This is a genomic window from Falsirhodobacter halotolerans (assembly GCF_022899245.1).
Lineage (GTDB): Bacteria > Pseudomonadota > Alphaproteobacteria > Rhodobacterales > Rhodobacteraceae > Falsirhodobacter > Falsirhodobacter halotolerans.
Window position 1 is genome coordinate 2,117,893 of sequence record NZ_JALJAZ010000001.1, and the last position, 54,451, is coordinate 2,172,343.

Annotated in this window: 57 protein-coding genes, 3 tRNA genes, 1 other RNA gene, 1 pseudogene and 1 riboswitch (2 of these 63 running past the window's edge); of the genes and pseudogenes, 32 read left to right on the forward strand and 30 right to left on the reverse strand. The window is 67.3% G+C overall.

The annotated features are described in order from the left end of the window. Positions 1–823: the 3' end of a sensor histidine kinase gene (locus MU449_RS11015; RefSeq protein WP_244738139.1), read on the forward strand. The gene continues 1,883 nt to the left of window position 1, outside the view; 823 of the gene's 2,706 nt are visible here — the last part of the coding sequence; the start codon falls outside the window, past its left edge; its stop codon occupies positions 821–823. Continuing rightward, positions 820–1,512 (forward strand): response regulator, encoded by a 693-nt coding sequence (locus MU449_RS11020; RefSeq protein WP_244738140.1) that lies wholly within the window; start codon positions 820–822, stop codon positions 1,510–1,512. Before MU449_RS11015 ends, MU449_RS11020 begins: the two co-directional genes overlap by 4 nt. A 108-nt stretch (positions 1,513–1,620) precedes the next feature. On the opposite strand, the gene MU449_RS11025 is transcribed toward MU449_RS11020, so the two are convergent. From MU449_RS11025 to metF, 6 genes are all read right to left on the reverse strand, one after another. After that, a tRNA-Ser gene (locus MU449_RS11025) sits at positions 1,621–1,710 on the reverse strand. A gap of 72 nt (positions 1,711–1,782) precedes the next feature. Next, positions 1,783–1,858, reverse strand: a tRNA-Ala gene (locus tag MU449_RS11030). Between the two features lie 72 nt (positions 1,859–1,930). Continuing rightward, complete coding sequence (gcvP, locus tag MU449_RS11035) at positions 1,931–4,768, reverse strand: aminomethyl-transferring glycine dehydrogenase (protein ID WP_244738141.1); 2,838 nt, start codon at positions 4,766–4,768, stop codon at positions 1,931–1,933. Between the two features lie 45 nt (positions 4,769–4,813). Beyond that, positions 4,814–5,173, reverse strand: a complete 360-nt coding sequence (gene gcvH / locus MU449_RS11040) for a glycine cleavage system protein GcvH (RefSeq protein WP_244738142.1) — start codon at positions 5,171–5,173, stop codon at positions 4,814–4,816. 11 nt (positions 5,174–5,184) lie between these two features. Next, a complete protein-coding gene (gcvT, locus tag MU449_RS11045; RefSeq protein ID WP_244738143.1) occupies positions 5,185–6,279 on the reverse strand; it encodes a glycine cleavage system aminomethyltransferase GcvT in 1,095 nt (364 codons plus the stop codon). A gap of 136 nt (positions 6,280–6,415) precedes the next feature. Next, positions 6,416–6,504: riboswitch (glycine riboswitch) on the reverse strand. 41 nt (positions 6,505–6,545) lie between these two features. Next, on the reverse strand, positions 6,546–7,397 hold the full coding sequence (metF, locus tag MU449_RS11050; RefSeq protein ID WP_244738144.1) for a methylenetetrahydrofolate reductase [NAD(P)H]: 852 nt from the start codon (positions 7,395–7,397) through the stop codon (positions 6,546–6,548). Between the two features lie 103 nt (positions 7,398–7,500). On the opposite strand from metF, the gene MU449_RS11055 reads away from it, so the two are divergent. The 6 genes from MU449_RS11055 (at position 7,501) to MU449_RS11080 (ending at position 14,496) form a co-directional block, all read left to right on the forward strand. After that, positions 7,501–8,472 (forward strand): LysR family transcriptional regulator, encoded by a 972-nt coding sequence (locus MU449_RS11055; protein WP_244738145.1) that lies wholly within the window; start codon positions 7,501–7,503, stop codon positions 8,470–8,472. A gap of 12 nt (positions 8,473–8,484) precedes the next feature. Beyond that, entirely contained in the window at positions 8,485–9,687 is a 1,203-nt protein-coding gene (locus MU449_RS11060) for an MFS transporter (RefSeq protein ID WP_244738146.1), read from the forward strand. A gap of 63 nt (positions 9,688–9,750) precedes the next feature. Beyond that, positions 9,751–10,539 (forward strand): inositol monophosphatase family protein, encoded by a 789-nt coding sequence (locus MU449_RS11065; protein WP_244738147.1) that lies wholly within the window; start codon positions 9,751–9,753, stop codon positions 10,537–10,539. Positions 10,540–10,590: 51 nt separating this feature from the next. After that, entirely contained in the window at positions 10,591–11,223 is a 633-nt protein-coding gene (locus MU449_RS11070; RefSeq protein ID WP_244738148.1) for a DUF1007 family protein, read from the forward strand. Next, positions 11,214–12,068: a nickel/cobalt transporter gene (locus MU449_RS11075; RefSeq protein ID WP_244738149.1), complete on the forward strand. Its 855-nt coding sequence runs from the start codon at positions 11,214–11,216 to the stop codon at positions 12,066–12,068. The genes MU449_RS11070 and MU449_RS11075 overlap by 10 nt, the downstream gene beginning before the upstream one ends. Positions 12,069–12,141: 73 nt before the next feature. Next, complete coding sequence (locus tag MU449_RS11080; protein WP_244738150.1) at positions 12,142–14,496, forward strand: glucose/quinate/shikimate family membrane-bound PQQ-dependent dehydrogenase; 2,355 nt, start codon at positions 12,142–12,144, stop codon at positions 14,494–14,496. A 246-nt stretch (positions 14,497–14,742) separates the two neighbouring features. Here the strand turns inward: MU449_RS11080 and MU449_RS11085 are convergent, their stop codons facing one another. Then, positions 14,743–15,243 carry a sigma-70 family RNA polymerase sigma factor gene (locus MU449_RS11085; RefSeq protein ID WP_244738151.1) on the reverse strand — a complete coding sequence of 167 codons (501 nt, stop codon included), beginning with the start codon at positions 15,241–15,243 and terminating at the stop codon, positions 14,743–14,745. A 98-nt stretch (positions 15,244–15,341) separates the two neighbouring features. Between MU449_RS11085 and MU449_RS11090 the strand changes: the two genes are divergently transcribed. From MU449_RS11090 to MU449_RS11140, 11 genes and pseudogenes are all read left to right on the forward strand, one after another. Then, positions 15,342–15,515 (forward strand): hypothetical protein, encoded by a 174-nt coding sequence (locus MU449_RS11090; RefSeq protein ID WP_244738152.1) that lies wholly within the window; start codon positions 15,342–15,344, stop codon positions 15,513–15,515. Positions 15,516–15,662: 147 nt separating this feature from the next. Beyond that, entirely contained in the window at positions 15,663–16,151 is a 489-nt protein-coding gene (locus tag MU449_RS11095; RefSeq protein WP_244738153.1) for a type III secretion system chaperone family protein, read from the forward strand. An 11-nt stretch (positions 16,152–16,162) separates the two neighbouring features. After that, entirely contained in the window at positions 16,163–16,975 is an 813-nt protein-coding gene (gene proC / locus MU449_RS11100; RefSeq protein ID WP_244738154.1) for a pyrroline-5-carboxylate reductase, read from the forward strand. Beyond that, complete coding sequence (locus MU449_RS11105) at positions 16,972–17,301, forward strand: tRNA-binding protein (protein WP_244738155.1); 330 nt, start codon at positions 16,972–16,974, stop codon at positions 17,299–17,301. The genes proC and MU449_RS11105 overlap by 4 nt, the downstream gene beginning before the upstream one ends. A gap of 145 nt (positions 17,302–17,446) precedes the next feature. Next, positions 17,447–18,214 carry a YoaK family protein gene (locus MU449_RS11110; protein ID WP_244738156.1) on the forward strand — a complete coding sequence of 256 codons (768 nt, stop codon included), beginning with the start codon at positions 17,447–17,449 and terminating at the stop codon, positions 18,212–18,214. A gap of 42 nt (positions 18,215–18,256) precedes the next feature. After that, complete coding sequence (locus tag MU449_RS11115) at positions 18,257–18,679, forward strand: PaaI family thioesterase (RefSeq protein ID WP_244738157.1); 423 nt, start codon at positions 18,257–18,259, stop codon at positions 18,677–18,679. Continuing rightward, positions 18,669–19,130, forward strand: coding sequence for a PaaI family thioesterase (locus MU449_RS11120; RefSeq protein ID WP_244738158.1), 462 nt, complete (start codon positions 18,669–18,671; stop codon positions 19,128–19,130). The genes MU449_RS11115 and MU449_RS11120 overlap by 11 nt, the downstream gene beginning before the upstream one ends. A 94-nt stretch (positions 19,131–19,224) precedes the next feature. Next, positions 19,225–19,842 carry a 50S ribosomal protein L25/general stress protein Ctc gene (locus MU449_RS11125; RefSeq protein ID WP_244738159.1) on the forward strand — a complete coding sequence of 206 codons (618 nt, stop codon included), beginning with the start codon at positions 19,225–19,227 and terminating at the stop codon, positions 19,840–19,842. Between the two features lie 107 nt (positions 19,843–19,949). Further along, complete coding sequence (pth, locus tag MU449_RS11130) at positions 19,950–20,621, forward strand: aminoacyl-tRNA hydrolase (RefSeq protein WP_244738160.1); 672 nt, start codon at positions 19,950–19,952, stop codon at positions 20,619–20,621. After that, positions 20,618–20,992 (forward strand): annotated as a pseudogene (locus MU449_RS11135) (DUF2237 family protein). Before pth ends, MU449_RS11135 begins: the two are co-directional and overlap by 4 nt. Then, a complete protein-coding gene (locus MU449_RS11140; RefSeq protein ID WP_244738161.1) occupies positions 20,986–21,555 on the forward strand; it encodes a DUF4893 domain-containing protein in 570 nt (189 codons plus the stop codon). Before MU449_RS11135 ends, MU449_RS11140 begins: the two are co-directional and overlap by 7 nt. Here the strand turns inward: MU449_RS11140 and trpB are convergent. The 12 genes from trpB to ffh all read right to left on the reverse strand — a co-directional run bounded on the left by trpB (position 21,552) and on the right by ffh (position 31,390). Beyond that, on the reverse strand, positions 21,552–22,784 hold the full coding sequence (trpB, locus tag MU449_RS11145) for a tryptophan synthase subunit beta (RefSeq protein ID WP_244738162.1): 1,233 nt from the start codon (positions 22,782–22,784) through the stop codon (positions 21,552–21,554). The two genes, MU449_RS11140 and trpB, sit on opposite strands and share 4 nt — an antisense overlap. Before the next feature lie 57 nt (positions 22,785–22,841). After that, complete coding sequence (locus tag MU449_RS11150; protein ID WP_244738163.1) at positions 22,842–23,498, reverse strand: phosphoribosylanthranilate isomerase; 657 nt, start codon at positions 23,496–23,498, stop codon at positions 22,842–22,844. Then, on the reverse strand, positions 23,498–23,860 hold the full coding sequence (locus MU449_RS11155) for a lipopolysaccharide assembly protein LapA domain-containing protein (protein WP_244738164.1): 363 nt from the start codon (positions 23,858–23,860) through the stop codon (positions 23,498–23,500). Before MU449_RS11155 ends, MU449_RS11150 begins: the two co-directional genes overlap by 1 nt. Next, positions 23,850–24,131: an integration host factor subunit beta gene (gene ihfB / locus MU449_RS11160; protein WP_244739046.1), complete on the reverse strand. Its 282-nt coding sequence runs from the start codon at positions 24,129–24,131 to the stop codon at positions 23,850–23,852. The genes MU449_RS11155 and ihfB overlap by 11 nt, the downstream gene beginning before the upstream one ends. Before the next feature lie 127 nt (positions 24,132–24,258). After that, positions 24,259–25,938, reverse strand: a complete 1,680-nt coding sequence (rpsA, locus tag MU449_RS11165) for a 30S ribosomal protein S1 (protein WP_244738165.1) — start codon at positions 25,936–25,938, stop codon at positions 24,259–24,261. Between the two features lie 78 nt (positions 25,939–26,016). Further along, on the reverse strand, positions 26,017–26,610 hold the full coding sequence (locus tag MU449_RS11170; protein WP_244738166.1) for a (d)CMP kinase: 594 nt from the start codon (positions 26,608–26,610) through the stop codon (positions 26,017–26,019). Further along, positions 26,607–27,938: a 3-phosphoshikimate 1-carboxyvinyltransferase gene (aroA, locus tag MU449_RS11175; RefSeq protein ID WP_244738167.1), complete on the reverse strand. Its 1,332-nt coding sequence runs from the start codon at positions 27,936–27,938 to the stop codon at positions 26,607–26,609. The genes MU449_RS11170 and aroA overlap by 4 nt, the downstream gene beginning before the upstream one ends. Before the next feature lie 40 nt (positions 27,939–27,978). Continuing rightward, positions 27,979–28,662 carry a tRNA (guanine(46)-N(7))-methyltransferase TrmB gene (gene trmB / locus MU449_RS11180; RefSeq protein ID WP_244738168.1) on the reverse strand — a complete coding sequence of 228 codons (684 nt, stop codon included), beginning with the start codon at positions 28,660–28,662 and terminating at the stop codon, positions 27,979–27,981. Next, positions 28,655–29,161: a ribosome maturation factor RimM gene (gene rimM, locus MU449_RS11185; protein ID WP_244738169.1), complete on the reverse strand. Its 507-nt coding sequence runs from the start codon at positions 29,159–29,161 to the stop codon at positions 28,655–28,657. Before rimM ends, trmB begins: the two co-directional genes overlap by 8 nt. Before the next feature lie 42 nt (positions 29,162–29,203). Beyond that, positions 29,204–29,566, reverse strand: coding sequence for a 30S ribosomal protein S16 (rpsP, locus tag MU449_RS11190; protein WP_244738170.1), 363 nt, complete (start codon positions 29,564–29,566; stop codon positions 29,204–29,206). A 37-nt stretch (positions 29,567–29,603) separates the two neighbouring features. Then, positions 29,604–29,912, reverse strand: a complete 309-nt coding sequence (locus MU449_RS11195) for a chorismate mutase (protein ID WP_244738171.1) — start codon at positions 29,910–29,912, stop codon at positions 29,604–29,606. Further along, positions 29,909–31,390 (reverse strand): signal recognition particle protein, encoded by a 1,482-nt coding sequence (ffh, locus tag MU449_RS11200; protein WP_244738172.1) that lies wholly within the window; start codon positions 31,388–31,390, stop codon positions 29,909–29,911. The genes MU449_RS11195 and ffh overlap by 4 nt, the downstream gene beginning before the upstream one ends. Before the next feature lie 243 nt (positions 31,391–31,633). Between ffh and MU449_RS11205 the strand changes: the two genes are divergently transcribed. Both MU449_RS11205 and MU449_RS11210 read left to right on the forward strand, forming a co-directional pair. Then, positions 31,634–32,518, forward strand: coding sequence for a LysR family transcriptional regulator (locus MU449_RS11205; protein WP_244738173.1), 885 nt, complete (start codon positions 31,634–31,636; stop codon positions 32,516–32,518). A gap of 68 nt (positions 32,519–32,586) precedes the next feature. After that, on the forward strand, positions 32,587–33,213 hold the full coding sequence (locus tag MU449_RS11210; RefSeq protein ID WP_244738174.1) for an exopolysaccharide biosynthesis protein: 627 nt from the start codon (positions 32,587–32,589) through the stop codon (positions 33,211–33,213). Between the two features lie 6 nt (positions 33,214–33,219). On the opposite strand, the gene recR is transcribed toward MU449_RS11210, so the two are convergent. The 5 genes from recR to MU449_RS11235 all read right to left on the reverse strand — a co-directional run bounded on the left by recR (position 33,220) and on the right by MU449_RS11235 (position 37,850). Next, positions 33,220–33,816: a recombination mediator RecR gene (gene recR, locus MU449_RS11215; protein ID WP_244738175.1), complete on the reverse strand. Its 597-nt coding sequence runs from the start codon at positions 33,814–33,816 to the stop codon at positions 33,220–33,222. 1 nt (position 33,817) lies between these two features. Beyond that, complete coding sequence (locus tag MU449_RS11220; protein WP_244738176.1) at positions 33,818–34,159, reverse strand: YbaB/EbfC family nucleoid-associated protein; 342 nt, start codon at positions 34,157–34,159, stop codon at positions 33,818–33,820. A 4-nt stretch (positions 34,160–34,163) separates the two neighbouring features. Further along, complete coding sequence (locus MU449_RS11225; protein ID WP_244738177.1) at positions 34,164–35,849, reverse strand: DNA polymerase III subunit gamma/tau; 1,686 nt, start codon at positions 35,847–35,849, stop codon at positions 34,164–34,166. 74 nt (positions 35,850–35,923) lie between these two features. Further along, positions 35,924–36,020: signal recognition particle sRNA small type (ffs, locus tag MU449_RS11230), an RNA gene on the reverse strand. A 63-nt stretch (positions 36,021–36,083) separates the two neighbouring features. Beyond that, a complete protein-coding gene (locus MU449_RS11235) occupies positions 36,084–37,850 on the reverse strand; it encodes a 5'-nucleotidase C-terminal domain-containing protein (protein WP_244738178.1) in 1,767 nt (588 codons plus the stop codon). Between the two features lie 224 nt (positions 37,851–38,074). Here MU449_RS11235 and nudC point away from each other — a divergent pair, with 224 nt between their 5' ends. The 4 genes from nudC to MU449_RS11255 all read left to right on the forward strand — a co-directional run bounded on the left by nudC (position 38,075) and on the right by MU449_RS11255 (position 41,016). Beyond that, positions 38,075–38,917: an NAD(+) diphosphatase gene (gene nudC / locus MU449_RS11240; RefSeq protein WP_244738179.1), complete on the forward strand. Its 843-nt coding sequence runs from the start codon at positions 38,075–38,077 to the stop codon at positions 38,915–38,917. A 37-nt stretch (positions 38,918–38,954) separates the two neighbouring features. Beyond that, positions 38,955–39,431, forward strand: coding sequence for an SRPBCC family protein (locus MU449_RS11245; RefSeq protein WP_244738180.1), 477 nt, complete (start codon positions 38,955–38,957; stop codon positions 39,429–39,431). 61 nt (positions 39,432–39,492) lie between these two features. After that, positions 39,493–39,569 (forward strand) — tRNA-Met (locus MU449_RS11250). 295 nt (positions 39,570–39,864) lie between these two features. Next, positions 39,865–41,016, forward strand: coding sequence for a Hint domain-containing protein (locus MU449_RS11255; protein ID WP_244738181.1), 1,152 nt, complete (start codon positions 39,865–39,867; stop codon positions 41,014–41,016). A gap of 12 nt (positions 41,017–41,028) precedes the next feature. Here the strand turns inward: MU449_RS11255 and MU449_RS11260 are convergent, their stop codons facing one another. Continuing rightward, on the reverse strand, positions 41,029–42,777 hold the full coding sequence (locus MU449_RS11260) for a glycosyltransferase 61 family protein (protein WP_244738183.1): 1,749 nt from the start codon (positions 42,775–42,777) through the stop codon (positions 41,029–41,031). 46 nt (positions 42,778–42,823) lie between these two features. Between MU449_RS11260 and MU449_RS11265 the strand changes: the two genes are divergently transcribed. After that, positions 42,824–43,489, forward strand: coding sequence for an epoxyqueuosine reductase QueH (locus MU449_RS11265; protein WP_244738184.1), 666 nt, complete (start codon positions 42,824–42,826; stop codon positions 43,487–43,489). Here the strand turns inward: MU449_RS11265 and MU449_RS11270 are convergent. From MU449_RS11270 to MU449_RS11290, 5 genes are all read right to left on the reverse strand, one after another. Then, positions 43,456–44,286 carry a metal ABC transporter permease gene (locus tag MU449_RS11270; RefSeq protein WP_244738185.1) on the reverse strand — a complete coding sequence of 277 codons (831 nt, stop codon included), beginning with the start codon at positions 44,284–44,286 and terminating at the stop codon, positions 43,456–43,458. The genes MU449_RS11265 and MU449_RS11270 overlap by 34 nt on opposite strands. After that, on the reverse strand, positions 44,283–45,131 hold the full coding sequence (locus MU449_RS11275) for a metal ABC transporter permease (protein WP_244738186.1): 849 nt from the start codon (positions 45,129–45,131) through the stop codon (positions 44,283–44,285). The genes MU449_RS11270 and MU449_RS11275 overlap by 4 nt, the downstream gene beginning before the upstream one ends. After that, complete coding sequence (locus MU449_RS11280; RefSeq protein WP_244738187.1) at positions 45,128–45,976, reverse strand: manganese/iron ABC transporter ATP-binding protein; 849 nt, start codon at positions 45,974–45,976, stop codon at positions 45,128–45,130. Before MU449_RS11280 ends, MU449_RS11275 begins: the two co-directional genes overlap by 4 nt. After that, complete coding sequence (locus MU449_RS11285; RefSeq protein ID WP_425310411.1) at positions 45,969–46,850, reverse strand: metal ABC transporter substrate-binding protein; 882 nt, start codon at positions 46,848–46,850, stop codon at positions 45,969–45,971. Before MU449_RS11285 ends, MU449_RS11280 begins: the two co-directional genes overlap by 8 nt. Before the next feature lie 83 nt (positions 46,851–46,933). Then, positions 46,934–47,593, reverse strand: coding sequence for a GntR family transcriptional regulator (locus MU449_RS11290; protein ID WP_244738189.1), 660 nt, complete (start codon positions 47,591–47,593; stop codon positions 46,934–46,936). 123 nt (positions 47,594–47,716) lie between these two features. Here MU449_RS11290 and MU449_RS11295 point away from each other — a divergent pair, with 123 nt between their 5' ends. From MU449_RS11295 to MU449_RS11320, 6 genes are all read left to right on the forward strand, one after another. Further along, on the forward strand, positions 47,717–48,622 hold the full coding sequence (locus tag MU449_RS11295) for a DMT family transporter (protein ID WP_244738191.1): 906 nt from the start codon (positions 47,717–47,719) through the stop codon (positions 48,620–48,622). 117 nt (positions 48,623–48,739) lie between these two features. After that, positions 48,740–49,975: an NRAMP family divalent metal transporter gene (locus MU449_RS11300; RefSeq protein ID WP_244738193.1), complete on the forward strand. Its 1,236-nt coding sequence runs from the start codon at positions 48,740–48,742 to the stop codon at positions 49,973–49,975. Between the two features lie 13 nt (positions 49,976–49,988). Continuing rightward, positions 49,989–50,750, forward strand: coding sequence for a LamB/YcsF family protein (locus tag MU449_RS11305; RefSeq protein WP_244738194.1), 762 nt, complete (start codon positions 49,989–49,991; stop codon positions 50,748–50,750). Beyond that, the gene (locus MU449_RS11310) at positions 50,747–51,517 is read left to right on the forward strand and encodes a putative hydro-lyase (protein WP_342345655.1); all 771 of its coding nucleotides are present in this window, start codon (positions 50,747–50,749) and stop codon (positions 51,515–51,517) included. The genes MU449_RS11305 and MU449_RS11310 overlap by 4 nt, the downstream gene beginning before the upstream one ends. Next, positions 51,514–53,082 carry a 5-oxoprolinase subunit B/C family protein gene (locus MU449_RS11315; protein ID WP_244738198.1) on the forward strand — a complete coding sequence of 523 codons (1,569 nt, stop codon included), beginning with the start codon at positions 51,514–51,516 and terminating at the stop codon, positions 53,080–53,082. The genes MU449_RS11310 and MU449_RS11315 overlap by 4 nt, the downstream gene beginning before the upstream one ends. Continuing rightward, positions 53,079–54,451 carry the 5' portion of an acetyl/propionyl/methylcrotonyl-CoA carboxylase subunit alpha gene (locus tag MU449_RS11320; protein ID WP_244738200.1) on the forward strand. The gene runs 382 nt beyond the window's last position, so 1,373 of the gene's 1,755 nt are visible here — the first part of the coding sequence; its start codon is at positions 53,079–53,081; its stop codon lies beyond the right edge, outside the window. Before MU449_RS11315 ends, MU449_RS11320 begins: the two co-directional genes overlap by 4 nt.

Here is a 54,451-nt window from a genome sequence, read left to right on the forward strand (position 1 = left end):
GCCGGAACAGCAGCGCCTCTACAACGCGCTGGCCGATCTGGCGGCCTTAGCAATTGAACGCATCCAGCTGGTGGACGATCTGGACCGCGCCCGTCTGGCGGCCGAGGCGGACCGTCTGCGTTCGGCCCTGCTGACATCGGTCTCGCACGATCTGCGCACCCCCTTGGCGGGCATCAAGGGGGCCGCTGGCACGCTGCGCGACTATCGCCATGCCATGAGCGAGGACGACCGTCACGACCTTCTGCAAACGATCGAGCAGGAGACCGACCGCCTCAGCCGCTTCATCGGCAACCTTCTGGACATGACCCGCATCGAAACCGGCCTGACCGAACCCAACAGCACGCTCATCGATCTGGACGAGGTCATCGGCGCCACCATGACCCGCGCCGCCGCGATCCTGTCCGGCCACCGGGTGCAGGTGTCCGTTCCCGCCGACCTGCCGCCCCTGCGGATCGACCCCATGCTGACGGAACAGGTGATGTTCAACCTTCTGGACAACGCCGCCAAATACGCCCCGCCCGCGACGTTGATCCATGTGGGCGCGTGGCGCGACGGCGGGTCGGTGGTCGTTCAGGTCCGCGATGAAGGGCCGGGCATCCCACCGCAGGACACCGAGCGGATTTTCGACATGTTCACCCGCGTCGGCAAACAGGATTACGTTCAGGCGGGAACGGGGCTGGGGCTGGCCATCTGCCGCGGGTTCGTGGAGGCGATGGGCGGCACCATCACCGCCGCCAACCGCCGGGATCGCACGGGTGCGACCTTCACCCTGCGGCTCCCTGTCCCCCCGGCACCCCATATACCGCCACCGGAGGCACCATGACCGCGCACGGCGCACGCGTCCTGATCGTGGACGATGAACAGCCCATCCGCAAATTGCTGCGGGTGGGCCTGACGGCGGAAGGGTTCCGCATCCTCGAGGCGCGCAACGCGCGCGAGGCGGAGGATCAGATGGGCGCGGAAATGCCCGATCTGGTTCTTTTGGATCTGGGCCTGCCCGACCGGGCGGGCTTTGACGTGTTGCAGGGGTGGCGCGCGGCCGGGATCGCGGTGCCCGTCGTCATCCTGTCCAGCCGCACGGATGAAGGCGGGATCGTCCGCGCGCTGGAGGCGGGGGCGGATGATTACGTGGGCAAACCCTTCGGCATGAAGGAACTGGCCGCGCGCGTCCGCGTCGCCCTGCGCCACAAGCTGATGCGGCATGGCGAGACGCCGGTCTTCCGCGCGGGCGGGCTGACCGTCGATCTCGTGCGCCGCCTTGTGCAGGTGGATGGCGAGGATGTGCGCCTGTCGCCCAAGGAATACGACATCCTGCGCATCCTGGTCCAGCACGCGGGCAAGGTCATCACCCACCAACATCTTCTGCGCGAAGTCTGGGGCGAGACGACGGATCCGCAATACCTGCGCGTCTATGTCCGCCAATTGCGTCAGCGGCTGCACGACAGCCCCAACATGCCCCGCTTCATCCTGACGGAAAACGGCGTCGGGTATCGCCTGCGCAGCCCGGACTGACGATCAGAGGCGGCATGGCCCCCCATCCTCGGGCGGATGCGGCATGGGGCGAGGCGCACGTAACCGCTGGCCTTGATGCGGTATGCACGAAAAAACTAAGGGAATGGGTGGCGGAGACGAAGGGATTCGAACCCTCGAGACCCTTCCGGGCCTGCACCCTTAGCAGGGGTGTGCCTTCGACCACTCGGCCACGTCTCCGCCGATCCGTATAGGGAGAGCGTCGTGCAGAGACAAGCCCAATCTGTTCCGTCGCCCCCGGATTTCGGTGTCTGGTGGAGCCGAGGGGGATCGAACCCCTGACCTCGTCATTGCGAACGACGCGCTCTCCCGACTGAGCTACGACCCCATGCCGATATCTGTGCCGCAGCGACCATGATCTGTCAAATGAAACGGGGGGCCGAGATGGCCCCCCGACACGTCATTCCGCCGCGTCCTGATAGCTTTCCATCGGCGGACAGATGCAAATCAGATTCCGGTCGCCATAGGCGTTGTCCACCCGGCCCACGGGCGGCCAATACTTGTCCTGCCGGAAGCTGCCCGCCGGGAAGCATCCCTGTTCGCGCGGATAGGGGCGGGTCCAGTCGGCGACCAGATCCTCCACCGTGTGCGGCGCGAAATGCAACGGCGACTGGTCGGCCGCGATCTCGCCCTGCTCCACCGCGCGGATTTCTTCGCGGATGGACAAAAGCGCCGCCACGAAGCGGTCGATCTCGGCCTTCGTCTCGGACTCGGTCGGTTCCACCATCAGCGTGCCCGGCACGGGAAAGCTCATGGTCGGCGGGTGGAAGCCGTTGTCGATCAACCGCTTGGCGATGTCGTCCACCGTCACGCCCGCCTCGGCAAAGGGGCGGGTGTCGAGGATGCATTCATGCGCCACGCGGCCCCGGTTGCCCATGAACAGCACCTTATACGCCCCGCGCAAGGACGCCGCGATATAGTTGGCGTTCAGGATCGCCACGCGCGTCGCCTGCGCCAGCCCCTCGCCCCCCATCATCAGGCAATAGGCCCAGGAGATCAGCAGGATAGACGCCGAACCATAGGGCGCGGCCGAGACCGGCCCCTCCTCGCCGCCCGTTTCAGGGTGGCCCGGCAGGAAGGGCGCCAGATGCGCCTTCACCCCGATCGGCCCCATGCCCGGACCGCCGCCGCCATGCGGAATGGCGAAGGTCTTGTGCAGGTTCAGGTGGCTGACATCGCCGCCGATGGCACCGGGCTGCACCAGCCCCACCATCGCGTTCATGTTGGCCCCGTCGATATAGACCTGACCGCCATACTGGTGCGTGATCTCGCACACCTCGCGCACCCCCTCCTCGAACACGCCGTGGGTGGAGGGATAGGTGATCATGCAGGCGGCCAACTTGTCGCCTGCAGATTGGGCCTTCGCGCGGAAATCCTCGATGTCGATGTCGCCATTGGGCGCGGTCTTCACCACCACGACCTTCATGCCGACCATCTGCGCGGTGGCGGGGTTGGTGCCATGCGCCGACATCGGGATCAGGCAGATGTCGCGATTGTCCCCGCGCGAGCGGTGATAGGCCTGAATGGTCAACAGCCCCGCATATTCCCCCTGCGCACCCGAGTTCGGCTGCATGGAAAACGCGTCATAGCCGGTGATCTCGCACAGCTTCTCCGCCAGATCGCCGATCGCCTCGGCATAGCCTTCGGCCTGATTGGCGGGCGCGAAGGGGTGGAGCGAGCCGAATTCGGGCCAGGTGATCGGCATCATCTCGGCCGCGGCGTTCAGCTTCATCGTGCAGGACCCCAGCGGGATCATCGCGCGGTCCAGCGCCAGATCGCGGTCGGCCAGACGGCGCATGTAGCGCATCATCTCCGATTCGGCGCGGTTCATGTGGAACACCGGATGGGTCATGTAATCCGACTGGCGGATCATCGCGTCCGGCACGCCCAGCGCGATGGTCTTTTCCGCCGCGTCCGTGATGCCGAAGGCGTCCAGCACGCGGGCGATCACGCCGTCATCCGTCGTCTCATCCAAGGAGATGCCGACGCGGTCGCGCCCCACCTTGCGCAGGTTGATGCCGCGGTGCCGCGCGGCGGCCATGATACCTTGCTGGCCCACGCCCACCCGCACGGTGATCGTGTCGAAGAACGCGTCGGGCTGAACATCCGCGCCCGCCGCTTTCAGGGCGTTTGCCAGACGGACGGTGTTGAAATGCACCCGTTCGGCAATCGCGCGCAGGCCCTTCGGCCCGTGGAACACGCCATAGAAGCTGGCCATGACCGCCAGAAGCGCCTGCGCGGTGCAGACGTTCGACGTGGCCTTTTCGCGACGGATGTGCTGTTCGCGGGTTTGCAGCGCAAGGCGATAGGCCTTGTTGCCGCGCGCGTCGATCGACACGCCGACGATCCGCCCCGGCATGGTGCGCTTCAACTCGTCCCGGCAGGACATGAAGGCCGCGTGCGGCCCGCCATAGCCCATGGGCACCCCGAAGCGCTGGCTGGACCCGACCGCGATGTCGGCCCCCATCGCCCCCGGTTCCTTCAGGATGCACAGCGCCAGAAGATCGGTCGCCACCACGGCGATGGCCTTCGCCCCATGCAGCGCCTCGATCTCGGCCGTAAAATCGCGCACCTCGCCCAGCGTGCCGGGATACTGGAAAATCGCGCCGAACACCGCGCCCGCGTCCAGATCGCTGGCCGCGCCCACGATCACCTCGACCCCCAGCGGCTTCGCGCGGGTCTGGATGACGGCGATGGTCTGGGGGTGGCAGTTCTCATCCACGAAGAACCCGCGCGCCTTGGATTTCGACGCACGTTCGGCCATGGCCATCGCTTCCGCTGCCGCCGTCGCCTCGTCCAGCAATGACGCGTTGGCCACCGGCAAACCCGTCAGGTCCGACACCATGGTCTGGTAGTTCAGAAGCGCCTCAAGCCGCCCTTGGGCGATTTCGGGCTGATAGGGGGTATAGGCCGTGTACCATGCCGGGTTTTCCAGAATGTTGCGCTGGATCGCGGGCGGCGTCACCGTGCCGTAATACCCCTGCCCGATCAGCTGCGTCATGACGCGGTTCTTCGCGCCCACCTGACGCATCCGCTCCAGCAGCTCATGCTCGGCCAACGGGGCCCAGTCCAGCGGGCGTTTCTGGCGGATGGAGGCGGGGATCGTCTCCTCGATCAGCTGCTCCAGCGACGGCGTGCCCAGCACGGCCAGCATCTCCTCCATCTCGGACGGCGAGGGCCCGATATGGCGGCGGTTGGCGAAATCATAGGGGTCATAAGCGACGGGGGTATAGGCCATGAAGGCTCCTGCCGTGAAAAGATGGGGGCGCAGCGGCCCCCGGGGTCAGCCGATCAGATCGGCGTATTCGTCTTCGTCCATGAACTGGTCCAGAACCGACAGATCCTCGACCCGCAGCTTGAAGAACCAGGCGCGGCCCGTCGGATCCTCGTTCACCAGACCAGGGTTGGAGGCCAGCTCGTCATTCACCTCGACGATCTCGCCATCCACGGGGGCGAGGATGTCGGACGCCGCCTTGACGCTTTCGATCACCACGACCTCGTCGCCCGAGGCAACCTGCGTTTCCAGTTCGGGCAGTTCGACGAACACCACGTCGCCCAGTTGGGTGGCCGCGTGTTCGGTGATGCCGACGACGACATAATCACCCTCGACGCGCAGCCATTCGTGCTCTTCGGTGTATTTCATGGGGAAGCTCCTCAGCGTTTATAGGAAGCGGGGACGAAAGGCATGGCGGCGACGCTCACGGGCAGGCGTTTGCCCCGCACCTCGCCGAACAATCTGGTGCCGATGGCGGTATGGCCGGCCGCGACATAGCCCATGGCCACGGGCGCGCCCACGGTCGGCCCGAAGCCGCCGGAGGTGACGGTGCCCACCGGCGTTCCGTCTTCGGCGAACAGGGCCACGCCCTCGCGCATCGGGGCGCGGCCTTCGGGCAGCAGGCCCACGCGGACACGCGCCGGCCCGTCGGCCAGTTCGGCAAGGATGCGGGTGTCGCCGGCAAATCCGCCGGTGCGGCGCGACTTCTGGATGGCCCAGGTCAACCCCGCCTCCACCGGCGAGGTCGTCTCGTCGATGTCATGGCCGTAAAGGCAAAGCCCCGCCTCCAGCCGCAGGCTGTCGCGCGCGCCCAGACCGATGGGCGCGACCTCCTCCATCGCCAGAAGCGCGCGGGCCAGCCCGTTCGCCCCGCCGAAGGGCACGGAAATCTCGAACCCGTCCTCGCCGGTATAACCCGAACGGGAAATCCACAGCGGGCCATAGATCGTATCGGCGGTGATCACGTCCATGAACCGCATCGCCATGACCGCGGGCACCAGCCGCGCCAGCGCATCCTCGGCCAGCGGCCCCTGCAGCGCCAGAAGGGCGCGGTCGGTCACGGGATGCACCTGATCGCCCAGATGCGCGGTCAGATGGGCGATGTCGGCCTCCTTGCAGCCCGCATTCACGACGACATGGAGATGATCGCCCCGGTTGGCGAACATCAGATCGTCGCGGATTCCGCCCTGTTCATTGGTCAGAAGGCCGTAACGCTGCCGCCCCTCGGCCAGCGCCGCAACAGAGACCGGCATCAGCGCTTCGAACTCGGCGGCCAGGGCCGCCATGTCGGTGCGGGGACGCAGCAGAACCTGTCCCATATGGCTGACATCGAACAGGCCCGCCGCCTTGCGGGTGTGCAGATGTTCGGCCATCACGCCTTCATACTGGACGGGCATCTCCCATCCGGCGAAGGGCACCATGCGGCCCCCAAGTTCAACATGAAGATCGTGCAGCGGCAGGCGTTGCAGGTCCATGGGCTTCCCCGTCTTGCGGCCGGAATCCCGGCACCGTCAGGCAGGCCAATCCCCGCCCCGCGATGCCCCCTCTGTCCTTGGTGCCTGAGATCGTTATCCCGTCGGCGGACCGCATCCGCGGCCTCTCTCCAGAGTTTACATCAGGCCGGTCCTTCTGCCTGAGAGTTTACCGGGGCGGTTGCTCCTTCGGCCCCGCGCGGACGCGGTGTCTCCCAAACCTGATGATGATGCCTTAGCGCGCCCGGCCCCCGTCTGGCAAGCCCCCCTCAGGCAGCGTCGGCAACTTCCGCCACGCCCAGGCGGCGGCACACGTCCCGGCTCAGCGTCGGGCGGTTCAGGGTATAGAAATGCAGATCCTCCACCCCCTCGGCCACCAGCGTCCGGCACAGATCGGTGCACAACTCGACCGACAGCGCCTCGTGATCCGCCGCGTCGGTCGCGGCAAAGCGCGCATCCAGCCAGTCGGGCACGGCCTGCCCGCAGCGGGCGGCGAATTTCTTCACGCCGTTCCAATTCTCGATCGGCAGGATGCCGGGGATGATCGGGGCGGCGATTCCCGCCGCCGCACAGGCGTCGCGAAAGCGCAGGAACGTCTCCGGCTCGAAGAAGAACTGGCTGATGGCGCTGGTGGCCCCGGCCTGCACCTTGCGCGCCAGAAAGGCCACGTCGGCGGCGGTGTCGGCGCTTTCGGGATGGGGTTCGGGGTAACAGCCGACGCGGATCGTGAACCTCCCCTCGGCGGCCAGCGCCTCCACCAGCTCCACCGAACTGGCGAAGCCCTCCGCATGGGGCGTGAACCGATCCGCCCCTTTCGGCGCGTCGCCCCGCAAGGCCACGATCTGCGTCACCCCCGCATCGGCATAGGCATGGGCGATCTCCAGCGTTTCGGCCTTCGTCGCGTCCACGCAGGTCAGGTGCGCGGCCACGGTCAGGCCGAACTGCTTGCCGATGGTCGTCACCGCCTCATGCGTCAGCTTGCGCGTCGTGCCGCCCGCGCCATAGGTGACCGAACAGAATTCCGGCCGCAACGGCGCCAGCAACCGCACCGTGTCCCACAGCCGGAACGAGGCGTCGAGCGATTGCGGCGGAAAGAACTCGAACGAGATGCGGGGGGCCATGCGATGTCTCCTCTGACACCCTCCTTGTCGCATCTTCGCTTGCCCAAAACAAATTCATCCTGTTCAAGACGAACATGAGGCCGACCGCAAGATAAGGCGCGACATGCATCTGGAACTTCGCCACCTGCGCACGATCCGTGCCATCCACCGCGCCGGTGGCCTGGCCCGCGCGGCCGAGATGCTGAACATCACCCAATCGGCGCTGTCCCATCAGGTCAAGGGACTGGAAGAGCAGGCGGGGATCGACCTGTTCGTGCGGCCCGCCCGCCCCCTGCGCCTGTCCGCCGCCGGTCTGCGCCTGTTGCGGCTGGCCGAACGCGTCCTGCCCGAGGTGGAGGCGCTGGACGACGAATTCCGCGCCCTGCGGTCGGGCAAGACCGGGCGGCTGCACATCGCCATGGAATGCCACGCCTGTTTCGAATGGCTGCTGCCCGCGCTTGAGGATTTTCGCCACGCCTGGCCCGATGTGGATGTGGACATCCGCGCAGGGCTGGCCTTCGACGCGCTGCCCGCCTTGCTGCGGGAAGAGATCGACGTGGTCATCACCTCCGATCCCGTGCCCATGGAGGGGGTGACCTTTCACCCGCTGTTCGACTATCGCCCCACCTTCATCGCCTCAGCGCTGAACCCGCTTGCGGCCAAGGACCTGATCGAGGCGGAGGATTTCCGCGACCAGACCCTCATCACCTATCCCGTCACGCGGGAAAAGCTGGACATCTTCACCGAGATGCTGACCCCCGCCCGGGTGGAGCCGCGCGCCGTGCGGCCCATCGAACTGACCGCGGTGATCCTGATGCTGGTCGCCGCCGACCGTGGGGTTGCGGTCATTCCCGACTGGGTGCTGCGGCAAGTCTGGCACCACCCCGACTATGCCCTGCGTCCGCTGGCGCCGGGCACGATCACCCGCACCAGCTATGCCGCGCTGCGCGAGGCGGACGGGGACAAACCCTATCTGCGCGCGTTCCGCGATCTGTCGGTGCAGCATTCCATCGGCCTGCGCGACTGGCCGGGTGCGCTGATTGGTCGCAATTCCTCTGGCCTTGCGGAAACGGCGGCGATATCACCCAAGGGTTGAGGGGGACACCGCATGGCCATGACCGACACCGCGAAACCGGCGACACAGGCGCTGCGCACGACCTATCCGATCATTCTGGCGGTCAGCCTGTGCCATTTCATCAACGATGTGATGCAGTCGGTTCTGGCCGCGATCTATCCGATCCTGAAATCCGATTTCCAGCTGGATTACTGGCAGATCGGAATGCTGACGCTGGTGTTCCAGTGCACGGCCTCCCTTCTGCAACCCGTGGTGGGCATCATGACCGACCGCCGCCCCGCGCCGATGTCGCTGCCGGTGGGCATGATCTCCAGCTTCATCGGCGTGGCGGTGGTGGCGACGGCGCCCAGCTTTGCGACCCTGCTGCTGGGGGCCGCGCTGATCGGCATCGGCAGTTCGATCTTCCACCCCGAGGCCAGCCGCGTCGCCCGCATGGCCGCAGGCGGGCGGTTCGGGGCGGCGCAGTCGATCTTTCAGGTGGGCGGCAATGCCGGACAGGCCACCGGGCCGCTTCTGGCGGCCTTCATCGTCGTGCCCTTCGGGCGGCCGGCGGTCGCGTGGTTCTGCGTTCTGGCGGCGCTGGGCGTGCTCGTCCTGTTCCGCGTGGGCCAGTGGTATCAGAACCACGTCCGCAGCAAGGCGGGGGCCGTCGTGGCCAAGACCTTCCCCCTTGGCCGCAACCGCACCATCGTCGTGCTGGCCGCGCTGATCATCCTGACCTTTTCCAAGAACGCCTATATGGCGGGGCTGACCAGCTACCACACCTTCTATCAGATCGAGACGTTCGGCGTGTCCACCCAGACCTCGCAGATCATGCTGTTCGTATTCCTGGCGGCCACGGCGCTGGGCACCCTGTTCGGCGGCCCGATCGGGGACCGGTTCGGCACGAACGCGGTCATCTGGTTCTCGGTGCTGGGGGTGCTGCCCTTCACGCTGGCCCTGCCCTATGCGGGGTTCTGGGGGTGCGCCGTGCTGACGGTGTGCATCGGGCTGATCCTCGCCTCCTCCTTTCCCGCGATTCTGGTGACGGCGCAAGAGATCATGCCGGGCCGTGTGGGGGCCGTGGCGGGCATCTTCTTCGGCCTTGCCTTCGGGATGGGCGGGATCGCGGCGGCGGGGATCGGCCTTGCGGCGGACACCTATGGCATCCGCGCGGTCTATCTGGTGCTGTCTTGGTTGCCCGCGCTCGGCGTGCTTGCGATCTTCCTGCCGCGTCGGGCCGAACTCTCCGCCTGATCGGTCTTTCCTTCGCGCCGCCTTGCGCGTATACCCCCGCCCTTGAAAAGCAGGAGTCCCGGGATGCAAGGCAGCGCGAACCTCAACGTCATGATCAAGGCCGCCCGCAAGGCGGGCCGTTCGCTGGTCAAGGACTTCCGCGAGGTCGAAAATCTTCAGGTGTCTTCCAAGGGGCCGGGCGACTTCGTGTCCAAGGCCGACCGCGAGGCCGAGCGCATCATCAAGGAAGAGCTGATGACCGCCCGCCCCACCTATGGCTGGCTGGGCGAGGAGACGGGCGAGACCGCCGGTCAGGACCCCACCCGCCGCTGGATCGTCGATCCGCTGGACGGGACGACGAACTTCCTGCACGGCCTGCCGCACTGGGCCGTGTCCATCGCACTGGAGCATAAGGGCGAGATCGTCGCGGGCGTCGTGTTCGACGCCGCCAAGGACGAGATGTTCTGGGCCGAAAAGGGTGCGGGCGCCTGGATGAACGACCAGCGCCTGCGGGTTTCGGGCCGCCGCCAGATGATCGAGGCGATCTTCGCCACCGGCGTGCCCTTCGGCGGCACGGGCACCCTGCCCGCCACGCTGCAGGATCTGGCCCGCCTGATGCCCGTCTGCGCCGGGGTGCGTCGCTGGGGGGCCGCCGCCCTTGATCTGGCTTACGTCGCCGCCGGTCGCTATGACGGATACTGGGAACGCGGGATCAACGCCTGGGATCTGGCCGCGGGCCTCATTCTGGTGCGCGAGGCCGGTGGCCTCGTGTCGGGCATCCGCGAAGGGCAGGACCCGGTGGAAACGGGGTCGGTCATCGTCGGCAACGAGGCGCTGTTCGAGCCCTTCCGCAAGATCATCCGCGGCGCCTGATCACGCCATTACCATTTGCGCCGTGCCTTCGGGCGCGGTAGCCCTCGGGGCATGAAACGCCCCGCTTGCTGCCTCTCGCTTCTTCTGTCGCTGACCGCCGGCCCCGCGCTGGCGCATCCGCATGTGTTCATCGACGCCACGCCCGGCTTCACGGTCCAGGACGGTCAGGTCACGGGCCTGAGGATCGTCTGGCTCTATGACGCGTTCTCCACCCTGGTGATGTATGACCAGTTGTGGCTGGACGAGGATGGCGACGGCAAGCTGGACGCCACGGACATGGAAAAGATCGCCGTGGGCGAGACGACGTGGGAGCCGGGATATGAGGGCGACACCTATCTGTGGCACGATGGCCAGAAGGTGCCGATGGGCCAGCCGCAGAATGGCACCGCGCGGATGGAGGGGGATCGGGCCGAGGTGACGTTCGACCTGCCGCTGGCCACCCCCCTTCCGGCCACGGGCACGTTCAGCCTGAAGCTCTATGATCCGCTCTATTACTACAGCTATGCCATCACGGCGGTTCTGCCCGATCCTGAAACCTGCACATCGGCCCTGATCCCGTTCGAGCCGACGGCGGCGGACCGCGAGGTGCAAGCCGCCCTGTCGGCCTTGTCGATCGAACAGATGCCCGATGATCCCAACATCGGCGCACGCTTTGCCGACGAGGTCGTTCTGACATGCGACTGACGGCCACGCTCGCCCTGATCCTGCTGGCGGTTCTGGCCGTGTGGTGGCTGCCCGCGCACTGGCCCGCCATCCTGGGCTGGGCCAACGCGCTTCAGTTCGACGTGCAGACGGCGATGGCCGGGGTGATCCGCGAGATCCGCGGCGGCAGTGCCGCGGCCTTCTGGACGCTGGTCGCGCTGTCGGGGGCCTATGGCTTCATCCACGCGTTGGGGCCGGGGCATGGCAAGGTGCTTCTGGGCGGGGCTGCGATGGGCACGCGGGTGCAGGCGCGGCGCATCTTCGCCATCGGCGTGGCGGCCAGCATGGCGCAGGCGCTGGCGGCGATCCTGCTGGTGGGGGTGGTGATCGGGGCCTTCGCCCTCACGTCACGCGATGCGTCGGCCTTTGCCGAAGGGCCCTTGGCCACCGCCAGCCGGATCGTCATCGGCCTGATCGGGGCCCTGCTGATCTGGCGCGGGGTGCGGGCATGGCGCGCGCGTCCGCACATCCACACCCATGCCTGCGGCTGCGGCCACGCCCACGGCCCCACCAAGGCCGAGGTGGACGCCCTCACCTCCCCCCGCGACATCGCCGTGCTGATCGCCAGCGTGGCGGCGCGGCCCTGCACGGGGGCGATCTTTCTTCTGGCGATCGCATGGCGGTTCGGCATTCCCTGGGCGGGGGTCGCGGGCGTGCTGGCGATGGGCGTCGGCACGGCGCTGTTCAACGCCATCGCCATTGGCGGCGGGTTGACTGCGCGCCGCTTGGCGGCGGCCAGCGGGGACGGGCATCCCCATCTTTGGGCCGGGGTGCAGATCGCCACGGGGGCGATGATCCTTGCCCTGACCGCCCTGACCCGCCTTTAGATCGCGAAAAAGTTAGCCGTCGGCGGGAACCCGCCCTATCTGATGCCCCAGAAAACGAAAAAGGGGCATTCGAATGATCCTGTTCACCACCCTTCTGCTGGGTGCGGTGGGACTGGCGCTCACCATACTCGGCGCTTGGCTGACGATCCTGGGGGGCAGTGTCGCCTACCTCGTGCTGGGTCTGGCCATCCTTCTGGTCGCGGGACTGGTGTTCCGCCGCCGCGCGACGGCGCTTCACCTTTACGCGGTCGTGCTGCTGGGCTGGCTGGTCTGGTCCGTCAGTCAGGCGGGGTTCGACTGGTGGCGTCTGGCCCCTTATGGCGGGGTGCCGGTCCTTCTGGGCATCTGGCTCTGGCTGCCCTTCGTGCGCAACCGCCTGCTGACGCCCGAGGCGCGGGTGGGGCGGCCCACGAACCCCCCCGGCCTGCCCATCGCGCTGGCGGTGCTGGCGGCCGTGGCCGTCGCCGTCTGGTCGATGTTCCAAGATCCCACGGACCGGTCGGGCGCCCTGCCCGACGCGCGCGTGGCCGATGCCGCCACCGGCAACGACATGCCCGCCAGCGATTGGCACCAGTATGGCCGCACGAATTACGGCCAGCGCTGGTCGCCGCAGGATCAGATCACCCCCGAAAACGTGTCCGACCTGACCGAGGCGTGGCGCTATCAGACGGGCGATGTGAAACGCCCCGACGACGTGACCGAAACGACCTATCAGGTGACCCCGCTGAAGGTGGGCGACAATCTTTATGTCTGCACGCCCCACAACCTTGCCATCGCGCTGAACGCGCAGACGGGCGAGGAGGTCTGGCGGTTCGACGCCAATTCCGGCATGAACCCCGACCGCCAGCACCAGACCTGCCGCGGCGTCACCTATTGGAACACCGGCGCGCCTGCGCCGGATGCGCCCGGCGGCGACACCCCCGCCTGCATCGCCCGCGTCTATCTGCCGACGGCCGATGCGCGGCTGATCGCGCTAGACGCCGACACGGGGCAGGTCTGCACCTCCTTCGCCGACAATGGCACCCTGCATCTGGAAGCGGGGATGCCCTACAATCCGGCCGGTTACTACTACTCCACCTCGCCCCCCGTGGCGGTGGACGGCAAGCTGATCATCGGCGGCGCGGTCAACGACAACTTCTCCATCTTCTCGCAATCGGGGGTGATCCGCGCCTTCGACATCGACACGGGAGAGCTGTTGTGGAACTGGGATGCGGGCAATCCCGACGACACGACACCGATCGACATCGCCCAAGGCCAGACCTACACCCCCAATTCGCCCAACAGCTGGTCCATCTTCTCGGTCGATGAGCAGCGGGGGCTGGTCTACATCCCCCTTGGCAACCAAGTGCCCGACCAGTTGGGCATGGGCCGGTCCGAGGCGGTGGAGGAGCACTCCTCCTCCATCGTCGCGCTGGATATCGACACGGGGCAGAAGGCGTGGGTGTTCCAGACCGTCCATCACGACCTGTGGGACATGGACGTGCCCGCACAGCCGGTTCTGGTGGATCTGACCATCGACGGGGCGTCCGTGCCCGCGCTGGTGGGCCCCACGAAACAGGGTGACATCTATGTCCTGAACCGCGAGACGGGCGCGCCGATCCTGCCCGTGACCGAGGAACCGGCCCCCGGCGGCGCGATCCCCGAGGACTTCACCGCCCCCACGCAACCGACCTCCGCCCTGACCTTCAAGCCTGCAGCGCTGCGCGAGGCCGATATGTGGGGCATGTCCATCTTCGACCAGCTGATGTGCCGGATCGACTTCAATCGCCTGAACTACGAAGGGCGTTATACCCCGCCGTCGCTGAACGGGTCGCTGATCTATCCCGGCAATTTCGGGGTGTTCAACTGGGGCTCCATCGCGGTGGATCCGGAACGTCAGGTGATGTTCGGGATGCCGACCTATCTGGCCTTCACCTCCAAGCTGATCCCCCGCGCCGACATTCCGCCGCGCGGCGCGGATGAGACGGCCAGCGAACAGGGCATCAACCGCAACGAAGGCGCGCCCTATGGGGTGGAGATGGGGCCGTTCCTCGGACCCTTGGGCATTCCGTGCCAGGCGCCGCCATGGGGCTATGTCGCGGGGGCCGATCTGACCACGGGCGATATCGCCTGGCGGCACAAGAACGGCACGGTGCGCGACATGACCCCCCTGCCCCTGCCGTTCGAACTGGGCGTGCCGGGCATCGGCGGGCCGATCATCACCCGCGGCGGCGTGGCGTTCCTTGCTGCGGCGGTGGACGATTACCTGCGCGGCTATGACCTGACCACGGGCGATCTGCTGTGGAAGGCGCGCCTACCGGCGGGCGGGCAATCGACGCCCATGACCTATGACGTGAACGGCCGGCAATATGTGGTGATCGTCGCGGGGGGCCACGGTTCCATCGGGACGAAGCCTGGCGATTACATCATCGCCTATACCCTGCCATGAAAAAACGGCGCCCCCGCATCCGCGGGGGCGCCGTTCATTCCGATCCGCAGGGTCAGCCGAGCCAAGCCAGAACGACCCCCGCAAGCACCGCAACCACCGCCGTCAGGAAGATGTAGGGAATGCTCATCCGGTCGGGCGAATTCTGATCGGCCTTCCGATCGCTCATCTGCGACATCATCGGGCGATCTCCCCCCCGGTTGCCGGTCCCGTTATTCCCGTTCATGGCGAACATGGCCTTCCCTCCCCTTACAATGCGTCCACGCCAAGGTCTTCGATGACCATCTGGCGCGCACGGTTCACACGGCTTTTGACGGTGCCGACCGCGCAGTCACAGATGCTGGCCGCCACCTCGTAGCTTTCGCCCAGCATCACGACGAGGATCAGCATTTCCCGGTAATGGGCCGGAAGCCGGTCCACCGCCGCCATCAGTTCCTGCCCGCGCACATACCATTCCTGCGTCGCGTCGATCGTCGGCGTGGCCGAGATGCAATCCTCGCCCGCGGTGGTTTCGCGCGTGCGGATCTTGACCGAGGTGTAGAAGCTGTTGCGCATGATCGTGAACAGCCACGCGCGCAGGCGGCTTCCCGCTTCGAACTTGTCGATGTTGCCAAGCGCTTTCACCAGTGTATCCTGCACCAGATCGTCGGCATCGGCGGCATTCTTGCACAGGGCGCGGGCATAGGCCCGCAATGCGGGAACCAGGTCCAGCACATCGGGGATGACATTCCCGTCCGCCTGCTGATTCATGCCCATGCCCCTGTGATCGGATTTACGACGCCTCAACGTGGGGTGGGGTGTTTTGTTCCGCCCTTGGGGGGAACGCAGGAAAGGGACGACGGACCGGCATGACACGCGAGGAACAGGCGACCGCCCGCCTGGACGACGATCTGGCCGACATGGCCGCCGACCTGATCCGCGCCTTGCGGGACGAATCCGTGCCGCCCGCGATCCTGGACCTTGCGGGCCAGCTGCAACGCGCGCTGGCGGCCCGTGCGTTGGAAGACGCAGGCGACCGCTGATCCCGTATTGACTTTGTCCACAGCGTTTATCCCCAAGAGATTCGCACGAAGGGGCGTTTTAAGGATTCACAGATTCGCCCTCCATATCTAGTATGATTCGGAACGGCCCACCCCCGCAGGGTGCGGCCCGCACGAAAGGCTGATGCGATGTGGTATTCCGAAAGCGACCTTCACCCGATCGACGCGGTGGAGAGTTTCGCCAAGGGGCAGGCGTGGGACTTCGACCGCCTGACCGACGACCGCATCGCGCTGTCCGTCGCGGGACAGTGGCAGACCTATGCCCTGACGCTGATCTGGTCGGCGGGGGACGAGGTGCTGCGCCTGGTCTGCACCTTCAACATGGACCCGCCGGCGGGGCGGCTGCCCGCCGTGCATGACCTTCTGAACCGGGTGAACGACCGGGTATGGTGCGGGGCCTTCACCTATTGGACGGATCGCAAGCTGATGGCATGGCGGCACGGGTTGCTGTTGTCCGGCGGGCAGACGGTGGGCGCGGAACAGGTCGAACGCCTGATGCGCGACGCGGTGCGCAGCGCCGAACGCTTCTATCCCGCGTTCCAGCTTGTGGCCTGGGGCGACACCGCCCCCGACCGCGCCATCCACATCGCCATGGCCGAGGCGTTCGGCCGCGCGTGAAAGGACACGACATGACCTTCGACGATCTGGGAAAACGCGGCCTCGTGCTTTTGGGCTGCGGCAAGATGGGGTCGGCGCTTCTGGCGGGCTGGCTGGAGGGCGGCATGTCGCCGGGGGGCGTGCATGTGATCGACCCGCGCCCCTCCGACTGGGTGCGGGCGCAGGGCGTGCAGATCAACGCCCCGCTGCCGCCCGATCCCGCGCTGGTCCTGATCGCGGTCAAGCCGCAGATGATGGCCGAGGCGCTGCCCCAGCTTGCGCCCCTGGGTGGGGGGGCGACGCTGTTTCTGACCGTGGCGGCGGGCACGTCCATCGCCGCCTATGCCCGTCTTTTGGGGGAGGAGACGCCCATCGTCCGCGCCATGCCCAACACCCCCGCCGCCGTGGGGCGCGGGATCACGGCCCTGACCGGCAACCGCCATGTGACCGAGGCCGACATGCAACTGGCCGAAACGCTGCTGGCCGCGGTGGGCGACACCGTCCGGCTGGAGGTGGAGCATCAGATGGACGCGGTCACCGCCGTCTCCGGTTCCGGCCCCGCCTATGTCTTTCACATGATCGAGGCGCTGGCGGCGGCGGGCGTGGCCGAGGGCCTGCCCGAGGATCTGTCCATGCGGTTGGCGCGCGCGACCGTGTGCGGCGCGGGCGAACTGGCCCATCGCAGTGATGAGAGCGCCGAGGTGTTGCGCGTCAACGTGACCTCTCCCGGCGGGACCACGGCCGCCGCACTGGCCGAACTGATGGACGGCACAACCGGCCTTGCGCCCCTGATGCGCCGCGCGGTGCACGCGGCGGCGGAACGCGGAAAGGAGCTGGGCGCATGATCACCTATGACGATTTCGCAAAGCTGGACATTCGCGTGGGCACCGTCACCCGCGCCGAACCCTTCCCCGAGGCGAGAAAGCCCGCATTCAAGCTCTGGGTCGATTTCGGCGATCTGGGCGAAAAACGCTCCTCGGCGCAGATCACCCGCCACTACACGCCCGAAGACCTGATCGGGCGGCAGGTGCTGGCCGTCGTCAATTTCCCCCCGCGCCAGATCGGCAAGGTCCTGTCCGAAGTTCTGGTGCTGGGCCTGCCCGACGCGGAGGGCGAGGTGGTGCTGATCGCGCCCGACCAGCCCGTGCCAAGGGGCGGTAAACTTTTCTGACATCCGGCTGAAACACGCCCAAAATCGCGCCGGTCGGCAAAAGGCCGCGCCCGATCCTGTCACCGCGCTGACACACGCTTGTTCGACGCTGTCCCCTGCCCCACCCTTGATCGAGGGAGGCCATTTCGCAGGAAAGGACGGCCAGTTGACCATCCAATCACCACGGGCGTATCGCGTGGCCCGGCTTGCCGCCGCGCAGCACCGCACCCAGGCGACGAACCGTATGCTCGGCATCGTGCTGGCCGCGATCGCGGGCAGCCTGAACGCGGGCGGGCTGCTGCTTTTGTCGCAATACACGTCCCACATGACCGGGCACCTGTCGAATTTGGCGGGCGGTCTTGTCGCCGAAAACCTGATCCTGTTGATCGACAGCATCGCCGCCGTTCTGGGGTTCATTCTGGGGGCGGCCCTGTCCTCGGCCATGATCGCCTGGGGGCAGATTCACCGCAACCGGCTGTGCTATGCCCTTCCCCTGGGCTTGCAGGGGGTGCTGCTGATGGCGCTGGCGCTGATCGCGGCGCTGCCCAGTCCGATGGAGGCGCGCGTGGGCCTGATCACGGTGTGCTTCGTGATGGGCCTGCAGAACGCCACGATCACCCGCATTTCCGGCGCCCGCATCCGCACCAGCCACGCCACGGGCCTGATCACCGACATGGGGATCGAAATCGGGCGCGCGCTCTATCGTCGCGTCGCGCCCGCGTCGGGGGTGGTGTCGGATCAGGGCCGCCTGTGGCTTTACGTCCAGCTTGTCGCGGCCTTCGTGATCGGCGGCGTCGCGGGGGCGGTGGGGCATGGGATGGTCGGCTGGAACTTCGCCATTCCGCCGGGCATCGCCCTTTTGGGCATGGCGCTCTGGTCGGCCCGCCATGCCGAGGGACGGTCGCGCGCGCCGCTGGCCGATCCTGCGGCCTGACACCGCTTGCGCCCGTCTGCGGGGGATCGTAATTTCGCCCGCATGACCCTACAAGACCGCGCCCGCACCTTCGTCGCCGCCATTCCCCACTGCGCCGCCCTTGGCATTTCGGTGGAGGAGGTGAGCGCGGCCCGCGCCGTGCTGACCCTGCCCTATGACCCGCGCCTGGTGGGCGACCCTGCGACGGGGGTGATCGCCGGCGGGGCGGTGTCGGTGCTGATGGACACCGCCTGCGGGGCCGCCGTCATGGCGCATCCCGAAGCGCAGGGCGCGACCGCCACGATCGACCTGCGCATCGACTACTTCCGGGCGGCGACACCGGGCCAGCGGCTGATCGCTGAAGCCGAATGCCACCATGTCACGGCCCATGTCGCCTTCGTGCGCGCGACCACGTTCGACGCGGACATGACCCGCCCCGTCGCCACCGCGACCGGAACCTTCACGGTGGTGCGCGATGGCGCCTGACCCGATGCAGACCCGCCGCGATGCGGCTTTGGCCGATCTGATCGAAGGGGTCCCCTATGCCCGCTTCCTCGGCATCCGCTTTGATCGGCGGGGGGACGAGCTGACGGCCATCCTGCCCTTTCGCGACATGCTGATCGGCGTGCCGACGCCGCCCGCCCTGCATGGCGGGGCCACGGCGGCCTTTCTGGAAACCGCGGCCCTGATCGAACTGGCTTGGCGCAGCACCTGGGACCGGATGGAGACGGGCACCCCCCTGCCTCCGCTGCCGCGCCCCATCAACATGACCGTCGATTACCTGCGCCCCGGCCTGCCGCGCGACGCCTTCGCCCGCGCCCGCGTCAACCGGTTCGGCCGCCGCTATGCCTCGGTCCATGTGGAGGCGTGGCAGGACAACCGCGAGCGTCTGTTCGCCCAGGCCACCGGGCATTTCCTGATGCCGCAGGGCACCTGACCCCTTCCCTTCGGCCCCGATCCGCCGTATAGGCCCGTCTTCGACCCCGCTCACCCTTGGAGGACGGGGCGATCTAACATTGGAGAATTGACCTATGGCAAAAGAGATCCCGGATCTTCAGGCCGAGGTGCGCGCGGGGACAGGCAAGGGGGCCGCCCGTCAGGCACGTCGTGAGGGCAAGGTGCCCGGTATCGTGTATGGGGACGGCAAAGAGCCCGTGTCCATCAACATGAACTACCACTACCTTCTGAAACTGCTGAAGCAGGGCCGCTTCCTGTCCACGCTGTTCAACCTGAAGGTTGAAGGCCAGGACGACGTGCGCGTCATCTGCCGCAGCGTTCAGCGTGACGTGGTGAAGGACCTGCCGACGCATGTCGACTTCATGCGCCTGCGCCGCACCAGCCGCATCAACCTGTTCATCCACGTCGATTTCGTGAACCACGACGCGGCCCCCGGGCTGAAGCGTGGCGGCACCCTGGTCGCCGTGCGCAACGAGGTCGAACTGGAAGTGACCGCGTCCGACATCCCGGACCACATCACGGTGGACCTGACCGGCAAGCAGATCGGCGATGTGATCCACATCAACGACGTGGTTCTGCCCAAAGGCGTGAAGCCGACGATCGACCGCAACTTCGTGATCGCGAACATCTCGGCGCCGTCGGGGCTGCGTTCGGAAGACAACGCCGAAGAGGAAGCCACCGCCGAGGAGTGATCCTTGCGAGCTTGGGCCTTGATCGGGCGCGTGGGAGAGATCCTGCGCGCCCTTTTTCATTGCACGCGGGCCCTGTGCGTCCGATAGATGGGGGAACGGAGGTCTCCATGAAACTCTTTGTCGGCCTGGGGAATCCCGGCGCGAAATATGCGGGCAACCGCCACAATATCGGCTTCATGGCGCTGGACCGGATTGCCGAGGATCACGGCTTCGGCCCATGGCGGCGCGGCTATCAGGGGCAGGTGTCCGAAGGGCGGTTGGGCTCCGAGAAGATCGCCCTCTTGAAACCCGAGACGTTCATGAACCTGTCCGGCCAATCGGTGGGCGAGGCGATGCGCTTCTGGAAGCTGGCCCCCGCCGATGTGGTGGTCTGGCATGACGAACTGGACCTTGCCCCCGGTCGCGTGAGGCTGAAGACAGGGGGCGGCCATGCGGGGCATAACGGCCTGCGGTCGATCCATGCCCATATCGGCGAGGCGTATGACCGCGTGCGCCTTGGCATCGGCCATCCGGGGCACAAGGACCGCGTGGCGGGCTATGTCCTGTCCGATTTCGCCAAGGCGGAGGGGGAGATGCTGGACGATCTGCTGCGCGGCCTGTCGGACGGCGCGCCCGCGCTGGCGTCTGGCGAGGGGCCACGATTCCTGAACGCGGTGGCGCAACGGACGGCCCCGCCACGCCCCTCCACCGGGACCAAGGCCCCCAAGGCACCTCCCGCCGCGCCGGAGCCGCAGGACAGCCGCTCCCCCCTTCAGAAGCTGATGGAGCGGTTCCGATGATCGAACCGTCCGTGAATGTCCTTGGGGCCGCGCTGTAGCCGTGTTCGACCGACCCTCTGACCGGCTTTTTCCGCAACGGCTGCTGCGACACCGGCCCGACCGATCAGGGCCGCCACACCGTCTGCGCCGTGATGACGGCGGAGTTTCTGGCCTTCTCCAAATACCTTGGCAACGACCTGTCCACCCCGCGCCCGGAATTCGGGTTCGGCGGGCTGAAGCCGGGGGATCGCTGGTGCCTGTGCGCCGCGCGTTTCCTTCAGGCGCATGAGGAAGGCGTCGCCCCGCAGGTCAACCTGGCCGCCACGCATCAGACCACCCTGTCGCTGGTGCCGATCGAGGTTCTGCGCCAATACGCGGAACCGCCATGCTGATCCGCGCGCTGGCCCTGGCGGCGCTGACCGCCCTGCCCGCCTCCGCCCAGATGTGGCAGGAGGATGAGGTGCGCCTCTGGTCGCTCGACACCGCCTTGGGCGAGGCGATGCGCGAGGTGCTGACCGCCGGCCCGTCCGCCGATCTGGACCGTCTGGCGCAGGCCATGGCGGGCGAAGCGTGGCCAGCCGAGGATATGGACCTGACCGGCGCGTGGTCCTGCACGGTGATGAAGCTGGGCGGCCTGTTGCCGCTGACCGTCTATGCCCCCTTCGCCTGCCGGATGGACGCCGACGGCACGTTCCGCAAGACAGGCGGCTCGCAATTGACCACCGGGCACATGGAGGTGATCGACGGTCAGATGGTCTACCTTGGCGTCGGGTATGCCGCGGGGGAGACGCCCCCCGCCTATGCCGACCTGCCTGAGATGGTGGACCCGGCGGACCTGCCGCAATTTCTGCCGCAGGTCGCGGTGGTGGAACAGACCGGCCCCGCCACGGCCCGGATGCTGTTCCCCTATCCGTTGGTCGAAAGCACCTTCGACGTGATCGCGCTGACGCGTTAGATCTTCATGTCGAAGCCGAGGTGCTTCGCCACGGTGAAGATGTCCTTGTCGCCACGCCCGCACATGTTCATGACGATGATGTGGTCCTTCGGCAGATCGGGGGCGATCTTCATCACATGGGCCAAGGCGTGGCTCGGCTCCAGCGCGGGGATGATGCCTTCCAGCGCGCAGCAAAGCTGGAACGCCTCCAGCGCCTCCTTGTCGGTGATGGCGACATATTCCGCGCGGCCCGTATCGTGCAGCCAGGCATGTTCCGGCCCGATGCCCGGATAATCCAGACCGGCAGAGATCGAGAAGCCCTCAAGGATCTGGCCGTCATCATCCTGCAGCAGATAGGTGCGGTTGCCGTGCAGCACGCCCGGACGCCCGCCGGTCAGGCTGGCGCAATGCTCCATCCGGTCGTCCACGCCCTTGCCGCCGGCCTCCACCCCGATGATCCGCACGGAAGGGTCGTCCAGGAAGGGATAGAACAGCCCCATCGCGTTCGACCCGCCGCCGATGGCCGCAACCAGCGTGTCGGGCAGACGGCCCTCGCCCTCCTGGTCGGCCAGTTGGGTGCGGACCTCCTTGCCGATGATCGACTGGAAATCGCGCACCATCGCCGGATAGGGGTGCGGCCCCGCCACCGTGCCGATGCAATAGAAGGTGTCGGCCACATTGGTCACCCAATCGCGCAGCGCGTCGTTCATCGCGTCCTTCAGCGTGCCGCGACCGGAGGTGACCGGCACCACCTCCGCCCCCAGAAGGCGCATGCGGAACACGTTGGGTGCCTGCCGTTCCACATCATGCGCGCCCATGTAGATCACGCATTTCAACCCGAATTTCGCACAGACCGTGGCCGTCGCCACGCCATGCTGCCCCGCGCCGGTTTCCGCGATGATCCGCGTCTTGCCCATGCGGCGGGCCAGAATGATCTGGCCCAGCACGTTGTTGATCTTGTGCGCGCCCGTATGGTTCAGCTCATCACGCTTGAGGTAGATCTTCGCGCCGCCCAGATGCTCGGTCAGCCGCGCCGCGTGATAGAGCGGGGACGGACGGCCCACGTAATGGGTCCAGAGATCGTTCATCTCGTCCCAGAACTCGGGGTCCGTCTTGGCGTGGTCATAGCGCGCCTGAAGATCGAGGATCAGCGGCATCAGCGTTTCCGACACGAACCGCCCGCCGAAAATGCCGAAGCGGCCCTGATCGTCGGGGGCGTTCATGAAGCTGTTGATGCCGTCCTCGGCCATGGCGCGTCTCCTGCTGGGTTGGCCATGATGTATAGGGTCGGACCCCTGCCGTAAAGGTCAGCGCAGGATCGGAACGGCCGGACCCGTGGCCGCGCGGACGAAAGCGGCGATCCGGCCCGCGTCCTTGACCCCGCGCGACACCTCCACCCCGGAGGAGACGTCCACCTGCCGCGCATTGGTCAGACGGACGGCCTCGGCCACGTTGTCCGGCGTCAGCCCCCCGGCCAGCATCCACGGCTTCAACCACCGCCGCTGCGCCACCAGCCGCCAGTCGAAGGCCAGACCGTTGCCGCCCGGCAGATCGCCGGTCGATTTTGCATCGATCAGAAGCTGGTCGGCGGCCAGGCTCATCTCCAGCACAGCGGCCAGATCGCCCTCATCCGCCACGCTGATGGCCTTCATCACCGGCAGGCCATAGCGGGCGCGGACCTCGGCCACCCGCTCGACCGTCTCCTCGCCATGCAGTTGCAGCATGTCGAGGGGGACTGCCTCGGTGATCGCGTCCAGCGTCGCGTCATCGGCATCGACCACCAGCGCAACCTTCGCCAGCCCCACGGGCGCGGCCAAGGCCACATCGCGCGCCTGTTCCAGCGTCACATGGCGCGGCGATTTCGGAAAAAACACAAGGCCCGCGTAATGCGCCCCGGCCTTCGCCACCGCATCCATGTCGGCGGGCGTTTTCAGCCCGCAGATCTTGACACGAATGTCGGGCATCAGGCGCCCTTGCGTTCCAAAAGGGCGATCACGTCGTCCTTGGGCGGATCGCGACGCAGGGCGGCCAGTTCGGCCCGCAGGCGCTGCGCCTCACGCTGGCTTTCGATCGCGGCGGCGCGGATGCGGTGTTCGCGCAGGAATTCCCATACAAACCCGATCAGCAGACCGATGGCCGCCGCCAGAAGGATCACCAGGAACAGCGGCATGTGCAGCGTCCAGTCGATCCCGAAAAACGACGAGAACCCCTGCGGCAGCAGGCTGAGCGTCACCATCCCCCGGTTCGCCACCGCCACACCCAGCAGGATCGCCGCCAGAAGAACCAGAACGGCGATTTTCACGCCCCGCATAACCTTACCGCCCATTCAACCGGTCCCGTAGCAATTTGCCCGTCTTGAAGAAGGGCACGTGTTTGTCGTCCACATCCACCGCCTCGCCCGTGCGGGGGTTGCGGCCGGTGCGTGCGTCGCGGGCCTTGGTGGAAAACGCGCCAAAGCCGCGCAGTTCCACCCGATCGCCCCTGGCAAGCGCCGCAATGATCTCATCGAAGACGGTATGAACGATCCGCTCCACATGACGCTGCGTCAAATGCGGGTTCTCGTCGGCGATTTTCTGGATCAGCTCTGATCGGATCATCTCTCCCCCGGATGACTGGCAGGCCACGTTATCCATCGGGATATAGGGCAGAATTGGCGGGAAAACAAATATCAATGAAAAAGGCCCCGCGACATGCGCGGGGCCTTTCTTATCCGTGTCCGGACGATCAGTTGCGGTCTTTGAGAGCCGCACCGAGGATGTCGCCCAGGCTTGCGCCCGAGTCGGACGAGCCATACTGCTCGACGGCCTCTTTCTCTTCGGCGATTTCGCGCGCCTTGATCGACAGACCCAGACGACGGGTCTTGCTGTCGACGTTGGTCACGCGGGCGTCGACCTTGTCACCGACCTGGAAACGCTCGGGGCGCTGGTCGGCACGGTCGCGGGCCAGGTCCGAACGACGGATGAAGGCTTTCATCTCGTTGTAGACGACCTCGATCCCGCCATCTTCGATCGCGGTCACTTCGCAGGTCACGACTGAACCGCGCTTCACGCCATCAACCGCATCGGTGAAGGTGTCTTCGCCCAGTGCCTTGATGGAGAGCGAGATGCGCTCCTTCTCGACGTCCACTTCGGTGACGGCGGCCTGAACCGTGTCGCCCTTGCGGTAGTTCTGGATCGCGTCTTCGCCACGCTGGTCCCACGACAGGTCGGACAGGTGGACCATGCCGTCGATGTCGTTGTCGAGGCCGACGAACAGACCGAATTCGGTGATGTTCTTGACTTCGCCTTCGATGTTCGTGCCGACGGGGTGCGTTTCGGCGAACACTTCCCACGGGTTGCGCTGCGTCTGCTTCAGACCCAACGACACGCGGCGTTTGGCGCTGTCGATTTCCAGAACCATGACGTCAACCTCTTGCGAGGTGGAGACGATCTTGCCGGGGTGCACGTTCTTCTTGGTCCAGGACATCTCCGAGACGTGGACCAGACCTTCGACACCGGCTTCCAGTTCCACGAACGCGCCGTAATCGGTGATGTTCGTGACGCGGCCCTTGTGGACCGAACCCAGCGGATACTGGATCTCGACCGAATCCCACGGGTCCGACTGCAGCTGCTTCATGCCAAGGCTGATGCGGTGCGTGTCCTTGTTGATCTTGATGACCTGGACCTTCACGGTCTCGCCGATCGTCAGGATCTCGGACGGGTGGTTGACGCGGCGCCAGGCCATGTCGGTGACGTGCAGCAGGCCGTCAACGCCGCCCAGATCGACGAACGCACCGTATTCGGTGATGTTCTTGACCACGCCGTCGACCGTCTGGCCTTCGTGCAGGGCCGAAATGACCTCGGCGCGCTGTTCGGCGCGGCTTTCTTCCAGGATCGCACGACGCGACACGACGATGTTGCCGCGGCGACGGTCCATCTTCAGGATCTGGAACGGCTGCTTCAGACCCATCAGCGGGCCGGCATCGCGCACGGGGCGCACATCCACCTGCGATCCGGGAAGGAACGCGACAGCGCCGCCCAGATCGACCGTGAAGCCACCCTTGACGCGGCCGAAGATCGCGCCGTCGACGCGGGCCTCGGAGGCATAGGCTTTTTCCAGACGGTCCCACGCTTCTTCGCGACGGGCTTTCTCACGGCTGATGACAGCCTCGCCGCGGGCGTTCTCGACGCGGTCCAGATAGACCTCGACTTCGTCGCCGACGTTGATCTCAGCGGTTTCGCCGGGATTCGAGAATTCTTTCAGATCGACGCGGCCTTCCATCTTGTAGCCGACGTCGATGATGGCCTGGCCCGCCTCGATGGCGATGACCTTGCCTTTGACAACCGAACCTTCGTCCGGGGTGTCGATCTCGAAGCTCTCCTGCAGAAGGGCTTCAAATTCTTCCATGGTTGCTTTGGCGCACATGCGTAACAGTTTCCTTTACAAAGCTATACGGGCCTGGCGGTTGGCTCCGCCGGTCTTTCATGACGAAAGGGTCGTGGCTTACGCCCGACCCTCGATCGTTGATCGGATCGCACTCGCGGCCCTCTCGACTGCGGCGGATATAGACATTTCCGTCGTATCAAGCAAGACGGCATCGGGCGCTGCCACCATCGGGGCCGTCGCGCGGTCCGCGTCGCGGGCGTCGCGGGCGATCACCTGCGCCAGAACGTCGGCCTCATCGCCCCCCACCTCCCGCCAACGCCGGTGCGCGCGCACTTGCGGGCTGGCGGTGACGAACAGCTTCACCTCCGCCTCGGGGCAGATGACGGTGCCGATGTCGCGCCCGTCCAGAACCGCGCCGCCGTCCATGCGGGCGAATCGCCGTTGAAACTCCACCAGCGCGGCCCGCACCTCGGGGATGACGGCCACGCGGCTTGCGGCCTCGCCCGCGGCCAGGCTGCGCAGGTCGTCGCGGACCAGATCGTCGGGCACCAGCGCCTGCGCCGCCGCCACCGGATCGCCGCCCTTGGCCCCGACCGCACGGTAAAGAAGCCCCGTGTCCAGATGCCGGAACCCGAACCGTTCGGCCACCGCGCGCGAGATCGTTCCCTTCCCCGCCGCCGCAGGCCCGTCGATGGCCACCGTGAAGATCATGCGATGTCCGCGCCCATTCCGTTCATCAGATCGCGGAAGATCGGGAAGGAGGTTGCGATCGCCTCTCCGTCATCCACCGTCACCGGACGCTCGGAGGCCGAGCCGAGGACGAGAAAGCTCATCGCGATGCGGTGGTCCAGATGCACGGCGACCGTCGCCCCGCCCGGAACCTTGCCGTTCAGGCCGTGAACGATGAGCGTATCCTCATCCTCCTCGATGCGCACGCCGCACGCCTCAAGGCCCCGCGCCATCGCGTCGATCCGGTCGGATTCCTTGACCCGCAGCTCCTTCACGCCGCGCATGACGGTGACACCATCGGCGAAGGCGGCGACGGCGGCCAGCACCGGAAACTCGTCGATCATCGAAGCCGCGCGGTCGGGCGGAACCTCCACCCCCTTCAGGGATGAGGCGCGCACCCGCAGGTCGGCCACCGGCTCCCCCCCCTCCTCGCGCGGGTTCTCGAAGGCGATGTCGGCCCCCATCTCCACCAGCGTGGGATAAAGACCGTTGCGCGTCGGGTTCTGGCTGACACCCGGCACCAGAATGTCGGAGCCTTCGATGATCAGCGCCGCGCAGACCGGAAAGGCCGCCGAGGACGGATCGCGCGGCACGGCCACGACCTGCGGGCGCAGCTCCGGCTGGCCCACCAGCGTGATGACGTTGCCCTCGCCCGTCCGCTCCACCTGCACCTGCGCGCCGAAGCCCGCCAGCATCCGTTCGGAGTGGTCGCGCGTGGCCTCGCGCTCGATCACCACCGTCTCTCCGGGGGCGTTCAGGCCGGCCAGCAGCACCGCCGATTTCACCTGCGCCGAGGGCACGGGGGTGGTGTAGCGCACCGGCACGGGGTCCGCCGCGCCGATCAGGGTCAGCGGCAGCCGCCCGCCCTTGCGGCCGAAGGACTGCGTCCCGAACAGCGCGAGGGGATCGGTCACCCGCCCCATGGGTCGCTTGCGCAAGGACGCATCGCCCGTGAACGTCACCGCGATGGGGGACGTGGCCATCGCCCCCATGATCAGCCGCACGCCCGTGCCGGAATTGCCGCAATCGATGACCGCGTCCGGCTCTTGAAAGCCCCCGACGCCCACGCCATGCACCGACCACGCGCCCGGCCCGTGCTGGACCACCTCGGCCCCGAAGGCGCGCATGGCGGTGGCGGTGTCCAGAACGTCCTGCCCTTCCAGAAGGCCGGTGATCTTCGTCTCGCCCACCGCCATCGCCCCAAGGATCAGCGCGCGGTGGCTGATCGACTTGTCGCCCGGCACCGCGGCCACCCCGGTCAGAGGGCCGGACTTGCGGGCAGTGATGGGGGTGGGGGTGCCGTGGGCCATGGACGTCTCCTCTGTTGGAAACGCCCTTAGCATGGGTGGATCAACGACGGAAGGTCACGTAATGCGGGGTGCGGCCTTCGCGCAGGGCCTTTTGTTCATACCGGGTGGAGTGCCAGTCATCCCAGGCCACGCCGCCCTCGTTCACCAGCGTGAAGCCCGCGGGCGGACCCTCCTCCAGCGTCTGGCGGATATAATCGGGGATGTCGGAGGCGACCCGAAACTCCGCCCCCGGAGCAAGAACGCGATGAAGCGGGATCAGGTGGTCGGGCGTGACGAAGCGACGGCGATGGTGCCGCGCCTTGGGCCACGGATCGGGATAGTTCAGGAACGCCTTGGCGATGCTGGCATCGGGCAGCACATCCATCAGATCGCGCGCGTCCCCCGGATGCAGCGCCACGTTCGTCACCCCCGCCGCCCGGATCTTGCCCAGCAGCATGGCGATGCCGTTGACGTAGGGTTCGCACCCGATGATCGCCACCTGCGGATAGCGTTCGGCCATCGCCACCAGATGCTCGCCCCCGCCGAAACCCACCTCCAGCCAGACGGGCCGATCGCCGAACCGCGCGGCCAGATCCAGCTTCGTGCGGTCGGGGTTGTCGTCCCACGTCACGTTCGGCAGGCTGAGCGGCCCCAGATCCTCGTCCAGATACACCTTCTGGCTTTGCCGCAGCGTCTTGCCGTGCACGCGGCCATAGAAGTTGCGGCGTTCGGGATGTTCACTCATCACGGTCTTCCGTTTCGATGGGCGGGTCGGCCACGATGCGCCCCGCCGCCAGATCGACCGTGGGGACCACGGCCAATGTGAAGGGCAGAAGCAGGCTTTCGCCCGCCCCCTGCACCTCAAGAATATCGTCCGCGCCGTGGTTGTGCACCGCCGACACGTGCCCCAGAAGCTGGCCGCCGGTGTCGCGCACCTCCAACCCGATCAGGTCGGAATGATAATATTCCTCATCCCCGAGCGAGGGCAGCCGGTCGCGCCCGACATAAAGGCGCGTGCCCTTCAGCGCGTCCGCCTCCTCCTTGGTGGACAGGCCCGACAGGCGCGCACCAAGACCGCCCGAGATCGGGCGCAGCAGCGTCACCTTGAAACTGCGGCCATCCTCGGTCGCAAGCGGGCCGTAATCGGCAATCGCCTCCGGCACGGCGCAAAAGCTTTTCAGCCGCACCTCGCCGCGCACCCCGAAGGCCCCGGCGATCGCGCCCACGCAAATCTTGTCGGACATGACATCACCACAAAAGGAAGGGGGCCAAAGCCCCCTTGCCGATCACTCTTCCGCGGCGTCCGCCGGGGCGGCGGAGCGGGCGGCTTTCTTGGCCGCCATTTCGGACATCTTCTTGCCCGGCACGGCCGACTTGGGGTTGTTGCGGACGGCCTTCTCACGCACACCGGCGGCTTCGAGGAAGCGGGCCACGCGGTCGGTCGGCTGCGCCCCCTTGGAGATCCAGTGCTGCACGCGCTCCAGGTCCATCACGACGCGACGTTCGTCATCCTTGGCCAGCAGCGGGTTGTAGGTGCCCAGCTTCTCCAGGAAGCGGCCATCGCGCGGCATACGCGAATCGGTCGCCACGATGGCGTAGTGCGGGCGTTTTTTCGAACCACCACGGGCGAGGCGGATTTTCATGGCCATGAGAGTATCTCCTGTTATGGCGTTGACCGGAACCCGGTCATTTCTGGTGTTGCTCGTGATGCCGGATGACCTCGGCGATCACGAAGTTGAGGAATTTGCGGGCGAAGGCGGGATCGAGATCGGCCTCCATCGCCAGCCGCTCCAACCGTTCGATCTGACGCCCCTCGCGGGCGGGATCGGCGGGGGGAAGATCATGTTCGGCCTTCAGCCGCCCCACGGCCTGCGTCTCCTTGAACCGTTCGGCCAGGGTATAGACGAGGATCGCGTCCAGACGGTCGATGCTGGCGCGGTGGTCCTTCAGAAGCTGTTCGGCCAGCACTTGTTCGGGGGATGAGGAATGGGTCATTTCTTCAGCATCCCCGACAGGCCCGCAGGCAGGGTCATGCCGCGCATCCCGCCCATGCCGGACGGCATCTGGCCTTTCATCGCCTTGGCGGCGGCTTCCAGCGCGGCGGGGTCCATCTGCGACGGGTCGGGGGTCTTGCCGCCCATCATGCCCTTCAGCGCCTGTTTCATCGCGCCGCCCTTGCCCATCTTCTTCATCATGTCCGCCATCTGGCGATGCTGCTTCAGAAGCTTGTTCAGGTCCGCCACGTCCAGCCCGGCCCCGGCGGCGATGCGCTTCTTGCGGCTGGCCTGCAGAAGATCAGGGTTGGCCCGTTCCTTCTTGGTCATCGAATTGATCAGCGCGATCTGGCGGCGCAGCATCCGGTCGTCCATGCCGACGGCCTCGGCGGCCTTCTGCATCTTGCCCATGCCGGGCATCATGCCCATCAGGCCCTGCATCCCGCCCATCTTCAGCATCTGGTCCAGCTGGTTCTTCAGGTCGTTCATGTTGAACAGACCCTTGGAGAACCGCCGCGCCATGCGTTCGGCCTGCTCGGCCTCGAACGTCTCGCGCGCCTTTTCGACCAGCGCCACGATGTCGCCCATGCCAAGGATGCGGCCCGCGACGCGTTCGGGGTCGAACTCCTCCAGCGCGTCGATCTTTTCGCCAAGGCCCACGAAGCGGATCGGCTTGCCGGTGATGTGGCGCATCGACAGCGCCGCACCGCCCCGCCCGTCGCCGTCCATCCGCGTCAGGACCACGCCGGAAATGCCGACCTGCCCGTCGAACTGGGTGGCGACGTTCACCGCATCCTGCCCCGTCAGACCGTCGACGACCAGCAGCGTCTCACGCGGTTGGGCGATGTCGCGCACCGCCTGCACCTCGGTCATCAGCACTTCGTCGATGTGCAAACGACCCGCCGTGTCCAGCATGACCACGTCATAGCCGCCCATCGACGCTTGCGTCTTGGCGCGTTTCGCGATCTCCACCGCCGACTGGCCGGGCACGATCGGCAGGGCATCGACGCCCACCTGACCGGCCAGGATCGCCAGCTGCTCCATCGCCGCCGGGCGGTTGGTGTCCAGCGAGGCGAGCAGCACGCGCTTGCCTTCGCGATCCTTCAGCCGTTTGGCGATCTTGGCGGTGGTCGTGGTTTTCCCCGACCCCTGCAAGCCCACCATCAGGATCGCGGCGGGCGGGTTGTCGATCTTCAGGCCCCCCGTCGGACCGTCGCCCGCCAGCACGGCGACCAGCTCGTCATGGACGATCTTCACGACCTGCTGGCCTGGCGTCACCGATTTGGTGACATGCTGGCCCGCGGCCTTCGTCTGCACGCGCTTCACGAACTCCCGCGCGACGGGCAGCGACACGTCCGCCTCCAGCAGTGCGGTGCGCACCTCGCGCAGGGCGGTGGCGACGTCATCCTCGGTCAGCGCGCCCTGACGGGTCAGCCGGTCGAAGACGCCACCAAGCCGTTCAGACAGATTCTCGAACATCGGCATCCCTTTCCTTGCCAGACCCCGATATGGGGCGAACGCGCCAAACACCAACGGCACCCACGGGCGCAACGCGCTGGTGGATGGCGATCCCCACCGAATGCGGGGACCGGAGCGCACACGACTCCGGGTAAAAACAGGGCCGCCTATATCCCGCGGCCCCTGCCCCGTCAAGCCTTGCGGCCGATTGAACCCCGCCACCGGCCTGTTATGCTGGCCCCGACCAAAGGAAGGGCGATCCGCATGGGGCTGGACAACTGGGACGAGGTGCGGACGGCCTTTCAGGTGGCACGATTGGGCACCGTATCGGGCGCGGCGGAGGCATTGGGCGTGCACCACGCCACCGTCATCCGCCACATCGACGCGCTGGAACGGCGGCTGGGGGCCAAGCTGTTCCAGCGTCACGCCCGCGGCTACACCCCGACCGAGGCGGGGCGCGACCTGTTGACCGTCGCCCAGACCACCGAGGAGCAGTTCGGCCAACTGGCCAGCCGCATCCGCGGCCAGGGGGAGGCGGTGGCGGGCGAACTGGTCGTGACTTCCATCGCGGGGATCGCCGATCTGATGGTGCCGGTGCTGACCGATTTCCAGACCGAACATCCCGACCTGACCGTCCGCTATCTGTCGGACATGCGCGTGTTCCGGCTGGATTACGGCGAGGCGCATGTCGCCATCCGTGCGGGCGGCCCGCCGGAGGAGCCGGACAACGTCGCAAGGCCCCTGGCCCGCATACGCTACGGTCTCTATGCCGCGCGGGATTATGTCGACCGGCACGGGATGCCCGACGGGGTGCGCGACGCGGAAAACCACCGCTTCGTCACAGTCGAGGGACCGGCCTCGCGCGCGCCGTTCCATCGCTGGCTGCACGCGAACGTGCCGGCCGGCCGCCTGCGGTTCGTGGCCTCCGAAAGCCGGGCCTTGCACGAAGCTATCATCTATGGCGCGGGGATCGGTTTCATGCCCGTCTATCGCGCCAGCCGCCGGGACGATCTGGTGGAAATCCTGCCTCCCGTACCGGAATGGGAGGCGCCGCTGTGGATCGTGACGCATGTCGACCTGCACCGCACCCTGAAGGTGCAGACGTTTCTGCGCCACCTGAAGGACGCGACGATCTGGTCGCAGGTGTGACCACGTGGGGCATTGCGCGAGGCGCGATGCACCCCCACACTCAGATGCGTTCCCACACAGGAAAACCGATGCAGCCCGAACTTGAAGATCCGCCCCGCCGCCGTCTGTCGCAGGTGCTGGAGGACATCGCCCACGACCCCGACCGCACGCGCGTGTCGGTGGCCGATCTTGTGACGGCGATGCAGGGCCGGGCCTTCGGGGCGCTGATCCTGATCTTCGCGTTGCCCAACGTGATCCCGACGCCACCCGGGACCTCGGCCATCCTTGGGCTGCCGCTGATCTTCCTGTCGGCGCAACTGATGCTGGGGCGGCTGCCGTGGTTGCCGGGGTTCATCGCCAATCGGTCGCTGGAACGCGGGGCCTTTGCGGCGCTGGTGACCAAGATGACCCCGGTTCTGGCGCGGGCGGAACGGCTGTTGTCCCCGCGACTGACCTTCATGATCACCCCCGCGATGCAGCAATTGATCGGCGTGGGGCTTCTGGTGCTGTCGGTGGTGCTGGCATTGCCGATCCCCTTGGGCAACATGCTGCCCGCCATGGCGATCACCATCATCTGCCTGGGCATACTGGAGCGGGACGGGCTGTGGGTGATCCTGGGCGTTCTGCTGGGGATCGTATCGCTGATCGTGGTCTGGGGGGTGATCTGGGCCCTGGTCGCGGCGGTGGTGTTCCTGATCCAGAACGCCTTCGGCTGAACGCGGTCAGACCGACCGGCGGGCGCGCAGGGCGGCGCCGATGGTGCCGTCGTCCAGATGGTCCAGCTCGCCCCCCACAGGAACCCCTTGGGCCAGCGAGGTGACACGCACCCGCCCCTCCAGCAGATCGGCGATGTAATGGGCGGTGGTCTGGCCATCCACGGTGGCGTTCAGCGCAAGGATCACCTCCCGCACCTCCTCCTCGGCCAGCCGCTCCACCAGCTTGGGCAGGCGCAGATCCTCCGGCCCCACGGCATCGAGCGCCGACAGCGTGCCGCCCAGAACGTGATAGCGCCCGCCAAAGGCGCGCCCCCGTTCCATCGCCCACAGGTCGGCCACATCCTCCACCACGCAGATCTCGCCATTGGCCCGCCGGTCATCGCGGCAGATCGGGCACAGATCGCTGTCCGAGATATTGCCGCAGCGCAGGCAGTCGCGCGCGTTCAGCGCCACTTCGGCCATCGCCTGCGCCAGCGGGGCCATCACCTGCCCCCGCTTTTTCAGCATCATCAGCACCGCGCGGCGCGCCGAACGCGGCCCCAGACCCGGCAGGCGGGCCATGAGGTCGATCAGCGTCTGGATGCCGCCCGGCGCGTCCGTCATCTCAGAACGGCAGTTTCATGTTGGCGGGCAGGCCAAGGCTCTCGGTCAGTTTCGCCATCTCGGACTGGTGCCGCTCGGTCGCGTTTTTCTGCGCATCCTTGATCGCGGCCAGGATCAGATCCTCGGCCACTTCCTTTTCCGACGGCACGAAGATCGACGGGTCGATGTCCAGCCCCGTCAGTTCGCCCTTGGCGGTGCAGCGCGCCTTCACCAGACCCGCGCCGGATTCACCCGTCACGATGGTGTTCGCAAGCTCTTCCTGAAGCTCGGCCATCTTCGTCTGAAGATCCTGCGCCTGCTTCATCATCTTGGACATGTCACCCAGACCGTTCAAACCAAACATCGTCTCATTCCTCCTCGAAGGGGTCCCATTCATCTTCGACCTCGGGCAGCGCCTCGGCCGCGGCATCGGCCACGGGGGCGCGGATATCGGCAATCGACGCGCCGGGAAAGGCCGCGATGATCGCCTGCACGATGGGCAGGGCCATGGCTTCGGCCTTGGCGCTGCCCTCGGCCTCGGCCTGAACCTCGGCGATGGTCGCCGCCCCGCCGGTGCCCACCACCGACACGACCCACCGCTGGCCGGTCCATCCCTGCAACCGCTGCGACAGCCGCGCCGCCAGGTTTTGCGGGGCGGACGGCCCCGGTTCGAACTCGATCCGGCCGGGTTGATAGCTGACAAGGCGGAGGCCCGTCTCCACCTCGGCCAGCAGAACCATGTCGCGCTTTTCGCGGATCAGGCCGACGACACTTTCGAATGTGGCGGGCAGCGCCTGCGACACCGTGCCGCCCCCGACCGCCATCCGGCTGTCCGCGCGGGCCATCTGGCCGCCACCGCCCCCCGAAGGGGCCGCAGGTGCCGGCGCATGGGTCGGTTGCGGCAAGGACTGGATGCGGCGGATCAGCTGCTCCGGGTCGGGCAGGTCGGCCACATGGGTCAGCCGGATGATCGCCATTTCCGCCGCCATCATGGTGTTGGGGGCCAGAGACACCTCCTCAAGCGCCTTCAGAAGCATCTGCCACGCGCGCGACAGGACGCGCATCGGCAAGCGGCCCGACATCTCCAGCCCGCGGGTCCGTTCGTCGGGCGGGGTGGTGGGATCGTCCGCCGCCTCGGGCGTGATCTTGATGACCGACATCCAATGCGTGATCTCGGCCAGATCGCGCAGGATCGCCACGGGATCGGCCCCGTCGGCATATTGCGCCGCCAGTTCCGACAACGCCGCCGCCGAATCGCCCGCCATCACCCGGTCGAACAGGTCCAGCACACGGCCCCGGTCGGCCAGGCCCAGCATCGCGCGGACCTGATCGGCCCCGGTTTCCCCCGCGCCGTGGCTGATCGCCTGATCCAGCAGACTGGTCGCGTCGCGGGCCGACCCTTCGGCGGCGCGGGTGATCAGGGCCAGCGCCTCATCCGTGATCTGCGCGCCTTCCGCCCCGGCGATGCGTTGCAGAAGGGCGATCATCACCTCCGGCTCGATCCGGCGCAGGTCGAACCGCTGGCAGCGCGACAGGACGGTGACGGGCACCTTGCGGATCTCGGTCGTGGCGAAGATGAACTTCACATGGGCGGGCGGCTCCTCCAGCGTCTTCAGCAGCGCGTTGAACGCGCTGGTGGACAGCATGTGAACCTCGTCGATGATATAGATCTTGTAGCGGGCGCTGGCCGCGCGATAGTGGACCGATTCCGTGATCTCGCGGATGTCGTTCACGCCGGTGCGCGACGCGGCATCCATCTCCATCACATCGACATGGCGGCCTTCGGCAATGGCGCGGCAGGCGTCGCAGACGCCGCAGGGATCGGTGGTCGGCCCCCCCGTCCCGTCCGGCCCCGTGCAGTTCAGCCCCTTGGCGATGATGCGCGCGGTCGTGGTTTTGCCGGTGCCGCGAATCCCCGTCATGATGAAGGCGTGCGCGATCCGGTCGGCGGCGAAGGCGTTCTTCAGCGTGCGGACCATCGCCTCCTGCCCGACCAGATCGGCAAAGGTTTCGGGACGGTATTTGCGCGCAAGAACCTGATAGGTTTCGGTCATGGAAGATCCCGGATTCGGCTGGCCCCAACCTAGGGAAGCCCGCAGGGCACGTCCAGAGAGGGGAGGGGGAATAAGGTGAGAGGCCGGACTGCGACCCAGACGGAAATCGTTGTGGCTGCTTCCTTCCGGACCTGACCAATTTGGCGACGTGCCTGCCCGCGCCAACCTCTCGCCGCCCCATATAGCGGGGGCGGGCCCGACGCGCAAGGTCGCCGCGTCAGATCGACGATGGGGTCACAGCGACAGGCGCATCGCAAGGAACCCGTCCGCGTCCAGGCCAAGGGATGTCAGCGCCAGACCCGGCACCTCGTGCCGGTGCGCATCCGCCTTGGGCGAGGTGGGAAAGACCACCGACGCGCCCGGCATCGGCAAGAACCGCCAATCGGCCTCGGCGGGGGGCACGCCGTGGCGCGCGATATGGTCCGCCACGACATCGCGCATCATCGCCCCGTCGGTCCAGAAGGGCGGGCGGGGCGCGAATCCACCCGCCCCACCCGCGCGATAGCTGTTGGTGGCCAGCACGAACGGGGCGTCGGGGGCGACGGGGCGGCCATCATGTCGCAGATCCACGATCCGGTCGCCGCCGCCGGGGGCGCGCGACAGGTCCACCCCGAAGGTCACGCCGTGCACGATGTCGAAATTGTAAAGCGGGCAGTCGGGGTTCAGCAGCGGCTGGTCCGCCCCCCCGGCCCGCACCTGGGCAAAGACCGACACCGCCCGTTCCAGCCAGCCCTTCAGCTCCGACCCCGTCACCCGCAGGGCCGCGATCGCGTTGGGAAAGCTGTAAAGGTCGGCGATATGGCGCATCAGCACCGGCCCCGCCGGAATGTCGGTGAAAAAGCCCGGCCCGCCCCGACCGCCCGCGCGGAAGATCTGGCCCACGCCCAGAACCGGCACCTCGCCCCCGATCCGCCGGGCGACATGCGCGGCCGAGGCGCGGGCGATCAGCGCGTTGATGGGCGATGGGGCGATGACCGAAAAGAAGCTGTTCAGCGGATGGGCGCTGTGGCCGATCACGCGGTCCATCGCCGCGCGGGTGGCGCGGTGATCCGCGTCGATCACGGCCGTCAGGGCGGGGCAAGGCACGTGTCCGCGCACCTCGACCGCCGTGGATTGGTGGGCCACCACGCGCAGGTCCGCCGACAGGCGCAGGTCGATCACCCCCAGATGCGACCCGCAGGACCCCGGCATCACCGAAGGGACGCCCTGCAACGTCCCTTGGGCGACATCGACCCCCGCCATGCCCGCAAAGGCCGGCGATGGAAAGACCAGATGGCTGTGCCCCGCCACCACCGCATCCACCCCCTCCACCGCGGCCAGCGCGGTGGCCGCATCTTCGGACATGCCGCAGGCGTCGGGCGCGCCGATGCCCGCATGGGCCAGCACCACCACCAGATCGCACGCCGCGCGCAGGGCGGGCATGTGCCGGCGCAGGGTCGCGACCAGATCGTCCGCCCGCATCCGCCCGTCCAGAAGCGCGCGATCCCAGATCATGACCTGCGTGGGCAGAAGGCCGATCACCCCGATCCGAAGCTGACGCGCCCGACCGGCCCCATCGGTCACCTGCCGCGCCAGAACGGTCCAGTGGGGCACGATCGCCTCCCCCTCGGGGGTGGCGATGTTGGCCGACACCACCGGAAAGTCGGCCCCGGCGATGGCCGCCCGCATCGCGTCCAGACCGAAGTTGAACTCGTGATTGCCCAGCGTGACCGCATCATAGCGCAGATGGTTCATCGCCCGCACCGCCGGATGCCCGCCCCGCCCCGGCACCGGATCGGTCAGCGGGGTGCCCTGCAGAAAATCGCCGTTGTCGAACAGAACCACGTTGGGATGCGCGGACCGCGCCTGCCCGATCAGCGTGGCGATGCGGGCAAGCCCCCCCGCCCCGGTTGGCTGGGCGGCGTGATAATCCCAAGGCCCGATCCAGCCGTGAATGTCGCTGGTGGCCAGAATGCGAAGATCGACATATGCGGGGTCGGGCGCGAAGGGCGCTGGCAGCAAGGACGTGTCTGGCCCGCAAACCCCGGTCATCCGGGGGTATGTCCTGTCGTTGATCGCGCAGTCATGACGACAGGCATGACAAATATGGGGTTGGAGATAAAGGGATATCTTCACCGGCCGCCAAGTTCCCCTCCGCCCCCTTGCCGCCGCCTTGCGCGGATGGAATGACTGGGACGTCAGGGCGCGGCCCTTTTTCCGAACGAGGCGGACAGATGCAGGACGACATGGCCTTTGCAGCAGGCGGGCTGGCGCGCATGGCGCACAGGCGGGCCACGGCCCCGGCGGACTGGGCGGTGGCGCTGCACGGGGGGCAGATCGCGGTGGTGGGCAACCGCCTCCTGGTCCTGCCCGTGGCCGATATGCCGGAAACCGCCGCCCGCCTTTATCTGGGCGAGATCGACGGGCGAAGCCTGCACGCGGTGGATCTGCCCGCGCCCCCCGCCCTGCCCGCCGGGGCCGCGTTCACCGAACTGCGCGCCGCCATGCGGCATCTGCCCCCTGCCGAGGCCGAGGCGGCGGCCACGGCCAAGGCGCTGGCCCATTGGCACCGGATGCACGGCTTCTGTTCGGCCTGCGGGGTGCCTTCGGTCATGGCGGCGGGCGGATGGCACCGCGATTGCCCCGCCTGCGGAACGCGCCATTTTCCCCGCACCGATCCCGTGGTCATCATGCTGGTCCGGCGGGGGGACCGCGCGCTTTTGGGCCGGTCGCCCGGTTGGCGGCCCGGCATGTATTCCTGCCTTGCGGGCTTCGTCGAACCTGGCGAGACGCTGGAGGCCGCCGTCCGGCGCGAGGTGGCCGAGGAAACCGGCGTTGCCGTCGGGGCCGTGCGCTTCGTGCACAGCCAGCCCTGGCCGTTCCCATCCTCGCTGATGCTGGGCTGCGTGGCGGACGCGCTCAGCGATGCGATCACCGTCGACCCGGAGGAGCTGGAGGACGCGTTCTGGGCCGACCGGACCGCCGCCGCCCGCATGATGGCGGGGGCGGACGACACGGTCACCATGCCGGGCGAAGGCACCATCGCGCGCGACCTGATCCTGCGCTGGCTTGCGGATCGGCTGGATTGACCGCACAGTCGTCCCCAACACAGATCAAGGGACATGCATGAAATTCACCAGCCATGCCGACATCGCGGCCCCGCCCGGCTTCGTCTTCGCCGACATGACGGATTTCGAGGGCTGGGAAACCGCCGTTCGCAAACGCAACACCACCCTGTCGCGCAGCGCCGGTCCCATCCGGCCCGGCACGACCTGGGATGCGCGGTTCCGTCTGCGCGGCAAGGACCGGGCGATGACGATCACGCTGGTGTCGGTGGAGCCGGATCGGCGCATTCACCTCACGCTCGTCGATCCCTCGTTGCACGTCGATATCGTGCTGGATCTGATCGAGGTGGCCGCCAACGCCTCCCGTCTGGCCGCCACGGTGGACCTGCGCCCCCAGAATCTGACGGCGCGGCTTCTGGTGCAATCGTTGCGGCTGGCGCGGGGCAATATCCAGGGGCAACTGGACCAGCGCATCCGCACCTATGCCAACCGCGTCGCGCAGGATTTCCGCGCCCGGACACCCCGCGCGACCGGCTGACGAAAAACGCGAAAAAGGCGCTTGACCTCCGCCGCCCCTCCGCTTAGTTGTCCGCCCCGATGGCGGAGTAGCTCAGCTGGTTAGAGCGGAGGAATCATAATCCTTAGGTCGGGGGTTCAAATCCCTCCTCCGCTACCATCAGACCCCCCAACTCGGGGGCTGCGTGGTAGGACAGCCATCCATTTCCCAAAACGCCGATGTCGGACCCTGCCGGGACCGCGCGGCGTTTTTGGTTTTCCGGCCTATCACATACATGACCGAATGACGGCAATTGCGCCCATAAACGCGCCTTAAAATCAGGCAGAGGCCGGTTTAAAATGGCCGTCATTCATCTGTCATTAAACTTTGGGTTGCGTCGAATCAGCGGAACGCATCTTTTTGCTGCAAGGCCGGGTGCCGCTTGGCACCCATCCGCAGCAGAGAGGCCCGAACGATGCCCGTCGTCACGACACTTCCTGCCGCCATGTTCCGCATGGGTCCGAACGGGCGGTTGGCCACCGCCGCGACCGCCCGCCTGGGGCAGGCCTTCGGGGCCGAGATCGAGGTCGCCTCCTATAACGCGGATCCCGGCCATGACCGCGGCATGACGCCGGGGGATGCGATCGGATTTGCGGACGGCAATGGCGACCCGGTGGGCCCGGCCGGAACCTTTCGCGGAACGGCGACCTTTGCGCCCGCCGATATTCCCACCTTGCGCATCCCGCTGCCCCAGGCCCCGCCGGTGTTCGAACTGCGCCTGACCATTCCGCCCGTGCAGGGTCAGGTGGTCGAGGGATTCGACGGCCAGATGTATCTGGCCGGGCGGCAGCGGATTTCCGGCGGGCGGATGGGCATCACCGCCCATCTGCGCGCGGAAGGCAGGACGTTGGCGGATGTCGGCACGACCCTGCGCGATCTTGCCACCGACATCGGGGCCGTCATTCCCCTGAACGACACCCTGAACGACGCCATGCAGCGCTTTGCCCAAACGGTGCGGGACACGGCGACGGTGTCGGTCATGCATGACACGGCGGGCACCTTCACCCCGCCCAAGGGCTCGCTTTTGTGCTTTGTGGCCGGGACACCGGTCCAGACCGCGACGGGCCCGGCCGCCGCCGAAACCCTGACGGCGGGCGACCGCATCGCCACGATGGATCACGGTCTTCAGCCGATCCGCTGGGCGGGGACAATCCAGGTGACGGCGCCGATGTTGCAGGCCATGCCGAACCTGCGCCCGGTCCGCATCCGTGCGGGGGCGCTGGGGCGCGGGATGCCCACGGCGGACCTCCTTGTCTCGCCCCAGTACCGGGTCACGGTCGCCCCGGACATCGCCCGGCGCATGTTCGCGGCCAGCGACGTCCGCATCGCGGCGAAACACCTGATCGGGCTGGCGGGAATTGGTCTGGCGACGGAGGTGACCGAGGTGACCTATTGCCACCTGCTGTGTGACGAATGCGACATCGTCCCCGCACACGCGGCCGAAAGCGGGGCGCATCCCCCGGGCACGACACGCCATTCGGCCAGCGCGGCGGCGCGGCAGGAAATCCTGAGCCTGTTCCCGCATCTGGCCCCCGATCCCCCCCGCGCCCATCGCCGATACGCCTGAGGGTCGGGGCCGTCAGGCCGTCCCCTCGGGCATCGGGATTTCGAACGTCCAGCCGCGTTCGGCGAACAGGGCGGTCGCCTTGCGCGGGCTCGCCTTCAGAAACAGCATCGCCGCCTCCTGCTTGGCCGCCCGATCGCCCAGATCATGCGCCACGGTCAGCGTGCGGGTCAGAAGCGGCGCGCGTCCCGGTGCCAGCACCAGCGCGCGACGCAGATGCCGCAGCACCTCGGTCCGGTCCCCGCGATGGGCCGCCACATTGGCGCGCCAGACATGGGTGTCGGCCTCATGCGCGATCATGGGACCGGTCGCCTCCAGCATCTGCGCCAGGCGGTCCATGTCCCCCTCGTCATTCGCGGCGCGCGCCGCCCCAAGCGCCGCGCGCGCCGGATCCGGGTCCAGCGCCGCGCGGATATACGCGGCAAGCATCTCCGCCTGCGCGGGCGACAGGTTCACCCCCCGATGGCCATCCTCGCTGATGACGGGCACGACATGGGGATCGGGAAAATCATGATCGGCAAAGACGTGGCGATACCGGACCCCCGCCACCTGCGCCAAGGGGTTGAAATCGCCAAACCGTTTCAGAAGGGTCTGAAGGTTCGACACCTCTACCACCAGACACCCTTCGGGCGCGAACAGCATGTTGGTCATGCCCGCGCCATGGATGCTGACCAACGCCTCGGCCTCGGCCACCATGCGGGCCTGCTGTTCGGTGCCGTGATCCTCGAAGGCCACCACCTCGAACCCTGCGGGGCGCAGCAGGTCGATCAGACCCTCCTCGCCGATCAGGGGGCGGTTGCGGCCCGAGGTGCGGCGGACATAAAGGCGTCGATGCGGGGCGCGCGGGGCCAGCTGCGCCAGCGCCCTGTGGCGCAGGTCGGCCAAGGGGGCCTCGTGGCTGTTGACGGCCAGATCGCTCATCGCGGCAAGGGTGGCGCGGCGCGGAATCGGGGCGGGCGCAATGTCGGGAAGCGACGGCATGACCGTGTCGCGGCACTGGTAGTAGAAATGGCTGGTGTTGAACCCGATCAGCGCGGTCCCGAAATCCTGTGCCCCCCCGACGAACCGGATGCGATCGGCCAGATGCGGGAACCAGGCCGCGATCTCCCGGTGCACGAAATCCCCGACATTCCGGGAGGAGCCGCAGATCAGAATACGCCCCGTCACGCCATACCGATCTGCAAGCGTTAAAAACGGCAGCGTCTCCTTGGTAAAATGATAGAAATTGTGGAAATTCCGCGTCTCGATCACCAGGTTGAGGGCGCGCGCATCGCCCGGCCAATAGGGCAAGGGGCGGTGATTGCCGAACGAACGTGCCGCCAGATCCTCCACCAGCGCCGCATCGCGCGCCCGTCCCCCCTCCCCCTTCATATAGGCGTTGCGCAGACGCCAGCCGCCTTCCGAATTCAACAGATACTTGCCGCCCACGGTCATGCGGCGGCCGTCGGTCTTCAACCCTTCGACCACCGCCAGAACGGTGGGAAACACCACGCCCGCCGACCATTGCCGCTGGGTGCGATAGGCCGCCATCACCTCGGCCGTGCGGATGCGCTGTTCCGCGTCATGGCCCAAGATCAGGGCCGACACATCGACGGGCCGCGTCAGATGCGGGCCGAGATCCTCCGGCTCGGTCAGCCACAGGCCGGGATCGAGGCCGGGCACGAAGAAATCCTGCGGCTGGGCATCGTGCAGTCGGATCACCGGCAACTCCATCAACGGATCGCGCCAAGTCTTGCCGCGGATCACCGTCTTGTAAACCGGCAATGCCCACCCCTTCCCCCCTTTTGCACTGTTTGGTAGAATGGCGGCCATGACATATGATCGCCCCACCCTCACCCCCCCGGACGGAGAGACGAAGGTCCTCCTTCATTCCTGCTGCGCGCCCTGTTCGGGCGAGGTGATGGAGGCGATGACGGCGTCGGGGATCGATTACACGATCTTCTTCTATAACCCGAACATCCATCCCAAGAAGGAATACGTGCTGCGCAAGGATGAGAACATCCGCTTTGCCGAAAAGCACAACATCCCCTTCATCGACGCCGATTACGACGCCGACAACTGGTTCGCCCGCGCCAAGGGCATGGAGTGGGAGCCGGAACGCGGCATCCGCTGCACCATGTGCTTCGACATGCGGTTCGAACGCACGGCGCTCTATGCCTATGAGAACGGCTTTCCCGTCATCACCTCCAGCCTCGGCATCTCGCGCTGGAAGAACATGACGCAGATCAACGACTGCGGCGTGCGGGCGGCGGCCCCTTACGACGGCGTGAAATACTGGGAGTTCAACTGGCGCAAGGGCGGCGGCGCCTCCCGCATGATCGAAATCTCCAAGCGGGAGGAGTTCTACATGCAGGAATATTGCGGCTGCATCTACTCGCTCCGCGACACCAACGATTTCCGTGTCAGCCGCGGGCGCGAGAAGATCCGCATCGGCGAGATGTATTACTCCAACACCCCCGACGACCCCGACACCTGACGCATCCGGCGGATGAAGGCGGCGAGGAAGATCGCCGTCAGGATCAGGACCACGGTCGGCGCGGGCGCGCTGTCGAGAAACACGCTCAGATACGTGCCGCCCAACATCGCGGTCAGGCAGATCGCGACCGACACCGCCATCATCGCCCCGAACCGCCGCGTCAGCAGAAAGGCCGTGGCCCCCGGCGTGATCAGAAGCGCGATGGCCAGGATCATCCCGACCGAGGACAGGGTGGCCACGACGGTCAGCGACAGGATCGCCAGAAGGCCGTAATGCAGCCACCCGGTTCGCAGCCCGCTCGCCTGCGCCTGCACGGGATCGAAGGCGTGCAGAAGAAAGTCCCGCCATTTCACCAAAAGGACCAGCGTGACCATCACGGCGATCCCGCCGGTCAGCCACAGATCCTCCGGCCCCACGCCCAGCATGTTGCCGAACAGGATATGCGACAGGTGCTGATCGGACGGAAAGGTGGTGTAGAGGATCACCCCGATGGCGAACATCGTGGCATAGATCACCCCCATCACCGTGTCGCGCTTCACCCGGCTGTTGTCGGCGATGAACCCCGTGGCCACCGCGCAGACCATGCCCGCGCCAAAGGCCCCGATGACCAGCGGGATCCCCGCCAGCCACGAGATCACCACCCCCGGCAGCACCGCATGGCTGACGGCATCGCCCATCAGCGCCCAGCCCTTCAGGACCAGAAAGCACGACAGGATCGCCGTCGGCACCGCGACCAGCGCGCCGATCAGGAAGGCGTTCTGCAGGAACGGGAAGGTGAACGGGTCAAGCCAGCTCATGCCCGTCCCTCCCGCGCGCGCATCCGCGCGGCCAGCATCCCGTGCTTGGGCGCGAAGGCGAAGGCCAGCGCGAACAGGATCGCCTGCAGCACGACGATGATCGCCCCCGTCGCCCCGTCGAGGAAGTAACTGGCATAGGCCCCAACGAACCCCGTGACCGTGCCGATCACCATGGCCAGCACGATCAGGCGCGGAAACCGGTCGCACAGCAGATAGGCGGTGGCCCCCGGCGTCACGACCATGGCGATGACCAGAAACGCCCCGACGGTCTGCATCGCGGCCACGATCGCGGCGGCCAGCAGCACGAAGAACAACGCCTTCAGCCGCGACGGGTTCAACCCGATGGACCGCGCATGGTTTTCATCGAAGAACACGACCATCAGATCCTTCCACTTGACGGCCAGAACGCCCAGACAGACGGTGCCGATGATCGCCAGTTGCAGCGTGTCGCCCGGCGTCACCATCAGGATGTTGCCCATGGTGATGGCGGTCACGTCCACGGCCACCGGACTGACCGACACCATGAACAGCCCCAGCCCGAAGAACGAGGTGAAGATGATCCCGATGATCACATCCACCTTCAGTCCCGAACGTTCGGACAGGAACAGCATCGCCCCCGCCGCCAGCCCCCCCGCCAGAAAGGCCCCCAGCGCGAAGGGCAGGCCCAGCATATACGCCCCCGCCACCCCCGGCACGACCGAATGGCCCAGCGCGTCCCCGATCAGCGACCACCCCTTCAGCATCAGATAGGCCGACAGGGCGGCGCAGACCGCGCCCACCATGGCCGACACCCACATGGCATTGGTCATGTATTGATAGGTGAACGGCTCCCACAGAACGCTCATGATTTCGGCCCGTAATGCACGAAGGGGCGTTCGTCATCGGTGATGACGGTCAGTTCGCGCGGATCGTCATCGTCGTGCAGCGCCTCGCCCTGAAGGGTGAAATGCCGCAGCACGCCGCCGAAGGCCGCCTCAAGGTTGTCGCGGGTGAAGGTCGTTTCGGTCGGGCCATGCGCCAGCACGGTCCCCTTGACCAGCACCACGCGGTCGCAAAAATCCGGCACAGAGCCAAGATTGTGGGTGGAGACGAGCATCACCCGCCCCTCGGCCCGCAATTCGCCCAGAAGGGTGACGATCTGCTCTTCGGTCTTCACGTCTACGCCGGTGAAGGGTTCGTCCAGCAGGATCACCTGCCCATCCTGCGCCAGCGCACGGGCCAGGAACACGCGTTTCTTCTGCCCGCCCGACAGCTCTCCGATCTGACGATGGCGCAGGTCGGTCAGCCCCACGCGGGCCAGCGCGGCGTCCACCGCCGCATGATCGGCGGCCGAGGCGCGGCGCAAAAACCCCATATGGCCATAGCGGCCCATCATCACCACATCTTCCACCAGCACGGGGAAGGCCCAATCAACCTCCTCCGATTGGGGGACATAGGCGACGATGTTGCGGCGCAGGGCCTCTCTCACCGGCATTCCCAGAAGGCGGATGTCACCCTGCGCTGCGGGCACGAAGCCCATGATCGCCTTGAACAGCGTGGATTTCCCCGCCCCGTTCACCCCCACCAGCGCCGTGACCGTGCCGCGCGGGATGGCGAAACTGGCGTCGCGCAGCGCGGTATGGCCGTTGCGATAGGTGACGGTGACGCCCCGCGCCACGATCCCGTCGCCGATAAGGGTCGGGTCACTCATGACGCGTCAGCCCCTGCACGATGGTTTCCGATGTGACCCGCAGCAGATCGAGATAGGTCGGCACCGGCCCGTCCGGCCCCGACAGCGAATCCACATAGAGCATCCCGCCATATTCGGCGTCGGTGTTGCGGGCCACCTGTTCGGCGGGGGCCTGACTGACCGTGCTTTCGCAGAACACCGCCGGAATGTGATGTTCGCGCACCGTGTCGATCACCTGCCGCACCTGACGCGGCGTGCCGGTCTGTTCGGCGTTGATCGGCCACAGATACACCTCGTTCAGACCGAAATCGCGGGCAAGATAGCTGAACGCCCCCTCGCAGGTGACAAGCCAGCGGCGATCCTCGGGGACGGCGCGCAGAACGTCGCGCAGCGCCCCGATCTCCCGCGCCAGCTCCGCCTTGTAGTGGCCCGCATTCTCGGCATAGACGCCGGCGTTTTCGGGGTCCTGCGCGCTCAGCGCCGCGCGGATGTTGTCGACATAGATCATCGCGTTATCCAGACTCATCCAGGCATGGGGGTTCGGACGCCCCTCGTAATCGCCCGACGCGATCGGGATCGGGGTGATCCCGTCGCTGAGCGTCGCGGACGGCACATCCCCCGCATTGCGCAGGAACTGTTCGAACCAAAGCTCCAGATTCAGGCCGTTCCACAGGATCAGGTCGGCGTCCTGCGCCGCCAGAATGTCCTGCGGGGTCGGGTCATATCCGTGGATCTCCGCCCCCGGCCGGGTAATCGAGACGACCTGGGCCGCGTCGCCCGCCACGTTGCGGGCCATGTCGGCAATGACGGTGAAGGTGGTCGCCACCTTGATCTCCGCCTGCGCCGCGCCGCCGGCCATCAAGGTCATCATTCCGGCAAGACACGTCGCTTTCATCCGTCCAATCCCCTCTGCTTGTCGTTCATAATGCGAACGATTCGCAAAACGTCAAGCCAGGTGAGAACGATTCTCAAGAATGGTCAGTCGCTTTCCAGCCTAGCGAAGGCCGACATCACCTTGCGTTCGGACATCGTCAGATAGGCCTCCAGCATCCGCGCGGCCTCGGGCTGATCCTCGGCCACCAGCCGCGCCAGAATCTCGCGGTTCAGATCGACATAGGGGGCGTGCAGATCCTCGGGGCTGCCCAGAAGGCCGAAGGCCAGCCGCATTTCCGCCGCGATGCGGGTGAAAAAACCCGTCAGGCGCGGACTGTCGGCCAAGGCCACGATGGCCGCGTGGAACTCCATGTTGGCGCTGCCCACCCGCCGCCAGTCCCGATCCTGCGCCGCGGCATGGGCCCGCTCCACCGCCACGCCCATCCGGGCCACGGCGGCATGGCGGGGCCAGGCCTGCGCCAGCGACGGCACCTCGATCAGGCGGCGCACGCGATAGATGTCGAGGATGGCCGCCATCGACGGCACCGCCACCGCCACGCCGCGATTGGGTTCGTGCCGCAGCAGCCCTTCCTGCGTCAGCAGCCGGAACACCTCGCGCAGCGTGTTGCGGGAAATGTCCAGCTCCCCCGCCAGTTTCGCCTCGGACAGGCGCTGCCCGGGGGCCAGCGCGCCCCCCGCGATGGCTTCGCGCAGGGACACGGCGGTGTGTTCGACAAGTCCGGCGGTGACGGGGCGTGCGGGCATGGGGGTCCTGACATTGGCTTGACTGCCTATATCACGGGGGGCGCGGATGGCCACGGCTTTGGCGATTGCGGCGGGGTTTGCGGCGGTGATATGGCACCCCCGCACAATCCCGGAGCTTTCACGATGGACAATATGCGCGGCATCGCCCTGATGGTCGCCGCCATGGCGCTGTTCGCGGTGGAGGACATGTTCCTGAAACTGTCGGCCGAAACGATGCCCATCGGCCAGATTCTGGCGGCCGGGGGCCTGTTCGGGGCGATCTGCTTCGGCGCGGTCGCAAGGATGCGGGGCGAGCCGTTGTTCGCGCGCGGCGTCTGGACCGGGGCCGTCGGCTGGCGCAATCTGGGCGAGATGGTGGCCTCCGGCTTCTATGTCACCGCGCTGGCGCTTTTGCCCCTGTCCACCGTGTCGGCCATCCTTCAGGCGCAGCCCTTGGCCATCACCTGCTGCGCCGCGCTGTTTCTGGGCGAACAGGTGGGCTGGCGGCGCTGGACCGCGATCGGCGTGGGGTTCGTCGGCATCCTGTTCGTCGTGCAGCCGGGGCGGGAGTTCGAGGTGCACTCCCTGCTGGCCGTGGCCGCCGTGGCCGGGCTGACCCTGCGCGATCTGGCGACGCGCGGCGTGCCGCGCCGCATCGGCAGCAGCGCCATCGGGTTTTCCGCCATGACGATGATGCTGCTTCTGGGGGCGGCGATGATGGCGGTGCAGGGCACAGCTCCGCTTGATCGTCCCTCGGCGCTGGTGCTGCTGGGGGCGTTGGTGGCGGGAACCGCCGGATATGCCCTGATCGTGGCCGCGACCCGGGTGGGCGAGGTGTCGGTGGTGACGCCCTTCCGCTATGCCCGGCTGGTGTTCGTTCTGGTGCTGGCGCTGATCGTCTTTGGCGAGGTTCCGGCCCCGGCCGTCATCTTCGGCGCCACGCTGGTCATCGCGTCGGGGCTTTACACCCTGGCACGGGAACGCCGCCGGCGGGGCAGGGCTGACCCTTCACGGATCGCACATTTTTCGCGCATTCCGACAAATGACTAGACGTTGATGCATTAATTGTTCAACAATCGACCCCAGGGATGCGGAGGCAGGATTGCGTCCGGCGGCACAGCCGCCTGTCTTGGCGCAAAACCACGGCCTTTCTTGGGGAGAGAGCGCATGACGACCGAAACCACACCACCTTCCGCCGCCAAGGCGACCCTGCGCGGGTCGTTTCTGGCGGCGATCTTTCTGATGGCGACCTCCGCCATCGGGCCGGGGTTCATCACCCAGACCGCCACCTTCACCGCCCAATTGGGGGCGGCCTTCGCCTTTGCGATCCTGGCGTCCATCGTCATTGACTTCGTGGTGCAGCTGAACATCTGGCGCATCACCGCCCTGACCGGGCGGCCCGCATCCGAGACCGCCAACGCGGCCATTCCGGGCGCGGGATATCTGCTGGCGATCCTTGTGATCATCGGCGGGCTGGCATTCAACGTGGGCAACATCGCAGGCGCGGGTCTGGGCCTGAACGCGATGATCGGGCTGGACCCCAAGATCGGCGGCGCAGCCTCGGCCGTGGTGGCGATCGGGATTTTCCTGTCGAAACGCGCCGAGGTGCTGCTGGACCGGATCATCATCGTTCTGGGCCTTGTCATGATTGCGATGACGCTGTTCGTGGCGCTGGTCTCCAACCCGCCGGTGGGCGAGGCGCTGCGCCAGACCATCCTGCCCGACACGATCAACTTCGCCGCGATCACCACCATCGTCGGCGGCACGGTCGGCGGCTACATCACCTATTCCGGGGCGCACCGCCTGCTGGACAAGGGGCTGACGGGGCCGCACAACCTCGCCTCGGTCACGCGCGCGGCGCTGACGGGCATCGCGATCACGGGCGTCATGCGCTTCATCCTGTTTCTGGCCATTCTGGGCGTGGTCACCAGCGGCGTCACGCTGGACCTGTCGGGCCGGGCCGCGAACCCCGCCGCGCAGGCCTTCTTCGAGGCGGCGGGCAGCGTCGGCCTGCGCGTCTTCGGCATCGTCTTCTGGGCGGCGGCGCTGACCTCGACCATCGGCGCGGCCTATACCTCGGTCAGCTTCATGCCGGTCTTCGCGCCCATGACCCAACGGTCGCGCGACATCGCCACGGTGCTGTTCATCGCGATCTCGCTGGCGATCTATGTCGCGATGACGACGCCCCCGGCGGCCATTCTGGTCTTTGTCGGCGGGTTCAACGGGTTGATCCTGCCCATCGGCCTCACGATCTTCACCTATGTGGGGTTCGCGCGGTCGGACCTTCTGGGGGGGCACCGCTACAACCGCCCGCTGCTGGTGGCCAGCGCCGTCATCTGCGCGCTGACCTGGTATATGGGCTACAAATCCGTGGGCGCGATCTTCGCCTTCATCGGTCTGTAAGAAGGAACACCGCATGACACCGCATATCGACCTGAACAGCGATCTGGGCGAAGGCTTCGGCGCCTGGACCATGGGGGACGACGCGACGATGCTGGGCATCGTCAGTTCCGCCAACGTCGCCTGCGGCTTTCATGCGGGCGATCCGGCGGGCATCCTGACCACGCTGAAACAGGCGGCCGAACGCGGTGTGGCGGTGGGGGCGCATGTCTCCTATCCCGACCGGGTGGGGTTCGGACGGCGCAACATGGATGTGACCTCGGCAGACCTGACCGCCGACGTCATCTATCAGATCGGCGCACTGCGCGGGCTGGCGGCGGCGGCGGGCACGCGCGTCACCTATGTCAAACCGCATGGCGCGCTTTACAACACCATCGCAGGCGACGCGCGGCAGGCGGATGCGGTGATCGCAGGGATGCTGGCGGTGGACCCGACGCTGGTGATGATGGGGCTGGCGGGCGCGCCGATCCTGGACCGCGCGCGGGCGGCGGGCCTGCCCGTGGTGGCCGAGGCGTTCGCCGACCGCGCCTATACGCCCGAAGGCACGCTTGTGTCGCGCAAGCAGGCGGGCGCGGTGCTGCACGATCCCGACACCGTGGCCGCGCGGATGCTGCGCCTGGCGACGGACGGGGTGATCGAGGCCATCGACGGCTCAACCCTTACCCTCCAGGCCGACAGCATCTGCATCCATGGCGACAGCCCCGGCGCGGTCGCCATGGCCGCCCGCGTGCGCGCGGCGCTGGTGGCGGGCGGGGTCAAAATTCGGAGCTTTGCATGACCCCGCAGGACGCACGCCGGATGTGCCGCGACGGTCACGTGGCCCCCACCGCAGGGCTGGCGCCGGGCTTCACCCAGTGCAACATGATCTCCCTTCCTGCGGACTGGGCGTGGGATTTCCTGCTGTTCGCCCAGCGCAACCCCAAGCCCTGCCCCGTTCTGGACGTGACCGAGGCCGGGCGCTTTGACACCGCGCTGGCGGAGGGGGCGGATCTGCGCCGCGACCTGCCGCTCTATCGCATCTGGCGCGACGGCGCGCTGACGGCCGAGGTGCCGGACGCGACCGAGGCTTGGCGCGAACACCCCGATCTGGTCACCTTCCTGATCGGTTGTTCCTTTACGTTCGAGGCGCCGCTGATGGCGGCGGGGATCGAGATGCGCCACATCGCCCATTGCTCCAACGTGCCGATGTATCGCACGACGCGGCCCTGTCGGTCCGCAGGCCGGATGCAGGGGCCGATGGTCGTCTCCATGCGGCCCATCGCCGCCGACCGGGTGGCCGATGCAGCCACGATCACCGCCCGCTATCCCGCCGTGCATGGCGCGCCGGTGCATGTGGGCGACCCGGCGGCCCTTGGCATCGCCGACCTGTCGCGCCCCGATTTCGGCGACGCGGTCCCGGTGCGCGAGGGGGAGATCCCCGTCTTCTGGGCCTGTGGCGTGACCCCGCAGGCCGCCGTCATGGCCTCGGGCGTGCCGTTTGCGATCACCCACGCGCCCGGGCACATGTTCATCACCGATATTCCCGACACGGTCTGGCACGTATGACCCTTCGTTTTCTTCCCGTCGGCCCGCGCACGCTGCTGGTCGAATTGCCCGATCTGGACCGGACGCTGGCCCTGTTCGACGCCCTGAACGCCGACCCGATCGAGGGCGTGCTGGAGATCGTGCCGGCGGCGCAGACGTTGATGGTGCGCACCCGCGTGGGCGTGGCGGCGGACGGCGCGCTGGCCGCCGCCATCCTGTCCCGCGCGCCGCCCCCCGGCACCGCCCCCACCCTGAACACGGCCGAGGTCGTCGACCTGCCCGTCACCTATGACGGCGAGGATCTGGCCGAAGTCGCAACTCTGATGGGCCTGTCGGTGCCCGAAGTCATCGCCGCGCATCAGGCGGCGACATGGCAGGTGGCGTTCTGCGGGTTCGCCCCCGGTTTCGCCTATATGACCTGCGACGATCCGCGGTTCGACATCGCGCGCCGATCCTCGCCGCGCACGCGGATCCCGGCAGGGTCGGTGGCGCTGGCCGGGCGCTTCTCGGGCGTCTATCCGCTGGAATCACCCGGCGGGTGGCAGTTGATCGGGCGCACGCCGGTGCCGATGTTCGACCTGACCCGTTCGCCACCCGCGCTTCTGGCCCCCGGCCAGCGGGTGCGCTTCGTGGAAAAGGCGGCGCAACCGCCCGCCCCCGCGCCGCACCCCGCCCCCGCCACGCGCGGGCTGAGGGTCGTCTCCACCGCCTTTCCGATCACCGTGCAGGACGAAGGCCGCCCCGGTCAGGGCGGTCAGGGCGTGTCGGGCGCGGGCGCGCTGGACATCGGCGCGCTGCGCCGCGCCAATCGCCGGGTGGGCAACCCCTCCGGCGCTGCGGCGCTGGAGATCACGTTCGGTCCCACCCGTCTGTCGGTCGATGAGCCGGTGACCTTGGCGCTGGACGGTGCGGCCACGGCGGCAGAGATCGAGGCGGACGGCACCCGCATCGCCGTGGACCCCACCCGCCCGTTCGCGCTGGACGCGGGCGAGGTTCTGATCCTGCCCCCGCCCACACGTGGGATGCGCAGCTATCTCGCGGTGCGCGGTGGATTTGACGCGCCCCTGGCCCTGCGCAGCGCGTCCCGCGACACGTTGGCGGGCATCGGGCCGGAGCCTTTGGGCAACGGGTCCGTTCTGCCCCTGGCCCATGCGCCCGCCGCCGCGACCGATCCGACGCCCGCCCCAGGCGCGCCCCTGCCCGCCGTGGGCGAGGTGGTGGAAATCCCCGTCACGCTCGGCCCCCGCACCGACTGGTTCCCCCCCGATCAGGTGGAGGCGTTCCTGTCGCAGGAGTGGACCGTCTCACCCCTCTCCTCCCGCGTGGGGATGCGGCTGGAGGGGCAGGCGCTGACCCGCGACGCCCGCGAACTGCCGTCCGAAGGGACGGAGACGGGCGCGATCCAGATCCCCCATTCCGGCCAGCCCGTATTCTTTCTGGCCGATCACCCCCTGACCGGCGGCTATCCGGTCATCGCCACGGTTCTGCCGCAGGCGCTGGATCTGGCCGCGCAAATCCCGCCGGGGGCGCGCATCCGCTTCATCGCGGCCGCCCCCTTCGCCCCCCTCAAGCCGGATACTCCATGACCCTGTTCCAAACCGGCGCGGACCCGCGCCCCCTTCGCCGCATCCTTATTGCCAACCGGGGTGAGATTGCCTTGCGCGTGATCCGCGCCTGCCGTGACGAAGGCATCGAATCCATCGCCGTCTATGCCGATGCCGACCGCGATGCGCCCTTCGTGCGGGCCGCCGATCAGGCCTTTGCCTTGGAGGGGGAAAAGCCCGCCGACACCTATCTGAACGCGGACAAGATATTGGCCATCGCGGCCCGGGCGGGGGCGGATGCGATCCATCCCGGCTATGGCTTTCTGTCCGAACGGGCCGATTTCGCGCAAGGCGTGATGGCGGCGGGTCTGGTGTGGATCGGCCCCGACCCGCAGGTGATCGAGGCCTTGGGCGACAAGATCGAGGCCCGCCGCATCGCGGAGCAGGTCGGCGCGCCGCTGGTCGCAGGGTCCCCCGGGCCGGTCACGGGGGCCGAGGCGCTGGCCTTTGCCCAGCAGCACGGCCTGCCCATCGCGATCAAGGCCGCGCATGGCGGCGGCGGGCGCGGCATGAAGGTCGCGTGGCGGCTGGAGGAGGTGGAAGAGCTTTTCGACAGCGCCACGCGCGAGGCGGTCTCGGCCTTCGGCCGGGGCGAATGTTTTGTCGAGCAGTTCCTGAACCGCCCGCGCCATATCGAGGCGCAGGTTCTGGCCGACCGCCACGGCACGGTGAAGGTGCTGGGCACCCGCGACTGCTCGCTTCAACGCCGCAACCAGAAACTGGTGGAGGAGGCGCCCGCCCCCTTCCTCGATCCCGCGATGACGGACCGCATCCTGTCCTCGGCCCGCGACATCTGCGCCAGGGCGGGGTATTCCGGCGCGGGCACGGTGGAGTTCCTGCTGTCGGAAAACGGGACGCTGTCCTTTCTGGAGGTGAACACCCGCCTTCAGGTCGAACATCCGGTGACCGAGGAAACCACCGGCATCGATCTGGTCCGCGCGATGATCCGCGTGGCGGCGGGTGCGCGCCTGACGGATGACACGACGCCCGCCCCGCGCGGCCATTCGATCGAATTCCGCATCAACGCCGAAGATCCCGCCCGCGGCTTCCTGCCCACCCCCGGCCCGATCACACTGTGGGAGGCGCCATCCGGCCCCGGCGTGCGAATGGACAGCGGCGTCACCACCGGCGGCGCGGTCGCGGCCAATTTCGATTCGATGATGGCCAAGCTGATCGTGACCGGAGCCACACGGGCCGAGGCGCTGGCCCGCGCCGCCCGCGCGCTGGACGAGTTTCGGGTGGAGGGCGTGGCCTCGGTCATCCCGTTCCACAAGGCGGTGCTGAAACAGGCCGACTTCACGATCGATTTCCGCGTCCACACCCGCTGGATCGAGACGGACTTTGCCGACGC

What these genes read in the sequence shown, in the direction of transcription:
- MU449_RS11020 (WP_244738140.1), top strand. Translation starts at nt 820, where the DNA reads ATGACCGCGCACGGCGCACGCGTCCTGATCGTGGACGATGAACAGCCC.
- gcvP (WP_244738141.1), bottom strand. Translation starts at nt 4,768, where the DNA reads ATGGCCTATACCCCCGTCGCTTATGACCCCTATGATTTCGCCAACCGC.
- gcvH (WP_244738142.1), bottom strand. Translation starts at nt 5,173, where the DNA reads ATGAAATACACCGAAGAGCACGAATGGCTGCGCGTCGAGGGTGATTAT.
- gcvT (WP_244738143.1), bottom strand. Translation starts at nt 6,279, where the DNA reads ATGGACCTGCAACGCCTGCCGCTGCACGATCTTCATGTTGAACTTGGG.
- metF (WP_244738144.1), bottom strand. Translation starts at nt 7,397, where the DNA reads ATGGCCCCCCGCATCTCGTTCGAGTTCTTTCCGCCGCAATCGCTCGAC.
- MU449_RS11055 (WP_244738145.1), top strand. Translation starts at nt 7,501, where the DNA reads ATGCATCTGGAACTTCGCCACCTGCGCACGATCCGTGCCATCCACCGC.
- MU449_RS11060 (WP_244738146.1), top strand. Translation starts at nt 8,485, where the DNA reads ATGGCCATGACCGACACCGCGAAACCGGCGACACAGGCGCTGCGCACG.
- MU449_RS11065 (WP_244738147.1), top strand. Translation starts at nt 9,751, where the DNA reads ATGCAAGGCAGCGCGAACCTCAACGTCATGATCAAGGCCGCCCGCAAG.
- MU449_RS11070 (WP_244738148.1), top strand. Translation starts at nt 10,591, where the DNA reads ATGAAACGCCCCGCTTGCTGCCTCTCGCTTCTTCTGTCGCTGACCGCC.
- MU449_RS11075 (WP_244738149.1), top strand. Translation starts at nt 11,214, where the DNA reads ATGCGACTGACGGCCACGCTCGCCCTGATCCTGCTGGCGGTTCTGGCC.
- MU449_RS11080 (WP_244738150.1), top strand. Translation starts at nt 12,142, where the DNA reads ATGATCCTGTTCACCACCCTTCTGCTGGGTGCGGTGGGACTGGCGCTC.
- MU449_RS11085 (WP_244738151.1), bottom strand. Translation starts at nt 15,243, where the DNA reads ATGAATCAGCAGGCGGACGGGAATGTCATCCCCGATGTGCTGGACCTG.
- MU449_RS11090 (WP_244738152.1), top strand. Translation starts at nt 15,342, where the DNA reads ATGACACGCGAGGAACAGGCGACCGCCCGCCTGGACGACGATCTGGCC.
- MU449_RS11095 (WP_244738153.1), top strand. Translation starts at nt 15,663, where the DNA reads ATGTGGTATTCCGAAAGCGACCTTCACCCGATCGACGCGGTGGAGAGT.
- proC (WP_244738154.1), top strand. Translation starts at nt 16,163, where the DNA reads ATGACCTTCGACGATCTGGGAAAACGCGGCCTCGTGCTTTTGGGCTGC.
- MU449_RS11105 (WP_244738155.1), top strand. Translation starts at nt 16,972, where the DNA reads ATGATCACCTATGACGATTTCGCAAAGCTGGACATTCGCGTGGGCACC.
- MU449_RS11115 (WP_244738157.1), top strand. Translation starts at nt 18,257, where the DNA reads ATGACCCTACAAGACCGCGCCCGCACCTTCGTCGCCGCCATTCCCCAC.
- MU449_RS11120 (WP_244738158.1), top strand. Translation starts at nt 18,669, where the DNA reads ATGGCGCCTGACCCGATGCAGACCCGCCGCGATGCGGCTTTGGCCGAT.
- MU449_RS11125 (WP_244738159.1), top strand. Translation starts at nt 19,225, where the DNA reads ATGGCAAAAGAGATCCCGGATCTTCAGGCCGAGGTGCGCGCGGGGACA.
- pth (WP_244738160.1), top strand. Translation starts at nt 19,950, where the DNA reads ATGAAACTCTTTGTCGGCCTGGGGAATCCCGGCGCGAAATATGCGGGC.
- MU449_RS11140 (WP_244738161.1), top strand. Translation starts at nt 20,986, where the DNA reads ATGCTGATCCGCGCGCTGGCCCTGGCGGCGCTGACCGCCCTGCCCGCC.
- trpB (WP_244738162.1), bottom strand. Translation starts at nt 22,784, where the DNA reads ATGGCCGAGGACGGCATCAACAGCTTCATGAACGCCCCCGACGATCAG.
- MU449_RS11150 (WP_244738163.1), bottom strand. Translation starts at nt 23,498, where the DNA reads ATGCCCGACATTCGTGTCAAGATCTGCGGGCTGAAAACGCCCGCCGAC.
- MU449_RS11155 (WP_244738164.1), bottom strand. Translation starts at nt 23,860, where the DNA reads ATGGGCGGTAAGGTTATGCGGGGCGTGAAAATCGCCGTTCTGGTTCTT.
- ihfB (WP_244739046.1), bottom strand. Translation starts at nt 24,131, where the DNA reads ATGATCCGATCAGAGCTGATCCAGAAAATCGCCGACGAGAACCCGCAT.
- rpsA (WP_244738165.1), bottom strand. Translation starts at nt 25,938, where the DNA reads ATGTGCGCCAAAGCAACCATGGAAGAATTTGAAGCCCTTCTGCAGGAG.
- MU449_RS11170 (WP_244738166.1), bottom strand. Translation starts at nt 26,610, where the DNA reads ATGATCTTCACGGTGGCCATCGACGGGCCTGCGGCGGCGGGGAAGGGA.
- aroA (WP_244738167.1), bottom strand. Translation starts at nt 27,938, where the DNA reads ATGGCCCACGGCACCCCCACCCCCATCACTGCCCGCAAGTCCGGCCCT.
- trmB (WP_244738168.1), bottom strand. Translation starts at nt 28,662, where the DNA reads ATGAGTGAACATCCCGAACGCCGCAACTTCTATGGCCGCGTGCACGGC.
- rimM (WP_244738169.1), bottom strand. Translation starts at nt 29,161, where the DNA reads ATGTCCGACAAGATTTGCGTGGGCGCGATCGCCGGGGCCTTCGGGGTG.
- rpsP (WP_244738170.1), bottom strand. Translation starts at nt 29,566, where the DNA reads ATGGCCATGAAAATCCGCCTCGCCCGTGGTGGTTCGAAAAAACGCCCG.
- MU449_RS11195 (WP_244738171.1), bottom strand. Translation starts at nt 29,912, where the DNA reads ATGACCCATTCCTCATCCCCCGAACAAGTGCTGGCCGAACAGCTTCTG.
- ffh (WP_244738172.1), bottom strand. Translation starts at nt 31,390, where the DNA reads ATGTTCGAGAATCTGTCTGAACGGCTTGGTGGCGTCTTCGACCGGCTG.
- MU449_RS11205 (WP_244738173.1), top strand. Translation starts at nt 31,634, where the DNA reads ATGGGGCTGGACAACTGGGACGAGGTGCGGACGGCCTTTCAGGTGGCA.
- MU449_RS11210 (WP_244738174.1), top strand. Translation starts at nt 32,587, where the DNA reads ATGCAGCCCGAACTTGAAGATCCGCCCCGCCGCCGTCTGTCGCAGGTG.
- recR (WP_244738175.1), bottom strand. Translation starts at nt 33,816, where the DNA reads ATGACGGACGCGCCGGGCGGCATCCAGACGCTGATCGACCTCATGGCC.
- MU449_RS11220 (WP_244738176.1), bottom strand. Translation starts at nt 34,159, where the DNA reads ATGTTTGGTTTGAACGGTCTGGGTGACATGTCCAAGATGATGAAGCAG.
- MU449_RS11225 (WP_244738177.1), bottom strand. Translation starts at nt 35,849, where the DNA reads ATGACCGAAACCTATCAGGTTCTTGCGCGCAAATACCGTCCCGAAACC.
- nudC (WP_244738179.1), top strand. Translation starts at nt 38,075, where the DNA reads ATGGCCTTTGCAGCAGGCGGGCTGGCGCGCATGGCGCACAGGCGGGCC.
- MU449_RS11245 (WP_244738180.1), top strand. Translation starts at nt 38,955, where the DNA reads ATGAAATTCACCAGCCATGCCGACATCGCGGCCCCGCCCGGCTTCGTC.
- MU449_RS11255 (WP_244738181.1), top strand. Translation starts at nt 39,865, where the DNA reads ATGCCCGTCGTCACGACACTTCCTGCCGCCATGTTCCGCATGGGTCCG.
- MU449_RS11265 (WP_244738184.1), top strand. Translation starts at nt 42,824, where the DNA reads ATGACATATGATCGCCCCACCCTCACCCCCCCGGACGGAGAGACGAAG.
- MU449_RS11270 (WP_244738185.1), bottom strand. Translation starts at nt 44,286, where the DNA reads ATGAGCTGGCTTGACCCGTTCACCTTCCCGTTCCTGCAGAACGCCTTC.
- MU449_RS11275 (WP_244738186.1), bottom strand. Translation starts at nt 45,131, where the DNA reads ATGAGCGTTCTGTGGGAGCCGTTCACCTATCAATACATGACCAATGCC.
- MU449_RS11280 (WP_244738187.1), bottom strand. Translation starts at nt 45,976, where the DNA reads ATGAGTGACCCGACCCTTATCGGCGACGGGATCGTGGCGCGGGGCGTC.
- MU449_RS11285 (WP_425310411.1), bottom strand. Translation starts at nt 46,850, where the DNA reads ATGAAAGCGACGTGTCTTGCCGGAATGATGACCTTGATGGCCGGCGGC.
- MU449_RS11290 (WP_244738189.1), bottom strand. Translation starts at nt 47,593, where the DNA reads ATGCCCGCACGCCCCGTCACCGCCGGACTTGTCGAACACACCGCCGTG.
- MU449_RS11295 (WP_244738191.1), top strand. Translation starts at nt 47,717, where the DNA reads ATGGACAATATGCGCGGCATCGCCCTGATGGTCGCCGCCATGGCGCTG.
- MU449_RS11300 (WP_244738193.1), top strand. Translation starts at nt 48,740, where the DNA reads ATGACGACCGAAACCACACCACCTTCCGCCGCCAAGGCGACCCTGCGC.
- MU449_RS11305 (WP_244738194.1), top strand. Translation starts at nt 49,989, where the DNA reads ATGACACCGCATATCGACCTGAACAGCGATCTGGGCGAAGGCTTCGGC.
- MU449_RS11310 (WP_342345655.1), top strand. Translation starts at nt 50,747, where the DNA reads ATGACCCCGCAGGACGCACGCCGGATGTGCCGCGACGGTCACGTGGCC.
- MU449_RS11315 (WP_244738198.1), top strand. Translation starts at nt 51,514, where the DNA reads ATGACCCTTCGTTTTCTTCCCGTCGGCCCGCGCACGCTGCTGGTCGAA.